The organism is Listeria sp. ILCC792, assembly GCF_900186135.1.
Classification (GTDB): Bacteria; Bacillota; Bacilli; order Lactobacillales; family Listeriaceae; genus Listeria; species Listeria goaensis.
This window is the reverse complement of the sequence record NZ_FYBO01000002.1, coordinates 1-57,671: the sequence shown is the minus strand read 5'-3', so window position 1 is coordinate 57,671 and position 57,671 is coordinate 1. Positions and strand designations below refer to the sequence as shown.

Annotated in this window: 55 protein-coding genes and 1 tRNA gene (1 of these 56 running past the window's edge); 36 read left to right on the top strand and 20 right to left on the bottom strand. The window is 40.1% G+C overall.

Translation table 11 applies throughout. The features are described from left to right. Nucleotides 1-580, top strand: partial view of a carboxylesterase family protein gene (locus CFS60_RS02895; RefSeq protein ID WP_088838807.1) — the final stretch only. The gene continues 1,124 nt to the left of window position 1, outside the view; only the last 580 of its 1,704 coding nucleotides appear in the window; its start codon lies off the left edge, out of view; it ends in the stop codon at nt 578-580. Between the two features lie 34 nt (nt 581-614). Here the strand turns inward: CFS60_RS02895 and CFS60_RS02890 are convergent, their stop codons facing one another. Both CFS60_RS02890 and CFS60_RS02885 read right to left on the bottom strand, forming a co-directional pair. After that, the gene (locus CFS60_RS02890; protein WP_088809124.1) at nt 615-1,589 is read right to left on the bottom strand and encodes a glycosyltransferase family 2 protein; all 975 of its coding nucleotides are present in this window, start codon (nt 1,587-1,589) and stop codon (nt 615-617) included. Nucleotides 1,590-1,608: 19 nt separating this feature from the next. Then, complete coding sequence (locus tag CFS60_RS02885; RefSeq protein WP_088838806.1) at nt 1,609-3,603, bottom strand: glycosyltransferase family 39 protein; 1,995 nt, start codon at nt 3,601-3,603, stop codon at nt 1,609-1,611. A gap of 222 nt (nt 3,604-3,825) precedes the next feature. Here CFS60_RS02885 and CFS60_RS02880 point away from each other — a divergent pair. From CFS60_RS02880 to nfsA, 4 genes are all read left to right on the top strand, one after another. Continuing rightward, nucleotides 3,826-3,896 (top strand) — tRNA-Gly (locus CFS60_RS02880). Nucleotides 3,897-3,981: 85 nt separating this feature from the next. Beyond that, on the top strand, nt 3,982-5,118 hold the full coding sequence (queG, locus tag CFS60_RS02875) for a tRNA epoxyqueuosine(34) reductase QueG (RefSeq protein ID WP_088809122.1): 1,137 nt from the start codon (nt 3,982-3,984) through the stop codon (nt 5,116-5,118). Nucleotides 5,119-5,125: 7 nt separating this feature from the next. Further along, a complete protein-coding gene (gene trmL / locus CFS60_RS02870; protein WP_088809121.1) occupies nt 5,126-5,635 on the top strand; it encodes a tRNA (uridine(34)/cytosine(34)/5-carboxymethylaminomethyluridine(34)-2'-O)-methyltransferase TrmL in 510 nt (169 codons plus the stop codon). A 13-nt stretch (nt 5,636-5,648) separates the two neighbouring features. Beyond that, nucleotides 5,649-6,386 (top strand): oxygen-insensitive NADPH nitroreductase, encoded by a 738-nt coding sequence (gene nfsA, locus CFS60_RS02865; protein WP_088809120.1) that lies wholly within the window; start codon nt 5,649-5,651, stop codon nt 6,384-6,386. Between the two features lie 44 nt (nt 6,387-6,430). Here nfsA and CFS60_RS02860 read toward each other — a convergent pair whose 3' ends face one another. From CFS60_RS02860 to CFS60_RS02850, 3 genes are all read right to left on the bottom strand, one after another. After that, on the bottom strand, nt 6,431-6,595 hold the full coding sequence (locus CFS60_RS02860) for a lmo0937 family membrane protein (protein WP_088809119.1): 165 nt from the start codon (nt 6,593-6,595) through the stop codon (nt 6,431-6,433). A gap of 65 nt (nt 6,596-6,660) precedes the next feature. Beyond that, complete coding sequence (locus tag CFS60_RS02855) at nt 6,661-7,131, bottom strand: low molecular weight protein-tyrosine-phosphatase (protein WP_088815324.1); 471 nt, start codon at nt 7,129-7,131, stop codon at nt 6,661-6,663. Further along, nucleotides 7,128-7,853, bottom strand: coding sequence for an SMI1/KNR4 family protein (locus CFS60_RS02850; protein WP_088815323.1), 726 nt, complete (start codon nt 7,851-7,853; stop codon nt 7,128-7,130). Before CFS60_RS02850 ends, CFS60_RS02855 begins: the two co-directional genes overlap by 4 nt. Nucleotides 7,854-8,036: 183 nt before the next feature. On the opposite strand from CFS60_RS02850, the gene CFS60_RS02845 reads away from it, so the two are divergent. From CFS60_RS02845 to CFS60_RS02825, 5 genes are all read left to right on the top strand, one after another. Continuing rightward, entirely contained in the window at nt 8,037-8,510 is a 474-nt protein-coding gene (locus CFS60_RS02845; protein ID WP_088809116.1) for a DNA starvation/stationary phase protection protein, read from the top strand. 212 nt (nt 8,511-8,722) lie between these two features. Then, nucleotides 8,723-9,025 carry a HesB/YadR/YfhF family protein gene (locus CFS60_RS02840; protein ID WP_088809115.1) on the top strand — a complete coding sequence of 101 codons (303 nt, stop codon included), beginning with the start codon at nt 8,723-8,725 and terminating at the stop codon, nt 9,023-9,025. 100 nt (nt 9,026-9,125) lie between these two features. Next, nucleotides 9,126-10,265 (top strand): MBL fold metallo-hydrolase, encoded by a 1,140-nt coding sequence (locus CFS60_RS02835; protein ID WP_088815322.1) that lies wholly within the window; start codon nt 9,126-9,128, stop codon nt 10,263-10,265. Nucleotides 10,266-10,274: 9 nt separating this feature from the next. Next, on the top strand, nt 10,275-10,505 hold the full coding sequence (locus tag CFS60_RS02830; protein ID WP_088815321.1) for a DUF3006 domain-containing protein: 231 nt from the start codon (nt 10,275-10,277) through the stop codon (nt 10,503-10,505). Between the two features lie 200 nt (nt 10,506-10,705). After that, nucleotides 10,706-11,827, top strand: coding sequence for a M20 family metallopeptidase (locus CFS60_RS02825; protein ID WP_088809443.1), 1,122 nt, complete (start codon nt 10,706-10,708; stop codon nt 11,825-11,827). 63 nt (nt 11,828-11,890) lie between these two features. Here the strand turns inward: CFS60_RS02825 and CFS60_RS02820 are convergent, their stop codons facing one another. Both CFS60_RS02820 and CFS60_RS02815 read right to left on the bottom strand, forming a co-directional pair. After that, on the bottom strand, nt 11,891-13,096 hold the full coding sequence (locus CFS60_RS02820; protein WP_088838896.1) for an MFS transporter: 1,206 nt from the start codon (nt 13,094-13,096) through the stop codon (nt 11,891-11,893). 6 nt (nt 13,097-13,102) lie between these two features. Continuing rightward, nucleotides 13,103-13,771, bottom strand: coding sequence for a FadR/GntR family transcriptional regulator (locus CFS60_RS02815; protein WP_088815320.1), 669 nt, complete (start codon nt 13,769-13,771; stop codon nt 13,103-13,105). A 125-nt stretch (nt 13,772-13,896) separates the two neighbouring features. Here CFS60_RS02815 and CFS60_RS02810 point away from each other — a divergent pair, with 125 nt between their 5' ends. Both CFS60_RS02810 and CFS60_RS02805 read left to right on the top strand, forming a co-directional pair. Beyond that, the gene (locus CFS60_RS02810; protein ID WP_088809111.1) at nt 13,897-14,949 is read left to right on the top strand and encodes an AI-2E family transporter; all 1,053 of its coding nucleotides are present in this window, start codon (nt 13,897-13,899) and stop codon (nt 14,947-14,949) included. Continuing rightward, nucleotides 14,939-15,382, top strand: a complete 444-nt coding sequence (locus CFS60_RS02805) for an N-acetyltransferase (protein WP_088838805.1) — start codon at nt 14,939-14,941, stop codon at nt 15,380-15,382. Before CFS60_RS02810 ends, CFS60_RS02805 begins: the two co-directional genes overlap by 11 nt. Before the next feature lie 41 nt (nt 15,383-15,423). Here the strand turns inward: CFS60_RS02805 and CFS60_RS02800 are convergent, their stop codons facing one another. Both CFS60_RS02800 and CFS60_RS02795 read right to left on the bottom strand, forming a co-directional pair. Then, complete coding sequence (locus CFS60_RS02800; protein ID WP_088809109.1) at nt 15,424-16,299, bottom strand: alpha/beta hydrolase; 876 nt, start codon at nt 16,297-16,299, stop codon at nt 15,424-15,426. Between the two features lie 21 nt (nt 16,300-16,320). Beyond that, nucleotides 16,321-17,139 (bottom strand): alpha/beta hydrolase, encoded by an 819-nt coding sequence (locus CFS60_RS02795; RefSeq protein WP_088809108.1) that lies wholly within the window; start codon nt 17,137-17,139, stop codon nt 16,321-16,323. Between the two features lie 136 nt (nt 17,140-17,275). On the opposite strand from CFS60_RS02795, the gene CFS60_RS02790 reads away from it, so the two are divergent. The 7 genes from CFS60_RS02790 to CFS60_RS02760 all read left to right on the top strand — a co-directional run bounded on the left by CFS60_RS02790 (nt 17,276) and on the right by CFS60_RS02760 (nt 22,170). Further along, the gene (locus tag CFS60_RS02790; RefSeq protein WP_088809107.1) at nt 17,276-17,737 is read left to right on the top strand and encodes a DUF4064 domain-containing protein; all 462 of its coding nucleotides are present in this window, start codon (nt 17,276-17,278) and stop codon (nt 17,735-17,737) included. 101 nt (nt 17,738-17,838) lie between these two features. Beyond that, nucleotides 17,839-18,069, top strand: coding sequence for a hypothetical protein (locus CFS60_RS02785; RefSeq protein ID WP_088809106.1), 231 nt, complete (start codon nt 17,839-17,841; stop codon nt 18,067-18,069). Between the two features lie 165 nt (nt 18,070-18,234). Further along, a complete protein-coding gene (locus tag CFS60_RS02780; RefSeq protein WP_088809105.1) occupies nt 18,235-18,552 on the top strand; it encodes a hypothetical protein in 318 nt (105 codons plus the stop codon). 15 nt (nt 18,553-18,567) lie between these two features. Next, nucleotides 18,568-19,416 (top strand): PspA/IM30 family protein, encoded by an 849-nt coding sequence (locus CFS60_RS02775; RefSeq protein ID WP_088809104.1) that lies wholly within the window; start codon nt 18,568-18,570, stop codon nt 19,414-19,416. Nucleotides 19,417-19,573: 157 nt separating this feature from the next. Next, nucleotides 19,574-20,707: an N-acetylglucosamine-6-phosphate deacetylase gene (gene nagA / locus CFS60_RS02770; RefSeq protein ID WP_088809103.1), complete on the top strand. Its 1,134-nt coding sequence runs from the start codon at nt 19,574-19,576 to the stop codon at nt 20,705-20,707. Between the two features lie 19 nt (nt 20,708-20,726). Next, nucleotides 20,727-21,431, top strand: a complete 705-nt coding sequence (locus CFS60_RS02765; protein ID WP_088809102.1) for a glucosamine-6-phosphate deaminase — start codon at nt 20,727-20,729, stop codon at nt 21,429-21,431. A gap of 16 nt (nt 21,432-21,447) precedes the next feature. Next, a complete protein-coding gene (locus CFS60_RS02760; protein ID WP_088809101.1) occupies nt 21,448-22,170 on the top strand; it encodes a GntR family transcriptional regulator in 723 nt (240 codons plus the stop codon). 33 nt (nt 22,171-22,203) lie between these two features. Here CFS60_RS02760 and CFS60_RS02755 read toward each other — a convergent pair whose 3' ends face one another. Then, nucleotides 22,204-23,160 (bottom strand): LCP family protein, encoded by a 957-nt coding sequence (locus tag CFS60_RS02755; RefSeq protein WP_088809100.1) that lies wholly within the window; start codon nt 23,158-23,160, stop codon nt 22,204-22,206. 212 nt (nt 23,161-23,372) lie between these two features. Here CFS60_RS02755 and CFS60_RS02750 point away from each other — a divergent pair, with 212 nt between their 5' ends. From CFS60_RS02750 to CFS60_RS02735, 4 genes are all read left to right on the top strand, one after another. Continuing rightward, a complete protein-coding gene (locus CFS60_RS02750; protein WP_088838804.1) occupies nt 23,373-24,437 on the top strand; it encodes a glycosyltransferase family 4 protein in 1,065 nt (354 codons plus the stop codon). A gap of 129 nt (nt 24,438-24,566) precedes the next feature. Then, nucleotides 24,567-25,475, top strand: coding sequence for a peptidase U32 family protein (locus tag CFS60_RS02745; protein WP_088809098.1), 909 nt, complete (start codon nt 24,567-24,569; stop codon nt 25,473-25,475). Nucleotides 25,476-25,486: 11 nt separating this feature from the next. Then, nucleotides 25,487-26,713 (top strand): U32 family peptidase, encoded by a 1,227-nt coding sequence (locus tag CFS60_RS02740; protein ID WP_088809097.1) that lies wholly within the window; start codon nt 25,487-25,489, stop codon nt 26,711-26,713. Nucleotides 26,714-27,071: 358 nt separating this feature from the next. Next, entirely contained in the window at nt 27,072-30,092 is a 3,021-nt protein-coding gene (locus CFS60_RS02735; protein WP_088838803.1) for a putative mucin/carbohydrate-binding domain-containing protein, read from the top strand. 90 nt (nt 30,093-30,182) lie between these two features. Here CFS60_RS02735 and yjbH read toward each other — a convergent pair whose 3' ends face one another. Together yjbH and CFS60_RS02725 are read right to left on the bottom strand one after the other, a co-directional pair. Beyond that, the gene (gene yjbH / locus CFS60_RS02730; protein WP_088809095.1) at nt 30,183-30,992 is read right to left on the bottom strand and encodes a protease adaptor protein YjbH; all 810 of its coding nucleotides are present in this window, start codon (nt 30,990-30,992) and stop codon (nt 30,183-30,185) included. Between the two features lie 208 nt (nt 30,993-31,200). Next, nucleotides 31,201-31,785, bottom strand: a complete 585-nt coding sequence (locus CFS60_RS02725; protein WP_088838802.1) for a CYTH domain-containing protein — start codon at nt 31,783-31,785, stop codon at nt 31,201-31,203. 104 nt (nt 31,786-31,889) lie between these two features. Between CFS60_RS02725 and CFS60_RS02720 the strand changes: the two genes are divergently transcribed. From CFS60_RS02720 to CFS60_RS02675, 10 genes are all read left to right on the top strand, one after another. Beyond that, nucleotides 31,890-32,552 carry a GTP pyrophosphokinase family protein gene (locus CFS60_RS02720; RefSeq protein ID WP_088809441.1) on the top strand — a complete coding sequence of 221 codons (663 nt, stop codon included), beginning with the start codon at nt 31,890-31,892 and terminating at the stop codon, nt 32,550-32,552. Between the two features lie 24 nt (nt 32,553-32,576). Then, a complete protein-coding gene (locus tag CFS60_RS02715; RefSeq protein WP_088809093.1) occupies nt 32,577-33,371 on the top strand; it encodes an NAD kinase in 795 nt (264 codons plus the stop codon). 14 nt (nt 33,372-33,385) lie between these two features. After that, nucleotides 33,386-34,267 carry an RluA family pseudouridine synthase gene (locus CFS60_RS02710; RefSeq protein WP_088809092.1) on the top strand — a complete coding sequence of 294 codons (882 nt, stop codon included), beginning with the start codon at nt 33,386-33,388 and terminating at the stop codon, nt 34,265-34,267. 71 nt (nt 34,268-34,338) lie between these two features. Continuing rightward, on the top strand, nt 34,339-35,127 hold the full coding sequence (gene fabI, locus CFS60_RS02705; protein WP_088838801.1) for an enoyl-ACP reductase FabI: 789 nt from the start codon (nt 34,339-34,341) through the stop codon (nt 35,125-35,127). A 148-nt stretch (nt 35,128-35,275) separates the two neighbouring features. Further along, nucleotides 35,276-35,527, top strand: a complete 252-nt coding sequence (locus CFS60_RS02700; protein WP_088809090.1) for a hypothetical protein — start codon at nt 35,276-35,278, stop codon at nt 35,525-35,527. A 13-nt stretch (nt 35,528-35,540) separates the two neighbouring features. Continuing rightward, a complete protein-coding gene (locus tag CFS60_RS02695) occupies nt 35,541-35,903 on the top strand; it encodes a hypothetical protein (protein ID WP_088838800.1) in 363 nt (120 codons plus the stop codon). Then, entirely contained in the window at nt 35,894-37,465 is a 1,572-nt protein-coding gene (locus CFS60_RS02690) for a T7SS effector LXG polymorphic toxin (RefSeq protein WP_088838799.1), read from the top strand. Before CFS60_RS02695 ends, CFS60_RS02690 begins: the two co-directional genes overlap by 10 nt. A gap of 35 nt (nt 37,466-37,500) precedes the next feature. Continuing rightward, complete coding sequence (locus tag CFS60_RS02685) at nt 37,501-38,355, top strand: hypothetical protein (protein WP_088825591.1); 855 nt, start codon at nt 37,501-37,503, stop codon at nt 38,353-38,355. A gap of 48 nt (nt 38,356-38,403) precedes the next feature. Further along, nucleotides 38,404-39,216, top strand: a complete 813-nt coding sequence (locus tag CFS60_RS02680; protein WP_088825592.1) for a hypothetical protein — start codon at nt 38,404-38,406, stop codon at nt 39,214-39,216. Nucleotides 39,217-40,164: 948 nt separating this feature from the next. Further along, entirely contained in the window at nt 40,165-40,920 is a 756-nt protein-coding gene (locus tag CFS60_RS02675; protein ID WP_088838798.1) for a hypothetical protein, read from the top strand. 55 nt (nt 40,921-40,975) lie between these two features. On the opposite strand, the gene dltD is transcribed toward CFS60_RS02675, so the two are convergent. The 5 genes from dltD to CFS60_RS02650 are packed head-to-tail and all read right to left on the bottom strand — an operon-like array spanning nt 40,976 to nt 45,391. Further along, nucleotides 40,976-42,259 carry a D-alanyl-lipoteichoic acid biosynthesis protein DltD gene (dltD, locus tag CFS60_RS02670; protein WP_088838797.1) on the bottom strand — a complete coding sequence of 428 codons (1,284 nt, stop codon included), beginning with the start codon at nt 42,257-42,259 and terminating at the stop codon, nt 40,976-40,978. Then, a complete protein-coding gene (gene dltC, locus CFS60_RS02665; RefSeq protein ID WP_088809086.1) occupies nt 42,256-42,495 on the bottom strand; it encodes a D-alanine--poly(phosphoribitol) ligase subunit DltC in 240 nt (79 codons plus the stop codon). Before dltC ends, dltD begins: the two co-directional genes overlap by 4 nt. A gap of 13 nt (nt 42,496-42,508) precedes the next feature. Then, nucleotides 42,509-43,693 (bottom strand): D-alanyl-lipoteichoic acid biosynthesis protein DltB, encoded by a 1,185-nt coding sequence (gene dltB / locus CFS60_RS02660; RefSeq protein WP_088815312.1) that lies wholly within the window; start codon nt 43,691-43,693, stop codon nt 42,509-42,511. Next, nucleotides 43,690-45,210 (bottom strand): D-alanine--poly(phosphoribitol) ligase subunit DltA, encoded by a 1,521-nt coding sequence (gene dltA / locus CFS60_RS02655; protein ID WP_088838895.1) that lies wholly within the window; start codon nt 45,208-45,210, stop codon nt 43,690-43,692. Before dltA ends, dltB begins: the two co-directional genes overlap by 4 nt. Before the next feature lie 34 nt (nt 45,211-45,244). After that, nucleotides 45,245-45,391 (bottom strand): teichoic acid D-Ala incorporation-associated protein DltX, encoded by a 147-nt coding sequence (locus CFS60_RS02650; RefSeq protein WP_088809084.1) that lies wholly within the window; start codon nt 45,389-45,391, stop codon nt 45,245-45,247. A 237-nt stretch (nt 45,392-45,628) separates the two neighbouring features. On the opposite strand from CFS60_RS02650, the gene rpiA reads away from it, so the two are divergent. Then, complete coding sequence (gene rpiA, locus CFS60_RS02645; RefSeq protein WP_088809083.1) at nt 45,629-46,297, top strand: ribose-5-phosphate isomerase RpiA; 669 nt, start codon at nt 45,629-45,631, stop codon at nt 46,295-46,297. Here rpiA and CFS60_RS02640 read toward each other — a convergent pair. The 3 genes from CFS60_RS02640 to CFS60_RS02630 all read right to left on the bottom strand — a co-directional run bounded on the left by CFS60_RS02640 (nt 46,294) and on the right by CFS60_RS02630 (nt 48,208). Next, nucleotides 46,294-46,917, bottom strand: a complete 624-nt coding sequence (locus tag CFS60_RS02640; RefSeq protein ID WP_088838796.1) for a DUF1361 domain-containing protein — start codon at nt 46,915-46,917, stop codon at nt 46,294-46,296. The genes rpiA and CFS60_RS02640 overlap by 4 nt on opposite strands. Before the next feature lie 92 nt (nt 46,918-47,009). Then, the gene (locus tag CFS60_RS02635) at nt 47,010-47,441 is read right to left on the bottom strand and encodes a GNAT family N-acetyltransferase (protein ID WP_179946371.1); all 432 of its coding nucleotides are present in this window, start codon (nt 47,439-47,441) and stop codon (nt 47,010-47,012) included. 17 nt (nt 47,442-47,458) lie between these two features. Then, nucleotides 47,459-48,208: an esterase family protein gene (locus CFS60_RS02630; protein WP_088838795.1), complete on the bottom strand. Its 750-nt coding sequence runs from the start codon at nt 48,206-48,208 to the stop codon at nt 47,459-47,461. Between the two features lie 197 nt (nt 48,209-48,405). Between CFS60_RS02630 and CFS60_RS02625 the strand changes: the two genes are divergently transcribed. Both CFS60_RS02625 and CFS60_RS02620 read left to right on the top strand, forming a co-directional pair. Then, nucleotides 48,406-49,452: a branched-chain amino acid aminotransferase gene (locus CFS60_RS02625; RefSeq protein WP_255377373.1), complete on the top strand. Its 1,047-nt coding sequence runs from the start codon at nt 48,406-48,408 to the stop codon at nt 49,450-49,452. A 345-nt stretch (nt 49,453-49,797) separates the two neighbouring features. Continuing rightward, the coding region (locus tag CFS60_RS02620; protein ID WP_088838794.1) for an Ig-like domain-containing protein at nt 49,798-57,671 on the top strand (7,874 nt) is incomplete at its 3' end.

Sequence of the window (57,671 nt, the reverse complement as noted above, 5' to 3'; positions counted from 1 at the left end):
ACTAGCCGAATTTAACTTTGCGAAACAATATGGTAGCGATATGTATGCCTTGTTTAACACAGAGCTGTCAGCAGAAAAACTAAGTGAACATTATAAAGGTGATATTTATAACACGAAAATGCCTTTTGGAACAAATCTTAAAACGACAACAGATATGAGTTTGGTGGGGGCATTTCACGGCGTGTTTATTCCTTTCTTGGATAGCAACAATCAAACGTACTTATCTACGATTACGGAATCGTATCAACTACCTGGAGCGAAAGAGTTGCAAGGGGAATTCAGAGCGTATCTTAAAAACTTCTTGCATGATGGTAATCCAAACGGTGATGATTTGACGAACTGGACAAAATGGAGCAAACAAAATCAAGCTAGTTTACTTCTCGATGCGAATGACAATCATGCGCAAATTAAAATGGAGAAAGAAACGGATACGAATCAAGCTATTATTGAACGCATTGAAGCGGACACAAGCATTTCAGAAGCAGCTAAAAGTAAAATTGTCCACACTGTATTAAATGGAAGATGGTTTAGCGCGGATTTAGATGCCTACTATCATAATCCTAGTTTATGGCCTAACTAAATAAATGAACCGCCCGATTTTCGGGCGGTTCATTTTATTTGATCTGTTCTTTCAGTGCGTATAAATGGCTTGCCTCAAAGCCGTTTGCCTCGTCCACCACGTAAAGCGGGCGGTGCCGCGTTTCTTCGTACATGCGGCCAATGTATTCGCCAATCATACCAAGGACGAGGAGGACGATGCCGAAAAAGATGAGCTGAATGATGACGATAGACGCCCAGCCAGGCACCGTCATGGTGGTAAAGAGTTTTTGAAAGAGGACGACAATCATGTAGAGGAAGCCGCATGTGGCAACCGTTACGCCTAAATAAGTTGCGAGTTTTAGAGGCAAATAAGAGAAAGAAGTAATGCCGTCAAGCGAAAGCTTAATCATTTTCTTGAGCGGATACTTCGTTTCACCGTAAAGCCGCTCATCGCGCTCGTATTCGACCTCCGTTTGCTTGAACCCGAGCCAGCTCACCTGACCGCGGACGAACGGATTTTTCTCCTCCAACTGCCGAAGCGCCCTGCACACCTTCGCATCCATTAGCCGAAAGTCGCCAGTATCAACAGGAATCGGGGTATCGGACAGCTTTTCAAGGATCCGGTAGAACACTTTGGCACTAAATTTTTTGAAAAACGATTCACCTTTACGGACTAAACGTTTCGCATAGACAACTTGGTAGCCTGCGCGCCATTTTTCTACCATTGCGGGAATGAGTTCCGGTGGGTCTTGCAAATCGGCGTCAATCACTACAACGGCTGCGCCACTTGCATAACGAGCACCCGCGGTAATCGCAATTTGATGGCCAAAGTTCCGTGAAAAATGAATCACTCGAACGTGCATATCTAGTTCCTGGAGGTCATCTAAAATGCGGCGTGTATTATCTTGACTGCCATCATTCACAAAAATCAGTTCAAAATTAGGCGTTAGACCCCGCATGACGGCCGTTAGACGTTCGTAGCTGCTTATTAAAACTTCTTCTTCATTGTAGACTGGAATGACTACTGAAAGCTCGATTAGATTGGTCATTTCACATCATCTTCCTTTCCTATTTCAATAAATAAAGCGTTCCATTTCCAGTTCCATTCATGCCCTGTGCTCCGAAAGCACTTGTAGTGGCCGACGAATTTGCGTCTGTTTCAGAACTATACTCGCTGGAATCAATTGCGGTTCCATTTTCTTGAATCCAATTAATGACGTCTGAGTCGGCTGCTTTACTATTACTTGGAAGGTAGAAGTATTTTATTTCGCCGTTTTTAACCATCGTTTTCAGTTCGCTTACGGTGAGCGTCGGGTCGGTCCCGTTAAAGCCACCCATCGCCATGACAGCTTTTTGCGTTTTAATGATGTAAGGGCCTGCTGTTGTCGCGTCTGTCGTACCGAATAAATATGTTTCGCCGGTATTGTTTTCTTCTAAATACGCGATTAAACCAGTGTCCACAGAAGCATCTGCGAAACCGCCGCCGCTTGAAGTTGCGAGTTGTGGTCCTGTTTCAGGAAGCGAACTATTGCCACCGTAAATTAAAGGCGTGAGCGACCAATAGGTTGGTGCCGCTAGTAAAATTGCCAGTCCGAGCGCTGTGATTTTTGCGGTAAGACCTTTCGATTCTTTGCGATATAACACGAGGAAAAGCGAAATCGCTGCTACGAGAAGGGCAATCCCAATGGCAAATGGCGCGCTATACTGAAAGACGAAGAAGGCTTGCAAGAAACCAGTTAAAGTAATGGCACTTGGGAGTAAAAAGGATTGCCAATTTTGCTGCTCGCGATATAGTTGGAAAAGAGCGACTAGCCCTGCGCCAGCTAACGCCGCAATTGGAGGAGCGAGCATAATCAAATAATAATGATGGAAGAAACCAGCTACGCTGAAAAATCCGGCAACTGGAAGAAGCCAAGCTGCCCAGAAAACCATTTCCTTTTGGGCATCTGATAAGTGGAACCATTTTGCGTTTTCACGACGATACGCAATGAAAATCGCAAGTATGCCAAAGAGTGCTAGCGGCAAGAACCAACTAATTTGGTCGCCTAAGGCCGTTTGGAAGAGCCGTAGCGGACCTTTTTCGCCTGTGCCAAACATACCGCCGCTACCCATCATTTTTGAACCGCCTTGTCCGCCACCGTTTTGTCCAGAAGGGGGGCTAGGCATGCCGGTTGAATTGCCATCGCCGAACGACTGGCTGCCATCATTTTGTCCGCTAGGTGCGCCGCCTTGTCCGCCGTAACTGCTAGTAGACGGGCCACCGCCGCCGGTTCCTGTGCCGGTTTCCTGCCCAAGTAAACGTTCCACGCCATTGTAGCCGAAAGCAAGTTCTAGGACGGAGTTCGTCTGACTGCTTCCAATGTAAGGACGACTCGACGCACTTGTTTGGTCAACAATAACCGCCCACGAAACGGATACACCGAGCATGAGGACGAGAGATAGCGCCAAATGGACCGCCTTTTTTTTCCAAGAAATGTTAGTAGCGAGTAAATAAAAAACTACGAAAGCGGGAAGTACCATGTACGCCTGCAACATTTTGACGTTAAAGCCAACCCCAATCATGACGAAAGCGAGCAGCAACCAGCCAAGTTTTCCGCGCCTAACAGCTTTGAATAGAAAGAGCGCACCAAGCATTAGGAAGAAAACGAGGACGGCATCAACGTTATTTGTTCTGGAAACGGCTACCGCGATTGGAGTTAGCGCAAGTAGAAGTGCCGAAATACGGGCCGCCCATTTTCCGAAGCGCGGCCGAATTAGGATATATAAAAGGATAACGGAGCCAACGCCAGCAAGTGCTTGCGGTAAAATGACACTAAAGCCATGAACGCCGAATATTTTAGCGCTAATCGCCTGAAGCCAAAAAGCAACAGGCGGCTTGTCTACAGTAATGAAGCCTGCTGGATCAAAGGAGGCATAAAAGAAATTATGGGAATTTTGTACCATACTTGTAACGGCTGCTGTATAATAAGGATTAACCGTTGCATCATTCCAAATACCATAAAAATTAACAAAAATAGCTATACAAATAATACCAACAAAATAAAAATCAATTTTTTTCTTCATGAAATCACTTCTCTCTTTTTATGAATAATCTTAGTGTAAAAGCTAAATGTGAATAGGTTATGAATAAATTTGGAAAGAAGTTTAAAATTCAGACGGATTAGATGTGAGGCTTACCCAATTTTTAACAAAAAAAACATAAATTTTTAAAAAAGGTCTTGTCAAAATTAGTATCTGGTGTTATGATATAAAAGTTGTTACAAACAACGTCATAAAGCCAATTGTGCGGGTGTAGTTTAGTGGTAAAACCACAGCCTTCCAAGCTGTTGTCGGGAGTTCGATTCTCCTCACCCGCTCTTTACATACTGTTACTAACGCAGTGTTTCGACCTTTTTAAGCGAAGCATTGCGTTTATTTTTTATTTTAAAAGGAGGTTTTCGCATGGATACGACAAAGCTAAAGGCTGAAATAATTCAGTATGCGACCGAAATTGGTGTGCAGAAAATTGGCTTTACGACTGCGGATCCTTTTTTGTTTTTAAAAGAACGTTTGGAAATTGCCGAAAAAGAAGAGGTTTTAACCGGGTTTGAACATCCCGTTTTAAACGAGCGAGTGTATCCTGAACTCATTTTCGAAGAGCCAAAATCCATTATCGCGATTGCGCTCGCCTATCCGTCTAAGCTAAAGGAAAGCCCTGTGAGTAAGCGTGAATCGCGGCGTGGCGTCTTTGCACGCGCTTCTTGGGGCACCGACTATCATACGATTTTGCGCGAAAAGCTGGCACTTATTGAAGCTTTTATTTTAAAACGAGTGCCCGAAGCTAAAATGAAAAGCATGGTCGATACGGGCGAATTATCTGATGTGGCTGTGGCAGAACGAGCAGGTATCGGTGCTCGCGGTAAAAACACGCTATTAATTACGAAAGAATACGGTTCATGGGTGTACTTAGGCGAAATGCTAACGAACATTGCTTTCCCGCCAGATGAGCCAATTGGCGACTTGTGCGGTGACTGCAATCAGTGCGTTAAAGCTTGCCCGACTGGCTCACTACTCGGCGAAGGCGCAATGAATCCCAAAATTTGTTTAAGCTATTTAACGCAAACAAAAGGCTTTTTAGAAGAAAAATATCGCGATGTGTTGCATAATCGTTTATATGGTTGCGATACGTGCCAAGTTGTTTGTCCGTATAACCGCGGTCATGATTTCCACTTGCACCCTGAAATGGAACCAGACCCAGAACGCGTGCGGCCGGAATTGAAACCGCTTCTGCACATTTCAAATCGCGAATTTAAGGAGCAATTTGGGCATATGGCAGGCTCTTGGCGGGGGAAAAAGCCGATTCAAAGAAACGCAATTATTATTCTGGCGCGATATAAAGATAAAACGGCGATACCCGACTTAATCGGCTGCTTGTTGCATGATGCGCGGCCAGTCATTCGCGGCACTGCCGCGTGGGCGCTCGCTAGAATTGGTGGCCAAAACGCGGAAACAGCCATTTTAACGGCAGAGAAAGCAGAAACGGACAATGACGTTTTGGCAGAAATTAAACAAGCGAAAAAAAATTTAGGAGTAAGGTGAGTAAAAAATGGCAAATCATATCGTACTTTATCAACCAGAAATCCCGGCGAACACGGGAAATATTTCGCGCACATGCGCAGGGACGGATACGTATTTACATCTTATTCGACCACTCGGTTTTAGCACAGATGACAAAATGTTGAAACGCGCAGGCCTAGATTACTGGGACCACGTAAAATTAAATTATTATGACTCACTAGATGAGTTTTTTGAAAAAAATGCGGGTGGGGAGTTTTATTTTATTACGAAATTCGGCCGCCACGTATATAGCGATGTGAATTATAGCAATCCAGATAAAGATTACTTTTTTGTGTTTGGAAAGGAAACGACGGGACTGCCTGATGAGCTTTTAAAGGCACATGAGGAAACGGCGCTTAGAATTCCGATGACGGATAAAATCAGGTCGCTTAATTTGTCGAATACGGCTGCGATTTTAATTTATGAAGCTTTGCGGCAACAAAATTTTGGCGAACTAGATCAGGCCCCGCACTATGAACACCAAGTTTTTGAAGATTAAAGGGGGAGTTAAAATGAATGAAACGATTGAACAAATTTTAGGGCATTATTCGGTACGTGAGTTTGAAGATAAGCCGCTTTCGGATGAGCAAATTACCTTGCTCGTGAAAAGTGCACAAGCGGCTTCTACTTCCAATTTTGTTCAAGCCTATTCGATTATCGGGGTAAGTGATAAATCGCTTCGCAGGGAACTAGCAAAAATTGCGAACAATACGGGCTACATTGAAAAAACGGGGCAATTTTTCGTTTTTGTCGCAGATTTAGCAAGGAATAAACGCATTGCGGAAGCATACAACGCTTCGGCCGATTCTTTAGAAACAACCGAGAAGTTTTTAGTGGCGGTTATTGATGCGGCGCTTGCGGCCCAAAATATGGCGCTCGCAGCCGAATCGATGGGGCTCGGGGTTTGCTATATTGGTGGAATCCGGAATGATTTGAAGAAAGTGTCGGAGCTATTGAACATTCCGGATTATGCGATTCCACTATTCGGTTTAACAGTGGGACAGCCCGTGCAAAATTCTGCGCCTAAACCGCGAATGCCAGAAGGGTTAATTTATCATGAGAACACCTATAGGAATAAAGAAAAAGAATTGTATTATGCGTATGATGAGATCATTCGTGACTATTACAAGGAACGAACTGGCGGCGCGCGCATTGAAGCTTGGACGGAACAAATTGCAAAAGGCATGAGCCAAAAAACGCGTATGGAATTGAAGGCTTTTATCGAAAGTAAGCATTTAGGAACAAAATAAAAAAAGCGTTAGTGATAAACTCACTAGCGCTTTTTTCGGTTCTATTACTGGTTTCGCTTGTTTCTAGCAGATTGAATTAAGTTCCAGATAATGAGAACTAAAATCACAACGAGGAGGATGTTAATTAAGCCACCTGCGATATGAAAAATCAATCCGATAAGCCAAACGACGAATAAAACGACAATAATTCCCCAAATGATACCTAACATATTAAAACCTCAAATCCTTTGATTGTACGTTAATTAGTACCACAATTTGGCATGCGCCAAACATTTTATAGGTTATGTTTCGTTCGAATCGTTTGTAAAAGTCCTTCTGTTCCCGCTGTGACAAGACGTTCTGTTTCATCGAAATCTCCCGTATAATACGGATCGGGGACGCTCGAACGGTCACTATTTGGTACAAAATCCATCAATTTATAAATCGAGGCTGAGCTGTTTGCACCGCCTAACGCTAAAATATCTTCTAAATTGGCATCGTCCATTCCGATAATGTAATCCGCCGTTTCAAAATCCGCTAAACTAATTTTCCGCGCGCGCATATGACTGAAATCAATTTGATGTTTTTCTAAAACCTTTTGCGTGCCGCGATGAGGCGGATTTCCTAAATTCCACGTACCCGTTGCCGCCGAATCGATTTCGAATTGGTCAGCTAAATGCGCGTCCTCCACCTGCTTTCTAAAAAAGCCTTCCGCCATCGGAGAACGACAAATATTCCCAAGGCATACAAAAATCACTTTAATCATGATGATTCTCCCTTCCATTCCTTCTCTAAAGTCGAAATATCAATACCGCAAGCTTGAAACTGCTGAAAAAGTTCGTTCACAAGAGCTTTTGGTAATTTTCGTCTAAAATATAAAATTTGATTTTCGAATAGCGTAAAAGCATTTTTCGCGTCACCTTCCAAAATAAGCGTCCTAATATGATGTAAAAACCACGGCTTATCTGCTTCGTCTTCAAGCAAGGTCAAAATTTTCCTTCTCCCATCAAAGTCTGCCTGAAGGAGCATCTGATCAAGTTTCGCGTGCCCATAAGTTGTCACATTTTCATATTCAAATGGCTCAAAGTAAAGCTGCGCTAAAAATGTATCAAAGTTTGCGGCAATCGTAAGCGTCTGCAAGGTTTCAAAATCGGCGTATAAAATGCTCGGCAAAGCCGTTTTATAATCAAAACCAAGATAGCGTTCGCCGTCCTTAGAAAAATAAATAATCTTTCCAGAAAGTGGATTTTCAGATGCTGCCGGAGGCTCTGTGATTAAATTGTGCAGGCCAAAAATTTGATAGACTTCCAGAAAATCAAAGCCATAAGATGTTGGCTCGCTCGTTTTAAAATGATTTTTTTGAATGAAGCCGCCATTTTGTTTCGCGATTAGTGCCCGGTACGCCGTAGGTAACTGAATTTGATTTGCCGCTTCAAACGCTTCGATGTCACGCGCTAAAGCAGGCGCCGTTTTGGATGCTAGCCACATTTTAAACACCTCCAAATTCCATTATGCTAAAGATTTTTAAACGTTGCAACAATAAATCGTTTAGGAAAATGATTTTGTGGTAAACTTAGATTGTGATACTTTCCACACTGGACAAAATGTGGGGATTAGTTTATAATAATTATTATATAATAGTAATTATAATTTAGGAGGAGAAAAGATATTATGAAAACAATTAACTCGGTAGATACAAAGGAATTCTTAAACCACCAAGTCGCTAATTTAAACGTATTCACGGTAAAAATTCACCAAATTCATTGGTATATGCGCGGACGCAGTTTCTTCACCTTACACGAAAAAATGGATGACTTATATAGCGAATTTGGGGAACAAATGGACGAAGTAGCGGAACGTTTACTTGCGATTGGCGGTAGCCCGTTCAGCACATTAAAAGAATTTTTAGACAATGCGAGTGTTGAAGAAGCACCTTACACGAAACCAAAAACGATGGAAGAGTTGATGGAAGATCTTGTAGGCACGTTGGAACTTCTCCGCGATGAGTATAAGCAAGGGATTGAGCTTTCTGAAAAAGAAGGCGATGATGTTACAAATGACATGCTAATCGGCTTCAAAGCAGAGATTGACAAACATATTTGGATGTTTAAAGCTTATCTTGGCAAAGGCCCTTTGGATAAATAAGGAGAGAAAGATGTGGCGCGCAGTCACATCTTTTTTTTTGCACAAATGATGTTATATAACAGAACTTGTATGGGAAAATTGTTATCTAACAAAATGTTTAAAGTTTTGCGAAAAGAGGTATAAAAAAATCAAGCATAAAAGCAGAATGCATGATTAATCATTAAAAATCTGCTAATCTAACTATAAACCATTAAGGAATGAGGAGTGAAATTATGGAAATCAAAGTGACGGAAAATGCCCAAAGCTGGTTTAAAGATGAGTTCGATGTATCAGGCGATAACGGTATTCGCCTTTTCGCTAAATACGGTGGCTCCAATAGTTCCTTGCATCCAGGTTTTTCAATTGGAGTTTCTGCTGCTGTCCCGAACGAAGCCGTTGTAACCGATCAAGAAGAAGGCATTCTGTTCTTTATCGAAGAACATGATTATTGGTTCTTCAAAGAGCACGACTGGGAAATTGACTATAATCCTGAAACAGAGGAAGTCAAATATTCCTTCACGGAAACGGTCAAGTAAATGCGAAGTTAATGAACTGCAAGCGTAAAGCTTGCAGTTTTTTTAGATTGACGCAAAACGTACGTTCTGTTAAGCTACTAAAACAGGGGGTTTTTACTAGATGAAAAAATTAGTAGTTTTATTTGCTGCACTACTCGTATTATCGGGTTGTAGCAACATGTCCATCGTTTCAGGAGAAGCGGAAAGCAAGGTTTCTTCGGAAAAGTTAGATGGCGCAAGTTTTACATTTTTTGACGTTGGTCAAGGGGACAGCACCCTAATTGAGGCGGACGACGGCACGACCATTTTAATTGATACTGGGCGGAGCGATGACAATCGCATTTTGACGTACTTAAAAGAAAAAAATGTCGAAAAAATTGATTTGCTTCTTTTGACGCATCCGCACGCCGATCATATTGGCAACGCCGATAAAATTATTCAAACATACAAGCCAAAGGAAATTTGGATGGACGGCTTAACTTTTAATAGCTCAATTTATGAGCGCGTTATTGATGCGGCGCTTGATTCTGGAGCGGCATATAAGGAACCCAGAACAGGAGATGAGGCGTCTTTTGGACCGTTTGAACTCTCCGTTTTAAGCCCAAAAACACTTAGTAACGATGCAAATAATGATAGTATTGCAATCAGGCTTACATACAAGGACATTTCGGCGATTTTCACTGGGGATGCTGAAAAGGGGCGCGAAGAGGAGATGGTGGACAGCGGCATCAACCTGAAAGCCGACATCTTAGACCTCGGGCACCATGGTTCTTCCACTTCAAACCAACCTTTTTTCTTGGATAAAGTAGAGCCGGAAGTAGCAATTTATTCTGCGGAAAAGGGGAACAGTTACGGGCATCCTCACGTCGAGGTTTTGGAATGGCTAAAAGAGCGAAACATTCAAACTTACGGAACAGATGTGAACGGTACGGTGACGATTACGACAGACGGACAAACGCTTAATGTGGCTACGGAAAAAGCGGGCACGCCCAAATCCGGAAGCAGTTATAAAGCGGATACGAAACAACGGGCAGAATCCAAAACCGACGAAGGAAAGTCGGAAGAAATGCCAACTTCCATCAATTTAAATACGGCTTCACTAGAGGAATTACAATTTTTACCGCTTATCGGTCCAGAACTGGCAGGCAAAATCATTGCGGAGAGGCCTTATGAAAAGGTTGACGATTTAAAACGGATTAACGGAATTGGTGATGGCATTGTAAGACAAATCAAAGCGCAAGGAATTGCGGTAACGAAGTAGGTGAACAGAATGGAAGCAGTGCTTGACCGAATTGAAGATGGCATCGCGGTGTTTCTTATAAAACCAGATGAAACGGAATTTGAAATCGCACAAGCTAAAATTCCAACCGACCTAAAAGAAGGCGACGCCGTTTTGATTGCAGAAGACGGTACGGTGACAAAAAATGAAGCAGCCACTGCAGCGGCCAAATCGCGTATCGCAGAAAAATTGGAACGCCTTCGGAAACAAAACAGGCGTTGACATGAACGTGTAAGCGCGGTATATTAATAAAAAATCGGACCTCTTTTCTTTGAAAAGAGGTCTCAGATTGTAAGGAAAACTCTAAACTGAAGCAAAACGTACCATGGCACAATCAGACTGAGGTCTTTTGAATAGGGGGATGGATTTTGGAAGAGCAAATTTTGACGTATTTAGAGGAAAATCAGGCGACGTTTGTGGCGATGAGTCACGCGATTCATGCGCGGCCGGAAATTGGGAATGAAGAGTTTTTTGCGAGTCAGCTTTTGGCGGACACACTTGAAAAAGAAGGTTTCACTTTGAAACGCGGTGTTGCTAGTCATGAAACAGCCTTTATTGCCGAAAAAAGCAGTGGAAAAAAAGGGCCTCGAGTTGTCTTTTTGGCGGAGTACGATGCGCTTCCTGGGCTCGGGCACGCGTGCGGTCATAATCTTATTGGAACGACGAGTGTATTTGCGGCGATTTCGCTTGCGCGTGTTTTGGCGGAAATTGGTGGAGATGTGCTCGTTTACGGTACGCCAGCTGAGGAAGGCGGGCCAAATGGCAGTGCGAAGGGAAGTTTCGTGCGCGAGGGATTATTTGCTAATATTGACGCAGCACTTATGATTCACCCAAATGGGAAAACACATGTTACGGTGCCAGCCCCGGCCGTTGATGTGCTTGATTTTGAATTTATTGGAAAGGCGGCACACGCGGCAACTAATCCGGAGGCAGGAATTAACGCGCTGGACGGCGTCATTCAATTCTACAACGGGATTAATGCGCTTAGACAGCATTTGCCAAAAGATGCGAGCATTCATGGTATCATAACGGACGGCGGTAAAGCGGCGAATATTGTGCCAGATTACGCGAAAGCGCGCTTTTTCGTTCGCGCCGCGAAGCGCAAGAACTTAAATACTTTAACCGAACGCGTTATCCAAGTCGCAGAAGGTGCCGCTTTACAAACCGGCGCTAAGATGAACGCAATTCGTATTCAAAACGGAGTTGACAATGTCTGGGTAAATAAGCCGTTTAATCACCTTTTCGCCGAGATTGCAAAGCAGTTAGATATTCCGTGCGATACAGATGGAGCTGGGGTCGGGTCGAGCGATGCAGGCAACGTCAGCCAAGTCATTCCAACCATTCACCCCTTTATTAAAATCGGACCAGAAACGCTCGTCGCTCACACAGATGAATTTCGCGAAGCAGCAAAATCAAGCGAAGGAGATAAAGCCCTTTTACTTGGGGCAAAATTACTCGCTTTGACTGCGCTACAACTTTACAAGGATAGCGACCTACTTGAAGAAATCAAACAAGACCAGTTGCGCCTTGCGAAATTAGAATAAAATAAGACGGAAGACAGTTGGCCAGTCTCGCCATCTGTCTTCCGTCTTATTTGGCGTGAGCTTTTAAGCATCAAAAATCGTTTTATTGCGAGCCGCGCCCATACCACAAATACAAAAAACGCCAAGTGCGAGCAGAAGAATGATGAGCGGCACCATAAAACTTCCTAGCCAGTCATGCAAAATGCCGAACAAAATCGGCCCACAAGCTGCAAGCAGATAACCAATTGATTGCGCCATACCTGACATATCCGCCGCTTCTTTCGCCGTGTTGGTCCGCAAATTGAAGAACATCATACAAAGACTAAAGGAAGTCCCCGAGCCAATGCCAAGACATACTATCGCAACAGCGAGCACCGCAAGATTTTGAATCGGTAGGAGCAAACCTAAAATGCCAAGAACCATCATTATCGCTGAAAATAAAACGAGTGCGCGCTGATTCTTCATTTTAAATGCAATGATAGGAACGATAAACGTGATAGGCATAATGCCAAATTGCATGAGCGAAAGCATAAAACCACCTTCAGCGCTAGAAAAGCCTTGTTCTTGAACCATGACAGGCAAGAATGCCACCGAAATGTAAAAGACAGCCGATTGAATTCCCATCATTGCCGCAATTTGCCACGCCATTTTAGAATGCCATACATTCCCCGTTTGACTTTGTTCCACTACATGCGTCTGTTCCAATTGGGCTCGTTTAGTTGAAAGTTGTGGCAGCCAAATTAAAAGGGCCACCGCCACAAAGCCCGCCCAAATAAAAAGTGTCGCCTGCCAATTGCCGCTGAGCTGAGTCGCAATAGGAACACTTAAACCAGAAGCAATCGCCGCAAATAAGTTCATTGAAATGGAATAAATTCCAGTCATCATGCCAAGTTGAAACGGAAACTCTTTTTTGATTAAACTAGGAATAATCACATTTCCAAACGCAATCCCAATCCCGATAAAAAGCGTGCCGACAAGCAAAAAAGTTAGATTGCCGATAGGACGAATGATACTGCCAAGTAAAATCATAAGTAGCGTATAAAAAACGAGTTTTTCAACCCCCGTTTTTTGACTAATTTTTGAAACAAAAGGAGAAATAAGCGCAAACGCAATGAGTGGCAGAGTCGTTAAAAATCCTGCTAGCGTATTCGAAATAGGCATGCTTTCGCGAATATAATCGAGCAGTGGACTGACAGCCGTGAGCGGCATCCGCAAATTGACAGCCACCAAAACGATGCCAGCCATTAAAAATATCTTTTGATTGCGTGCAACCTGTTTGTTTTCTAGCATAACCAATTAAAACCCCTCATCTGAAATTCGATTTTTGTAAAGTGAAATGTAGGAATCCACCTCATGTTGTGCTTTTTTGACATCTTGATGTGAAATAGCCTCAACTAATGCCTCGTGACTATTCAAACGATCTGCCTGAAGCAACGTCGAGTGCATAATGGAGGTGTGAATTTTATCAAATAAATGTGCATAAATATCCGTGAGGAGCTCATTTTTCGAACAAAGTGCCATAGTATGATGTAACGCCATATCCGCTTGAATAAATTCGTCAATGTTAGCCGCCTGCTGGCATTTTTTCACAAGCGCATAAAGCGACTCAAGATCAGCTTCCGTTCGCCTAGCACACGCAAGAGCCACAATTTCACTCTCCAGCGCATGCCTAGCTTCAAAAATTTCGAGCAAAGAAGACTTCGAAACACGCTCCTGCAAAACAGCTTGAAGCGGACTATTCGCCACAACAAACGTCCCGTTCCCTTGACGTACTTCTAAAAGCCCCATTTGGGATAAAGCTTGGACGGCTTCCCGGAGAGTATTTCGACTAATTTTCAAGTCTTCCATCAAATGTTTCTCACTCGGAATTTTATCGCCCACTTGCCATTCACCTGAATGGATTTTTTCTTCAATAAAGGTATAAACTTGCTTACTAAGCGTTGTTCGCTCAATTTTCGATTTCATAAAATCCCTCTTTCAATTAAAGGTAGGATGATAGGTTTATTGTAAAGGAATTTTAAATGGTTGTAAATAGCGATGAGGAAGGAGATGTGCTATCATTGAAAGTATTGAAGAGGAGGAATGGCGAAATGGAATGGTTCGCACAGTTCTTAAAGAAAGACACCCCGAGACGACTTTTTGTTTTTGTCATTCTTGGCGTGCTCATTTATTTAGTTCGCAGTATGATAGATTTAATTTTACTCACGTTTATCTTTGCGTTTTTAGTCACAAGGCTCGAAAATGTGATTTTAAAGCGCGTTCGAATTCCGAGACGACTCATTGTTATTTTTTTGTACATACTCGTTGCCGCGCTTTTATATATCGCGATTGTTTATTATTTGCCGATTCTTATCCAGCAAATTTCAGATCTCGTGAATATGCTCGTTGCCATGTATAACCAGCCGGGCGACAATACGATGGTAAATTGGATTGTGGATTTGTTGAAGCAATCGAATATACAGAAATATTTAGAAGCTAGCGTGGAATTTGTTATCGCATCATTATCAGGCATTGGTGCCATTGGGATGTCCTTTTTCTTAGCGCTCATTTTAAGTTTGTTTTTCTCGCTCGAAAAAGAGCGTGTCACGCAGTTTACATCACAATTTTTCACAAGCAAAATCGGCTTTATTTTTAAAGATTTCGCTTATTTTGGAAGCAAATTCGTTTCAACATTCGGTGTCGTATTAGAAGCGCAACTTCTTATTGCACTTGTAAACACATTTATTACGACGATTGCCCTCTATCTTATGGGCTTTCCGCAGCTTCTTAGCTTATCCATCATGGTTTTCGTACTCGGCATGATTCCTGTTGCAGGTGTCATTATTTCTTGTATTCCGCTTTCGATTATCGCGTATTCCATCGGCGGGTTTACAGATGTGTTTTATATCTTGCTCACTGTGGTCATCGTGCACGCCATCGAAACGTATATTTTAAACCCAAAATTAATGTCTTCAAAAACCGATTTACCAGTGTTTTATACGTTTATTGTGCTGATTTTTTCGGAAGCATTTTTCGGCGTTTGGGGGTTGATTGTGGGGATTCCAGTATTCGTATTTATTTTGGATCTTTTAGATGTGCGGAGAACGAGCGAAATACCACGTAAAAACTTTTTCGGTAGGAGGAAGAAAAACGATGATGCGTAAAATCACGGAAAACTACCCGTATGCACTACTTTACGATGCTGATCCATCAAAGGAAATCGTCGCAGATTACTTGGCACGCGGCGAATGCTACGGCCTTTTCGAGCATGAGCAACTCATCGGTACAATCGTTTTACTAAAAACCCGCCCCAAAACCATTGAAATCATGAACATCGCTATTTTGGAAGAAAAAAGGGGCTTAGGCTACGGAAAAAACCTCATTACGCAGGCGATTAATATCGCACAAAAATACGGCGCCAGAACAATTGAACTCGGAACAGGCAATTCCAGTGTGAGCCAGCTCGCGCTCTACCAAAAATGTGGATTCAGAATGACACATATCGAAAAAGATTATTTCACGAAACATTACCCCGAACCCATTTTCGAAAATGGCATTGAATGCCGCGATATGATTCGCCTATCCTTAAACTTGTAAAAGAAAAATCACGCCAGGCCGGCGTGATTTTTTGCGTTATCTTATCCGTTTGAAATCCATAAAAAGTCGCCGATAACAGCATCGACTTCCGGGTTTTCATGCAATTTGCTATGTTCAGCATTGCTGCCTTCAAAAACCTTTTCTTCATAGTTTAAAATATCCGAAAAAATGAATTTCCCAGAAAGCGCGCTTGAAACAGGGACGCTCCCATCACTTTTTGTGCCATCCAATTTATCACCAGCAATAGTGTATACTTCGAGCGATTTAGGAATCGATGCTTGATGTTGAATAAAATTCGCATAGCGTTCCGTTTCTGTTTTTGGTCCTGTATCCGTCAAATCATATGCGCTGTTACCAATTGCTAGCCCGTTTAGCGGGGCGCCAATTAAAACGAGCTTTTCAAGCGTCGGGTATGCGGCGTCATTTCCAGTTTGCTCCACATAATTTGTCAAACTAACGCCGCCCATCGAATGCCCGACTGCATTCATCTTTGTAATATGGTAGTCCGATTTTAGCGCTTTACCTACCGTTTTCAACCATTCCGTCTGATTGACCATCGAACTTTTATTATTTTCGAATAAAACTTGAATGAGTGGATTATGACTAAATTTGTCATAGTTACCCGTAATATCAAGTGTGCCGTCTGATTTAACCGTAATCACAAGTGATTTCGTTGCATCATTTTGTGATTCGAGTCTCTTTATCATGCCACCAAGTGAATTTTTTGTGCCTGCGTAGCCATGAACAAATAGTGTCGGAATAGCGATTTCACGAGGCTTTTTCACATCAGCTTTCGCTTTAACCGTTTGTTTCGCCTTATTGTCATCCGCATTCCGCTTATCCATCGTTTGAAAAATAAAACTAAAACCTAAAAAAAGGAGACAGAGTGCGAGTATTAAAAAGATGATTTTTTTCATATCGAAGAAATTCCTCCATTTTTATTTTCCAAAAAGAAATGGAATAACTTGCTTGTCAACAGCAGGGAGTTCGTGCATATTGCTATGCGTCGCATCCGGCTCTTCTATAACATGTGTCGTCACTTTTTGGTTTTTAAAAAGTGTTTTCCCATACAGTACGCTGTCCACTTTTACTTCCCCGTCACTGTTCGTGCCGTCTTCTATATTACCAGCAATAATCAAAATCGGGATATTTTCGGGTAAAACTTTCGCCATTCTCGCGGCAAAATTTGAATGGACTTTTTCCTCGTTTCGGATATCAACTTGCTCATCGCCGTTTATGTACTCTTCAGGGTAAAGTGGTACGGCCAAAAATACAACTTTATTAATGGTCGGGTAGTTTGGATCTTTCGAATACGATGCTAAATATGCCTCCCAGACACCACCGCCCATCGAGTGCGCCACTGCATTGAATTTTGTAATGTGTTGGTGCTTTTGCAAATAAGCCATTACCTTTTTCATCCACATCGCTTGCTGCGTAATAGTTGCGCGATTATTGTCAAATACAACATTAATAAGCGGATTCTTAGCGCTAGAGTTATATTCACCTTCTGTTGAAATTTCGCCAATTTTGCTGACATGGACAATCATCGCATCCGTTGCGACATGATATTTTTGGTCAAAACGGCGAATCATGCCATGAAGTGAGCGATCCGTTCCGTGATAACCATGAATGAAAATCGTTGGAACTCCAGTGCTTACAGCTTCAGGCCTTACTGGATTTAGCTGGATTAGCGAGAAAATCGCTCCTACAACACATAAAATCGGCACTAGATAAGCTAAGAAAATTCGCTTCATCATGCGAGTTCATCCCCCTAATTCAAAGTCTGATTTGATTATACATGCTTTTAAATGAAATTGCACTTACTTAAAAACTTGGAATAACAGAACATTTAATAGTATACTGAACTAGTAAGAGAGTTAGGAGGAGTTTATTTTGATTAAAAGAACAGGTGAAGTGGTTTTAACCAGTATCGGTCTAGCTTTATCTCTCATTTTACAAGGCCTCATGACCTACTATGCTTTCGCTTTTGTAAACTCAACTGCTACACAAAGCGGGCGTGAGATATTTATAGCAAACTATGAAGAAACATTACAGAAATCGGGGATAAGTTTGGCTGATGCGCCGTCCAGTACGCAGTTAATTGATGTGCTAGGCAAGTATTCGATTTTTCTCCTTGTCTCTTTAATTGTAGTCATCATTTTAACAGCACTAGGCTTTATTTTCATTGTTGGCAATAAAAAGCCCGTTCTTGCCGGCTTCTTATTCCTATTCGCGGGTCTTTTCGTTGTCGCATCAACTTTCTTGGTAGGCTTCATTCCAGCCTTGCTATTCCTGATTGCGGCAATTATGTGTTGGGTACGCAAGCCAAAAGTTAGCCCATTTGATTCATTTTAAGCACATATACATAACAAAAACGGTACTTTTTAAGTATCGTTTTTGTTTGAAAAAATTTCCAAACGGGAAAGAATCAAATGGATAATAAGGAGGTGCGGGTTTTGCGAAAAAAATCTAGCTTAGCGCTAATTGGTGCCGTTTCTGGAGCTGTGGTTGGCGTATTATCTTATATCGTTTACCGGCAACGAACGAATGATCCTTTTGACAGTGTGAATGACATTCGAAAGAAATATGAAGAGGAAGAAGAGAAAGAAACCGAAATTGAGGCAGAAAATATGGTATCCGAAGGCGCGATGTCAAGCGTAAATTATGCAAATAGGTCGCAAGAGTAATAGTGAAAAGTGGTATTAACGTTTGTTTAATGCCATTTTTTTCTTGTTTTTTTTAGCAAAAGGGAAGTAAGCCTATAGTCTGATTTGAAGTTCCTTCTATAGTTGCTTATTTTTGTTGAAAATTCGCGTTATGATGGATACAGTTAAAGTAAGGAGGCAAAAATGATGAGAGGCATAATCATTGCGATACTCGTTGTCATCTTAATTGGTCTAATCTTAACGCTATTATGGCCTGCAATTATGGCAACACTCGGAGCCGTTTTAGGTTTCTATTCGCTTAAAAAATTACTTGAAACAAAATCAGTCGGTGAAAAAGTCGTATACGGTATACTTATTGGTATCGGAGCCTTAATGATTCTTACAAATTTAAAAGGCGCAATTGTTGTCCTAGTCATTGCAGCAATTGTTTACTTCCTAACTAAAAATAACCGTAATAAACGAAATGATAACAACGATACATTTGATTACCCATATAACAAATAATTGGAGGAGAACAAAATGGCAAATTTCTTTGATAAAATGAAAGAATGGAATAAAGAGGTCACTAAGAAAATTGATGAGCGCGCTGAAAAACGTCGCAGTTCGGTAACATATTACATGGATAAAACAAAAGCTGAAATGAAAGACGCAGAACGCATGGTTGAAAAACAACGCGAGTTAAAATCCTTATTTTATAAAGAGTATAAAGAAATGGAAACTTATGTTGAAAAGCGCCGCCGCCAAGTAGAAATTGCTGAGGAAGCTGGCGAAACTAAGCTTGCTGAATTTGCAAAAGCAGAAGTGGCACAATACGAAGAACAATTAGAAACAACAAAAGGTCACTATGAACAAGCTTCCAAACAATTAGAAGATTTAGAGCTCCGCATGCATGAAATGCGCTTAAAATGGAAAAACTTAAAAACACAACACTTAGCTGAAATGGCTGAAAAAAATGCTGCTGAAACTTCAGAAAAAATGGACAAAGTAATCCATGATATGAGCTGGGGCAGCGTTTCTGACTATCACGAAGCACAAAAACAACGCGATCTAGCTGAAGAGGCAAACAAAAAAGCAGATATGGCTAAAGAACTTTCGCAATCCTTTGATGAGCTGATGGATGAACTTGAAAAGAAAACAGCCAAAAGCAAAGAAGTTATTAAAGATAAAGCGCAAGACTTTACAACGATGGTAGATGACATCATCGAACGCGAAAAACAAAACTTCAAGAAAAAAGATCAAGCATCCATGGAAGAACTTCTAAATGATCTTGAAAAAGAATCCAAGAAAAAAGAAAAGGACGACAACAAAGAAGTCTTAATTCCGGAACTTGAGAAAAAAGAAGAAGAAAAAAATAAAGACAAAAAATAATCATCGAAACGTATCAAGCTAAAACCACCTTACTAGGTGGTTTTTTAGTTGCTTAAATTCTCTCTTTAAGGGTAAAAAGAAAAAGGATAAGTTGCTTTTTTTGAAAAAAGCGGTATAATAATTGGTATAGACCGATTGAGAATAGGAGGCTTTCGTAATGACTGTAAAAGTAATTACAAATGCAACAATTTATACAGGAAAACTCGTTTTGGAAGATGCTTACATGCGTTTCGACAAACAAGTAGAGGAAATTGGTTCCATGAGTAACTTTAAGCCAAATGGCGGAGAAGAAATCATCGATGCCAAAGGACAAAAAGTTGTCCCCGGTTTTATTGATGTTCACTCACATGGTGGTTACGGTCATGATGCGATGGACGCTGATCCAGTAGCACTCAAAAAACAAGTTCGTGGCATGTTAAACGAGGGAATTACAACGTATTTTCCTACAACGATGACGCAGTCGCACAAAAATATTGAAGCAGCATTAAAAGTAATTGGCGAAGTAGCAAAAGAGGAGCCAGTTATCGGTGGTATTCATTTAGAAGGTCCATTCGTTTCTGTTGTATTTAAAGGTGCTCAACCTGAAGAATACATCCAAGCTCCAGACCTTGAACTGTTCAAAAAATGGTATGACATTTCAGGCGGGCTAATCAAAGTGGTGACGTATGCCCCAGAACATGAAACCTCTCCTGCTTTTGAAAATTTATGCCAAGAACTCGGTGTTGTTCCTAGTGTCGGGCATTCCAATGATGTGCGCGAGCATTTGAAAACCAGTAAGGCAACCCATGCGACACACCTTTACAATGCCTGCCACCGAATGACGCACCGCGAACCTGGTGTTCCGGGTCACGTTTTACTCGAGGACGGCATTCAGGCGGAGCTTATCGTTGACGGCATTCATGTTAACAAAGACATGGTTAAGCTAGCCTATAAAATGAAAGGCGCACACGGTATTTCACTTATCACGGATTCGATGCGTGCGAAAGGGATGCCAGAAGGGAAATCTGAACTCGGTGGTCAAACGGTTATCGTGAAGGATAAACAAGCGCGTCTTGAAGACGGAACACTCGCTGGAAGTGTGCTGACTTACGACGATGCTTTCCGCAACATGATTAAATTTACGGGCTGCTCAATTGAAGAAGCGGTACTTATGAGTTCCGTCAATCAAGCAAGAGAGTTTAATTTAATCAAAAAAGGTGGTCTTGAAGCAGGGAAAGACGCTGACTTTAACCTTTTTGATGATGCCCTAAACTTAACTGCCACATATTCTTATGGTCAAAAAAACGTTTAATTGAGAGGAAGAAGTAAACATGCAACTTATTAAAACAGCAGACAAACTAGAAGGTTCTAAAAAAGGCCTAGAAATTATTGAAACAGCAATCCGAAATGGTTCTGTGAAAACGTTAGGGCTTGCAACAGGAAGCACACCTGAATTGTTTTACGGAGAATTCATTAAAAGTGACGTTGATACAAGCGATATTACAACTGTAAACTTAGATGAGTATGTAGGTCTTGCAGCAGACGACCCAAACAGTTATCATTACTATATGAACGAGTTACTATTCTCTAAACGAAAATTTAAAGATAGTTTCTTACCTGACGGCGAAGCAACAGACGCTGAAGCTGAATGTGCACGTTACGAAGAAATTTTAAATACGCACCCAGTAGACATTCAAATTTTAGGTATTGGAACAAATGGTCATATTGGTTTTAATGAACCTGGAACTTCTTTCGATTCTTTAACGCATAAAGTTCTTTTAACAGAATCTACGCGTGAAGCAAATAAGGTTCACTTTGAAAAAGAAGAAGATGTACCAACACATGCTTACTCCATGGGGATTAAATCGATTATGAATGCGAAAAAAATCATTTTGTTTGCGTTTGGAGAATCTAAAAAAGAAGCGATTAAAGCAACTATAAACGGATCTGTAGATGTAAACTGCCCAGCTTCCGTATTACAAAACCATCCAGATGTGACAATTATTGTGGACGAAGAGGCGGCTTCACTTCTATAAAAAAGAGGGCTGAAAAATGATCGATAAACAATCGGGAATTCCAATTTACATTCAAATCCAAGCCGAAATTAAACAAAAAATTGAGGCGGGTGTTTGGCAGGTCGGGACAGCAATCCCGGCCGAACGCCAACTGGCAGAAATGTTTCACGTGAGTCGTATGACGGTTAGGCAAGCCATCCAAGGTCTTGTCGATGATAATATTTTGCAAAGGCGCGTCGGGGCTGGCACGTTCATTGCGGAAAAGAAATTGACTGAACGACTCGAAGCAGTAACAAGTTTCACTAATTTAATGTTGCAGGCAGGAAAGAAGCCTTCCACGCGCATCGTTTCTTACGGTATTCGGCCTGCTAGTACGCAGGAGCAAGAAGCACTAGCAATACCAGAAAAAAGCAATGTTATGAAAATTGAACGGATTCGTTACGGAGACTCAGTTCCCATTTTATTCGAAGTAGCAACAATCCCTGAAAATATTGCGGCGCTTCTTACAAAAGAGGACATTATGAATTCGTTGTATGAAGCGGTGGAAACAAAAATTGGTCAGCAAATTGGTGAGGCAGAACAGACTATGGAGGCAGCGCTTGTTTCAGAAAAGGTTGCGCCCTATTTGGATGTAAAACTAGGTTCACCGGTTATGAAACTCAGACAAATTACATTTTTAGAAGATGGTCGACCATTTGAGTTTACTCGCTCGCAATATGTGGGGAGTAGATTTCAGTTTGTAGCTAAAGTTAAACAATAAAAAGAACTTCCTCACGGAAGTTCTTTTTTTGTCTTATTTCATTTCAAGATTTTTAGCTAGTTCATCGTGCAGGCGTGCTCGTTCGGCGTCGGATACGACATAGTACCACGGGCCGCCATCAACACGGCTACCTTCACCTTTGACTTGGAGGTTTTCAATATTAGATAGTGCGCCGCGATAATCTTTCGCGATACGTGTAATATCGTTCATTGTAAAGTCGGTTTGAATGTTGTCGCCAATGGCATTTAAAATGCCGTCAAAGCGCCAAATAATACCTGTACTTAATGCTTTCTCAGCAACAGCAGACATAACTTGTTGTTGCCGTTTTTGACGCCCAAAGTCGCCTTCTGCATCAGTTTTACGGATTCGTACATACGCTAACGCATCTTCACCGTCTAAATGAATTTTTCCTTTGTTAAACACCTTTTTGCTACCATCAGCCGATTGTGAGGCAAGCGTCAGACCGTCTTTATCATTGACAACATCAATACCACCCACCGCATCGACTAAATCGCGGAAGCCTTCCATGTTAATCTTGATGTAATAGTTGAATGGAATGCCGTTTAGAAACTGTGTTGTTGTAGCGTCCGTCATTTTAACACCGCCATAAGCATAGGCCGCATTAATCTTATGCGGATTTGAATCGTATCCAGGAATGGTGGTTTTTGTATCACGCGGGATACTCAACATTTGAATTTTATTTGTATTCGGGTTTACAGTTGCCGCAATAAGAGTATCTGAACGCCCTTTATCACCAGCGCGTTCATCGACGCCTAGAATTAAAACAGAAAAGGGTTGTTTCTTTTCTAAATCAACACTAGCGTTTTCTTTTCCTTCAATTGGGGTATGAATTTTATTAAAGGTTGATGTTGTTTTCCAGTAAGCGTAGCCTAAGTACCCAGCAATTCCGAGAACAAGAACTAGCAAGATTGTAAGAAATATTTTTAAGCCTTTGCGCTTTTTCTTTTTATTAGATCGCAAATTGTTCATCCTTTCTTATTCAATACTTTCATTTTAATACAAATTAAGTCTAACGTCAGCTTTTTTAGGAAAAAGTCGAAAAATCGACACAAATTTTAGCATTTAGTATAAAATTAGTTTACTAAGCTTTAAAGAAGAGCTTAAGATTTAGGATTTACGTTGTTTTTTTAAGCATAACGACGTATAATAAGTACAGAATTTAATGTAGGGGAGGCCTTGCCTTGTTACCTTCGATTGTTATCCTTTGTCTGATTGCATCAATCGTGTTAACGCCGCTAGTGCGACAAGTCGCTTTATATTTTGATGTGACGGATAAACCGGATAAAAGACGTGTGAATGTACGACCAATTCCTAGCCTTGGTGGTCTGGCTATTTACATAAGCTTTTCAATTGGGCTTTTTTTACTCCCGATTGATAAAACCTTCATTTGGCCACTTTTTCTAGCTGGTACGATGATGATGCTAACAGGATTTATTGATGATTTATTTGAAATTAAAGCACGCTATAAATTAATTGGCCAAGTTTTAGCCGCGTTTATTATCGTTTTTTGGGGCGGAATTTCCATAGAATTTATTAATCTGCCATTCGGCGGGGAAATTCATTTTGGCATTTTCAGTGTACCGCTAACGATTTTATGGATTGTTGCCATCACGAATGCAGTCAATCTTATTGATGGTTTGGACGGTTTGGCAGCGGGTGTTTCTACAATTGCGCTGGTTACAATTTTAGGCATGGCCTTTATTATGTCAGACCCAATTGTTATTTCGATTGCCGCAATTTTAATTGCAGCAACTTTAGGTTTCTTACCATATAATTTTAATCCAGCGAAAATCTTTATGGGCGATACGGGCGCGTTATTTTTAGGCTTTATCATTGCTGTATTATCGGTGATGGGCTTTAAAAATGTTACGTTTGTTTCCCTGATTGTGCCAATTTTAATTTTAGGTGTGCCTATCTCGGATACGATTTTTGCGATTATTAGAAGAGCTGTCACCAAACAGCCGATTGCAATGGCCGACAAATCGCATATTCACCATCAATTGATGAATTTAGGCTTCACACATCGGCAAACCGTTATTTTAATTTACGCGATTGCAGCACTATTTTCACTGTTTTCATTCATTTTTACTATGTCAACGATTTGGGGCTCCATCTTGCTGATGGGCGTACTTCTTCTCCTCGTTGAAATCTTTATTGAATCGCTCGGCTTAATCGGTCAAAACTACCGACCAATCATGAAACTACTACGAATTGAACAAGCACGCGATGATGACAATGAATCTTAAAAAGCTAGGCTTCCCTCGGGGCCTAGCTTTTATTTTGGCGAAAACAACATACTTGCGAAGTATTGCCCGTATGGCAGACTTGTGATACATTATTCATTGTAAGTTAAAAGGAGAAGAGGAGAATTAAATATGGAAATTATTGCGACAGCAGAATCAGCACTGCAAGCCGAAAATTTGCTTCGCGCCGGAGTCGATACGCTCTATATTGGAAATAGTCGTTTCGGCCTTAGATTGCCAGCTTCTTTTTCAAATGAGGAATTAGAAGAAATCACGAACTTAGCCCATTCTTTTGGGAAAAAGGTGATTGTGGCGGTGAACGCTTTGATGCACAATGAGCACGTCGAAGAGATTCCGGCATTTTTAAAAGCGCTTGATAGAATGGCGGTAGATAAAATTGCTGTAGGGGATCCAGGCGTTATTTTGATGCTTGAAGAGCTGGAATTATCTGTGCCATTCATTTATGATGCGCAAACTTTTGTGACGAGCGCCGAACAAATTGATTTTTGGGTAAAACAAGGGGCTACTGGTGCGGTACTCGCACGCGAATTAACTCGGCCGGAAGTCGCGCAAATTGCGGCACGCCTAGATATTCCCGTAGAAGTGCTTGTTTACGGGCCAACTTGTATTCATCAATCGAAACGAAAGCTTGTCACGAATTATTATAATATAGTTGAGCTTGACGAGAGTGCTGACAAGACGCGGGGGCTTTATTTACGAGAGCCAAATGATGCGGACAGCATGTTGCCGATTTATGAAGATGAAAATGGAACGCATATTTTTAGTACAGAAGATATTAGTATGATGCCCTATTTGGAGGAGCTTTTTGACGCTGGTGTGACAACGTGGAAGCTCGATGGGATTCTTTTGCATGGCGCGGATTTTGTTGCGATTGCGAAGCTTTTTGTGGAAGCAAAAGAGGCGCTCATGGCGGGGAATTTTATTGCGGAAACATTTGTTAACCGTTTAGCAAATCTGGCTCCAGATACACGTGAACTAGGTGCTGGGTTTTATTTGAAAAATCCGGATGAAGTCAAGTAGGGGGAATATTGATGAAGACAACATTAAAAAAACCTGAGGTGCTTGCGCCAGCGGGGAATTTAGAGAAGTTGAAAATTGCGATTCGCTACGGAGCGGACGCTGTATATATTGGTGGACAGGCATTTGGGCTTCGCTCACGTGCCGGAAATTTTAGTTTTGAAGAAATGCAAGAAGGCGTAGAGTTTGCACATGGTCACGGGGCAAAAGTTTATGTCGCAGCGAATATGGTTGCCCATGAGGGAGATACAGAAGGCGCGGGTGAATTTTTCTTAAAGCTACGCGACATTGGTATTGATGCAGTTATCGTGTCCGATCCTGCGCTCATTCAAATTTGCTTTGATAGCGCGCCGGGACTTCCGGTTCACTTATCAACGCAAGCATCGGCCACGAATTACAAAACGCTTGAATTTTGGAAAAAAAGAGGGCTTGAGCGTGTCGTTTTAGCGCGCGAAGTCAGCATGAAAGAAATTCGCGAAATCGGCGAAAATACGAATGTTGAAATGGAAGCTTTTATCCACGGAGCGATGTGTATTTCTTATTCAGGTAGATGTACACTTTCGAATCATATGGCGAATCGTGACGCAAACCGCGGTGGTTGTGCGCAAAGTTGCCGCTGGAAATATGATTTGTTTGAGATGGACCACGGAAAACCACAAAACTTGGTGGACGACGACGAGGAGCCATTTTCCATGAGTGCAGTGGACTTGTCAATGATTCGCTTTATTCCTGACATGGTGGATGCTGGCGTCGATAGTTTGAAAATCGAAGGCCGAATGAAGTCCATTCATTATGTGTCAACGGTTGCGAGTATTTACCGGAAAGTGGTAGATGCTTACTGCGCAGATCCGGAAAACTTTGAGTTTGATCCAGCGTGGGAAGACGAGCTTTGGAAAGTGGCGCAGCGCGAACTTTCAACAGGGTTTTTCTACAAAGAACCAACAGAAGATGAGCAGCTTTTCGGAAAGACGCGGAAAATACCGCAATATGCTTTTGCCGCGCAAGTGCTTGATTATGATGAAAAAACGAAGATTGCAACCTTGCAACAGCGGAATAATTTCGGCGTCGGTGATGAAATTGAATTTTACGGGCCGAGCGATACGGGCTTTAAACAAGTGGTGCGTGAAATCTGGAATGCAGACGGCGAAGCAATTGACCGAGCACCAAATGCAATGATGACCGTTAAAATGGTTGTAGATAAACCAGTGGAAGCATTTTATTTTATGAGGAAGAAGAAATAAAAAGGATGAGGATATCTGTTATGGATATCTTCAGCTTGTAGAAAAACTCTAAACTTAAGCCAAACAAAACATACTACGCACAATCAGACTGATGACAAATGGTGAGATTTTCATGGATTGCCGAGTACCGCACCGGAGCGGAGGCAAGAACTACGAAGATTGCTGTTTGTCACCAGTCTGATCTTTTTTTGTATAAAAAAGCCTAAACGATAGATTTAGCAATCTTTTGTAATTTTTATTTTGAAATAAAATCGGTCTGTTTTGAGCCTAAATCTCCATAGAATGGACACTATTTTTCAGAATTTTTGTGCTATACTAAAAATGCTGCAGCGATTCATGGTTTTATAGGAGGAACGAAATGAAAAAGATTTTGTTTGGAATGTTGTTATTTTGCCTAGCGATGGTCGTATCTGTACAAGTTTCTTATGCAAATGGCGTTAATACTAAGCATATTTTTAGTATCGAAGACCCCACTTGGATTAGAAATTCAGGTATGAGCAAGGGAGTGAATCACGATAGGCAAGATTTAGGTTTTATTTTACAAGCTGGGAAAGTTTTAAAAGTTCGTCAAACAAATCCAAATTTTGGGCGTACACTTAAGTTATCATTACTAGGCAACGATTCACAATTTGAAAAATCGGTGAATGTTGGAACAAATTGGGTGACCATTAGTAGCTCAAAAAGTTTAGTGCCTTTCATTGATACACCGTTTGGAGATACAAGTGCTACCATTCAGTATGAGGTCGTTTCAAATGAAGCACAAAAACCGTTACCTACCTACAAGAGTCAAAACAGCGAACGAGATTTCTTCAGAATGTGGGATCAATTTAATAGTGAATATGCGCTAGTTCAAGGAAAAGATTTTCAATTGTTCGTTCCGAAAGGGGACAAAGAAAAACTTAGAAATATGAGAGATTTCAACTCTTTGGACGCATTAATTGGGCATTATGAAAAACTATTTAAGATGTATAATCAAATTGCTGGTTTTGACGGATTGACAGCTTACAACAAGAATTCTGCCAACCGTTATTTCTTGAAAGCCGATGCAAACGGTCCTGGTGGAGCTTATTATAGTTGGAACTGGACCGCGATGACCAGTCCTTCGATTGAGTCATGGCTAAAGGAAGCTGACTGGGGACAGCTTCATGAAATTGGACACGGCTACCAAGCTGGATTTGATAGCAAGGGAATGTATACTGGGGAAGTATTCAATAATTTATATGGCGTTCAATATCAGTATGAGCACTACGGAAAAGCGGCGGATAAAAATGGTTGGCTTTTCGACTACGGAAATAAGAAAGCAGTTGAGGAAGGTTTGTATGAAAGTTTAATTGAAAAAAATGGGACATATGAATCTGTTGGGCTTAGGGAAAAGTTAATTTTACTTACGATGCTTAGACAAAAAGCGGGAAATGATGCGTTACCTGCCATGTATCAAGGTTACCGCAAAGCTGCAAACGAACCTGACTTTAATCCAGAAGCCTACGCATTGCCAGATTTATTTAATGAATATTATAGCCAATATAGCCAGCTAGATTTCTCACCAGTTTTAGAGAAATGGGGACTGACATTAAGTGGAAATCAAGAGTTTGTGAACCGTGCGAAAGGTTATCCAGCCGTGGCTTCGCTTGCTCATATTGTACCTAAAGATAAGCTTGCCAGTGCACGGAATTTACTTGATGCTAAGCTACTCATTACATCGAATTTTGAGATGGTCAAAAATGAAGAAATTGCATCGCTTGGTTTAAAAGGCGATTTAACGCTAACATTAAAAGCTGATAATATTTCAGATTTAGTTGGAAGCAAAATTCGTTTGAAAGATGGAACTAGGACGGTTCAAGAAAAAGTAATTAGCAACGGGTCAATGACTTTTACGAGTGTTCCAAACGGCGTATACAGTCTAGAAGTGGTTGGTAGTCAGGCGGACAAGTATGACGTTAAGACATCATACGTATATGTAAAAGAAGCGAAAAACAATGCAAATATTTCTTTGACTAAAATTAATAAAAGTTTTATTGGCAACCAAACGATTCAATTTTTAGGACTTAGCAATCAACCTTTTGCCAGTTTTCAAACTGATGTAAACCAAGGAATTGCCAAGCTTTCAGTTGTTTCAAGTACGCCGCATAGCTATTTCGGAAATCGGAAATACACAGAAATTACCGTTAAAAATGCATCGGGTGCAGTTCGCTATCACAAAATAATAAACGGTACTAATGCTTCGACTGGGATAGATGAATTTGCTTTTAGAGAAGGGGATCGTGTAGAGGTTTATCACGCGGAAACAGCAGGAAGACTCGTTTCAAAAGAAAGTATTGTTGATTCGTCAAGGAGTGATAATGTGTGGGTGATGACGAAATGGGGATTAAAAAATCAACAATTACAAAATAACGCGGAACAAGATTTTCAAAAAAAAGTGGTAGCAATAGGTGATGCGCTCCTGAAAGACGAAACAATGAAAGCTGCGCCGCTCTCACTGGTTGAGGGCAAGAAACATCTACTTGTGGCCATTCAGTCGCTTACTGAACCGGCTAAAACGGAGTATTTGCAGAAATATAAAAATCTTTTTCCCGGGAAAGAAGAAAAGAATTTCGTGAATGATTATGTGTATACATTTAAAGGGTGGGGGAACCATCTTATCGCGACAATGAATGTGTCGCCAAAAGATATGCAAGCAACTGTTGCGATTAATGCCAACATGCCACATTCTTACTTTGCAAGCTCATATGCCTCCATTACGATTTTAGATAGAAATGGTCTGGAAAAATATACGAAAGATTTTGTAGGCACAACGAATTATCCAGCAAGCACAACTCAGATTCACTTAGCTGAAGGGGATTACATTAAAGTCACGCATAAGGAATCGGGTTCACGCTTAACAATTCAAGAGAAGACGCACCAAACTTTCTTGAAAAAAGGGGATTTAATTACGTATCGTATGACTAACACTGGCTTAGAAGAAGTGAGTACATCAGAAATTCCAGTGCCTAAAGCTGCCGGCTACGACTTTCAATATGTGTTGAAGGGATTAAGTAATCATGTTGTTGCGACGATGAACGTTTCGCTAACCGACATGCAAGCAACTATTTTGGTAACGGGGAATCGTCCACATGATTACTTCACAGCTTCATATGCCGCGATTGATATTGCGGATAAAAATGGAACAAGGAAATACCGCCAAGATTATTATGGGACAACAGATTATCCTACGAAAACAACGCGCATCAATTTGGCAGAAGGCGACCGCATTAAAGTAAGTCATCGTGAGGCCGCTAGTAGACTAACCATTCAAAACATGCAAAACGGTAGTTTATTAGAGAAAACGAACCTTACTACTGTTTATATTGTTAAAAAAACAGGTTTAGAATTAGTTAAATGATTTTGCGAGCCGATTCCAATTTTTGGAATCGGTTTTTTATGCACAAAAAAAGAGCGGTACACGACTCGTTACCGCTCTGATTTAATATTTTTAACCGATATACTGCCAAACAATTTCACCGTCTTTTAATTCGACGGGTGTTACTTTTTGTTGGAGGCGCCACTTTTTCATTTGGCGTTCAATTTGGCATTGTGATACGTTGTAGAATTGCGCCATTGAGTGGGAACTTGTTACTTTAACGAGCTCAATGTATTCTTCCATCGATGGCTTTTCTTCTGGTTCAGGGAAATGGTTTAAAAGCTCGGATAAAATATGGACATAAATATCATAACGATGTAGGCCTGTAATTTTCAGACCGGCATCTTCAATGTTGCGATTAAAGAAAACAACCGTTGGATTTTCGGTAATCTCCATTTCACGCGCCACTTTTTGATCCCCGATATAGGAGCGTTTAGCGATGTTCGAACTAAAGTCTTTACGGAACTCGGTTAAATCAAGTCCAGTCGAACGTGCTTTTTCAAAAAGGAGGCTTTCATTTGAAATATCTTCTTCGTTCACAAAATAAGCTTCTTGAAGTTTGCGTAAAAACGAGATTCCAAGGTTTTTTCCTTGAAGTTCAGCTGCTTTAACGGCAAGACAAGAAACATAGGAGCGATGAGCAAGCATTTGTTGTTCTTTCAAAGGAAGATTTTCTTTGGAACGCTTTTGCTTACGCATGAAAGTTTGAAGATTATTATGAAGAATATATCTTAATTTAAAATAGTTACCATATTCCATTTGCAGGCGCCGAATGTTTGCTTCCATATCGAAACAGTCTTTACAGGCTGGATCGAAAAATAAATAAATCTCAATCGGCTTACTATTTGCGATGGACGTATAATATAAATTTTGATTAATCATTTTTAATCACCTGATTTTTAATTTCTGACATAAATTCGTTGTCATAGTCTTTGTACCAGTGTGAAAATGTTCTTTAGCATTTGCTGATACACTTTTTATCTATACTCATTTTAGCAGTCACCTAATAAATTAACAAATAATTGTACCTGAGAAAACAGAAGAATTTGCATAAGTTTAATAAAATCGCCATATTTACCGCTTAATTTTATTAATTTATATCACTTTTATATGTATAGTTATAAAAGCGTTCGATTTTATTTAAAGCGGGATGGGGAGAAATACGGTTTTTCTCTAAGAAATGATTGAAAATTTCTTGTCCTTTTTCAAAATCGGAAACTTCATATTCTAAATCAAAATCAATTTTGTCGCCGTAAAAATTTTTATCGAATACTAAAAGGCCTTTTTTGTAGGCGACTTCTGCGCGTCTTGTTTTTAGGGAACCAAAATAGTGTAAGTCCTCATGGGACACGTTTAGTGTGGCTAATTTATCACGGACTGGTCCGGTTGGAATATTGGCGCCGTCAAAAATGGCTTTTGCTTGGTCACTACCTAAAAGTTGTGAGGTTTCAAGTAGGCCATCGCCTTGTGGGGTTTTGAGTGTCATTTCAAAGTGCGTTCCTTTTTGGCGAATGCGAAGGGCACTAAGGCGCTGTTTTAGAGCAAAGTCTTGTGTATCGAGATAATAATTTGTTTGCTCGAAAAAATCGGTTTCTTTTAAGCGAAATAAATCGCAAAGGGTTTCATACTCGTTTTCAGACAAAAGATTACGGAACTCGATTTCCAGTTCTTCCATGGGCATTTTCCTCTTTTCGTGCTTTTCTTCTATAGTAACATAATGAGGAAAATATGGTAAAATAAGAGGGTATGAATAAAAGTTCAGTCTATGAGGTGAGTTTTTTGAACCATTGGGAAGATTTTTTGGCACCGTATAAGCAGGCTGTCGATGAATTAAAAGTGAAACTGAAGGGAATGCGTGCGCAGTTTCAGCTTGAAAATAACCATTCACCGATTGAGTTTGTCACAGGACGGGTAAAGCCGATTGCGAGTATTTTAGATAAAGCGAATCAAAAAAATATAGCGCTAGATCGTTTGGCGGAAGAAATGCAGGATATTGCGGGTCTACGTATGATGTGCCAATTTGTTGATGATATTGAAACGGTCGTTCATTTGCTTAGACAAAGGAAAGATTTTCGGATTGTGGAGGAACGTGACTATATTGCGAATAAAAAGCCGAGCGGTTATCGTTCGTATCATGTGGTGATTGAATATCCGGTGGAAACAATTAGTGGCGAGGAAAAAATTCTTGTCGAAATTCAAATTCGGACGCTGGCGATGAATTTTTGGGCAACAATTGAACATTCTGTAAACTATAAATATCAAGGGGAGTTTCCAGAAGCGATTAACACGCGTTTGAAACGTGCGGCGGAAGCGGCTTTTCAACTTGATGAAGAGATGAGCCAAATTCGCGAAGAAATTCAAGAAGCGCAAGTTTATTTTTCGAAAAACAAAGATGTGCCGAAAAGTAAGACGCAAAGTCATCATGAATTGCCTAAAAAATAGTGAACGATAAAAGGAGAATGCACAGTGAAATATGTGATTACATCGAAAGGGGACGAAAAGTCCAATTTACTTAGGCTAACGATGATTGCTGCTTTTGATGAATACGAAATGGAGTATGATGCGCTAAATCCAGAAATTGTCATTTCCATCGGTGGTGACGGGACGCTGCTCGCTGCTTTTCATGAATATGAACATCGCTTAGACCGAACGGCGTTTGTTGGGATTCACACGGGGCATTTGGGCTTTTACGCAGATTGGCGCCCGAACGAAGCGGAAAAGTTAGTGGAACGCATTGCAGAAGGCAAATATGATAAAGTATGCTATCCGCTCTTAAAAACGACCGTCCACTACGAATTAGGGAAAAAAGAAGCCGTTTATTTAGCTTTAAATGAATCCACGATAAAAAGTTCCGGGGGTCCCTTTGTCGTTGATGTTATGATTAATGAAAGTCATTTCGAGCGCTTCCGCGGTGACGGGCTATGCATGTCCACGCCTAGTGGCACAACAGCCTACAACAAATCGCTTGGCGGCGCCCTTATGCATCCATCTGTCAAAGCCATGCAGCTTACGGAAATGGCTTCCATCAATAACCGCATTTACCGGACGATTGGAAGTCCGCTTGTTTTCCCAGAACATCATCAAGTGAAATTAAAACCAGTAAATGACAAAGACTTTCAAATTTCAGTGGATCATTTAAGTATTTTGCATCGCGATGTGCGCGAAATTGTATATGAAGTAGCAAGTGTGGAGATGCAATTTGCTCGTTTTCGGTCGTTCCCTTTTTGGAAACGAGTGCATGATTCCTTTATTGAAGACTAGGAGGAAAAAAGGTTTTGTTTTTAGAGTGGCGAGTTAGTGAACAAGAAACGGGCATTTTACTTCGAACGTTTTTACGACATCATCATATTTCAAAACAGTTACTTGCTTCGGTGAAATATAATGAAGAGGGCAAAATTGAAGTAAACGGCGAGGAACAAAATGTGCTGTATAAAGTTCAGGCGGGGGATAAGATTCGTATCCATTTTCCACCTGAAAAGGAAAACACGCGTTTAATTGCGGAGTTTAAACCGCTAAATGTTGTGTATGAGGACGATTTTATTTTAGTTTTGAACAAGGAAGCGGGCATGGCGAGCATTCCGGCGCAGTATCATCCGAGTGGGTCTGTTGCGAATCATTTAAAGGGTTACTATGAAACAATTGGTCTCGATTCGGCGATTCACATTGTGACGCGTTTAGACCGTGAAACATCTGGTCTGATGTTGATTGCGAAAAATCGGTTCGCACACGCTCGTCTAAGCTGGACGCTTCAAAAGGGGCTGTTAAAACGGCGCTATCAGGCGCTTGTTTCGGGCAACTTGGCGGAGGACGAGGGTTTTATTGAAGCACCAATTGGGCGTAATAGCGATATTAGCATCATGGAACGCATGGTCGCGCCTGACGGGAAATATGCGAAGACAAACTACAAGCGAATTGGCAGTTACACGTCGTTTGATCATTTGCAAATTGAGCTTGAAACAGGAAGGACGCATCAAATTCGGGTGCACTTTTCTTATATCGGCCATCCTTTAATCGGTGACACGATGTATGGTGGGCCAAATGAATTGTTAGCACGAAACGCTCTACACTCGTATCATCTACACTTGGTGCATCCTTTTACTGAAGAGTATATGGAGTTTGAAATCCCTTTGCCAGAAGATTTACAAGCGCTTCTTTAGAAAAATGTGGAAAATGAGCTTTAAAATGATGTAAAATAGAAAAGGCAATGCAAATTGAGGAGGAATTAGTAATGAATTTAACTTTAGAGGGAAAAACGTATGTTGTGATGGGGGTAGCGAATAAACGCAGTATCGCTTGGTCGATTGCGAAATCTTTAAATGATGCGGGGGCAAGTCTTGTCTTTACATATGCGGATGAGCGCGCGAAGAAAAGCATCGATGAACTTTCTAGTACACTTTCGGAAAAAAATCATGCGGCACCTGTCGTTCAATGTGATGTAACAAGCGAAGAAGGCATTAAATCTGCTTTTGAAACGATTAAAGCGCACGTTGGAAAAATTAGTGGTCTAGCGCATTGTATCGCGTTTGCCAACAAAGATTTCCTAGCTGGCGATTATTTAGAAGTAGACCGCGAAAGTTTCTTACAAGCACACGAAATTAGCTCCTACTCCTTTACAGCTGTTGCGCGCACGTTAAAACATTTAGATATGCTAAAAGAAGATGCGAGCTTACTGACACTTACGTATCTTGGCGGCGAGCGCGTTGTCGAAAACTACAATATTATGGGTGTAGCAAAAGCTTCTCTTGATGCTACTGTCAAATATATGGCGATGGATCTTGGCAAAATCGGCGTACGCGTCAATGCAATTTCCGCAGGCCCAATTCGTACATTATCCGCACGCGGAGTAAGTAGTTTCACAAAATCTCTTGCGATTGTAGAAGAAAAAGCACCGCTTAAACGCGCGACACAGCCTGAAGAAGTTGGCGATACGGCACTCTTCTTGTTTAGCCCACTTTCAAGAGGCATTACAGGCGAGTTAATTCACGTCGATAGCGGTTATCATATTATCGGATTCTAAAGTATGCATTCTAGGCTCCTGTTTTCTGTTTTTTAAGGGAAACACGGAGCCTAATTTTGTGTCATGAGACGAGCGTAGACATGGTCCGGGGCGTGTGCTATATTTAAAATTGGAAGAAAACAATACATATAGAAAGGAAACACAAGGGATGGGGAAAATAGCATCTAATACGACTATAGCAAATACAGCAGTTGCTGATGTCAAAGCAATTTCTGTTAATAAGGGAGAACAGGTTTCTTTAGCTAAAAGTACGATTTCAAGCATGCAAACAGGAAAAAAAGTGAATAACCAGTTGTTACCAAATTTAGCTGAGCTTGTAGATTGTGTGCAGGCCGAGAGTGAGAAATTTCCAAAAATAGCCGAAATGATGGCTCTTCAAGATAGCCAGATTAAATTTTAGGAGATGAAAAAAGTTGGTAGAGAAAACGAATGAGGGAAAACGAACTGCTTATAATCAACTAATTGTAGAAAAAGAGAATCAGATTGACCAATTGAGTGAGGAACGAGCTACAATAGAAAATGCGCTAGAGAGTTTAGAAGTGGATTTGCAGAACGGGTTTCAAAGATTACAAATATTGAATGAAGAAAATGCGAACTATCAGCATAAAGAAGATTTTCGAATGCAGCAAAGGAATGATTGTATGGCGCATAGTTTTCGGCAACAAATACGAAACGCCCACGAAGAGTTTACATTTGCTTTCAAGAAAGAGATTTGTCAAATGGATGAGGAACGAGAAACTCTTTATAAGGAAAGGAATGAACTTCCTTGGGACTAATTTATTCAAGTAGCGAATCAAGCAAGTTAATCCAAGCTCTGTCTAAAAATTTATCAAGTGGGAAAGAAACCATCACACAGCTAAAAGCTGGAAGCCAAAAAGTGATTCAGGCTGTGGACGGGCGCAAATTGTCTGGAGCTGCTTATACAGCTGGGAAAGGATTATTTACAGATCTTGTTATACCAACTATTACAAGAGTGACTACTGCATGTGATAGTATTGAACAAGAATTAAACAAATATCAGCTTGCGGATGCCGTTGTTTCAAGTGAAGACTATTTGGATGAAGACAATCTAAATCAACAAATAGCAACGCAAAAAAATATGAAAGCATCTGTTGAAGGAACAACAGTTATTATCGATATGTTTTTAAGAATGAATAAAAATACAGCATTAATTGATGTTGCACAAAATCACAAGAGAAAATTAAGTCAAATGTCTAACAGTCTTGACCAAGAAATTGATGAACTTCAAAAGAAAATTGAGAAGCTTTATGAATTTGAAGGGCAAACAAAAGGTTTATTTAATAGTAGTCTGGATGATATGAAATTAGCGATGCAAAGTGTGTTAGTATTGAATAGTATAACGATAAAAAAAGATGGTACATACAAATTTCCTAAAGGTGCCGATAAAAGCTGGTTTACGGAGCTGAAAAGTAAGGAACAGCTAGAAGAAATGGAAAATCAGGAGAAGAAAGTAGCGATTAAAGAATTAAATGAGCTATTTGAAAAAAATCCAGCGGCAGCAATTGAGAAAATCAAAAATAATGATCGTTTGTTTGACTATGTGATAGGCGCTTTAGACAAATTTCCTGATAGCTTACAAGATGCAGCTCTTGGAATTTTTATTGCACAAGAAAGCTGGAATAAATTGCCTAAAGATGTGGCTACAAACGTTTTAAACAGTCCTAAATTTGCTTCCTATCTAGGTGAAGCATCTTTTGCAACACAAGCAGTTGTATATAATGGTTTAACTAAATTGAGCGAAAAAGGCTGGAGCGTCTTAGCACCAATTGGCTATTCGACCAAAATTCTTTCTAGAACAAGTGAAGGTGCAAAACTAATTGCGAGCTCTAAAGTTGGCTTGGATGTATTTAAAAAGTTGAAGCCGGTTTCTGAATTTGTTAAGGCGCATCCAGTGGCGAGGGAAGGAATCGGGTATGTAGGAGATTCGCTAACTATCACAGCTTATGCATATGAGGAATATATAAATCCAGAAAGTCCGGCTTATGGGGATGAGAGTAAGGCAATGTATGGCGGTTTGAATTTATTTATTTGGAATGCGGGACCGCTAGAAGGGGTACAGTACGGTGGCCCGATAGGGGCTGTATCTGGAACTCTAAATACTTTAAGCAAAATGGGCAAGGATTGGATTAATTCTATCCCAACAGCTTGGGGGGATGAAGATGGATTTGGATGGTCGACTTCGAAAAAAAATCAACGTAAATGGCTAGACAAACAGTACGAACAATATGGTAAGCATGAAGTGATTACATCAGAAAAAGAGTATCGGATAGGAGTACAGCCACAGAGCGGAAGTCCTAACTTTAATCCAAACCGTTAGGTAGTATTTATTTCATAAAGAATTTGAGGTGCAAAATGAAGTTAAAACAAATAGACAAAGCTATAAGTGAAATAGCTTTTCAACTGGCAGAAAAAAATTTAAATGAACAGATTATCCAAAGTGGTATAAAAGGAAAAGAAAATTCATTGATAAGTTATTCTTTAAAAAAAATGCTATTATTCATAGGTACTTTTATCGCACCTATCATCTTTTTTTCTGCATTAACTAGTTATGATATGAATCAAGTACCTGAAAAAAACTTATATATCTTTTGGACAATATTATTAATATTTATTGCGATTGTTTTATTAAGTTCATATGTGTATTTTAAAGTAACTAGAAAGAATCCATTCCCTTATTTGAATCAGTTTAATTTTCGACTATTGCTATTTCTTTTAGTTGAGATTAGTGTAGTGGGATATAGTAGTATTATGTTACTGAACTTCCTTAATAACAATAGCCCTATTTTGATAGAAATAATTCTTGTTTTATATTATTTTATCGTGTATAGATTGGTTAAATTAGTTATTAGTACGCAAATAATTGAGGAGCTGAATGATAGTTATAATTCCAAGCTGAATATAAAAAATTGGCAACAACTCCTGAGTCGATTTCCAATCATCTTATTTATAATTATGATTATTGCAATGCAAGGATATAGAGTAAGTAAATCTCTTTTTATAGTTTCACATGAGAGTAGCCTAATGACTGACTTGTATTATATTGTTGGAGATTTAGGGGCTGTTTTGATGGCTATATGTATAGGGTTATTACCCACAATACTTTTTAATAGAAAAATATTTGTTAGAGGGTTGATTTTAAGGAAATACAGTGACGAATTTAGGAAGAAATATCAACTTACTGAAAGAGCATGGTACGGGGAGAAATAAAAATGACTAGTAGTTTACGTGGAGTGCTAATAAAGTTGCAGGTTCAAAATGAAAATATTTAAATTAGTAGATCAAATCTCTTTTGAAAGCGCATTGGCGAAGATTTCGCTTCATCAAGCATATGAAACATTGAATGGAACAGGAAAAGAATTACTACCTAAAACATTGAAAATATATGTGTTCGCAGCTATTTCTTGGTTAATTTGTTTTTTCTCAAGTAATAATTGGTTTGTTTTTCCAATTATTGCAACCTTAGTAATCGTGGGGATTATAGTAGGATACTTTAGGAGTAATCTTTATTTCAAAAAGGCAGGATATAATGTTGCAGTATATTTGTTTGTACAAACTGCACTTGTTTTTTATATAGCTTCCTCGGAAATATCAGGTAGCTTGATGCTTAATAGAACAGTATCACTAGTATATATTCTAGTGTGCTATTATTTATCCCTATACGTTGTCAAGGTAAAACTTATTGAATGTGTTCAGGTGAAATATCTGTTCAATGATTCTAAAAAAATAAAAATGAGTAGAGCTATAAAAGCAGTAAAAATATTATCTTCGACCTTAATCGCATTTATCGTGATTTTAATTGCAATCATGCAATTCTTTAGATTCAATAAGTCGTGGATTGAGGGAGCTAATTATGATTTCCTTTCTGGGTTGAATGGGACATTCATGGGAACAGTTGTGGCAGGTTTTTCTATAGCTATAGGTATATCTGTCCTATTTCTAATATCTTTGCTTCCGACACTCCTTTTCAATGCTGCTTTTGTAGCAGATGGACTTATTTTAAGAAAGTACTCAGAAAATTTTCGAAAACAATATGAATTTACTGAAAATGAATGGTACGGGGAGAAATAAAGTTGACTAATAACTCATTCGGGTTAGCCATAAGGAAAGATTCTAATCAATCTTCTTATGAGATTTGGGGTATGAAATGAAATTAATCAATGTTGTTCTCACTAAAGAAATACAAAAAAACATTCAGAATATAAGTTTTAAGCAAGTAACCACGAAACAAATGCTAATGAAGAATATGCAAAAAACTGTTATTCGCAAGATATAGTAGATTTGGGTTTGTGATTATAATTGAAATATTAGTTGCATGCAGCTTATCAGGGTGGCCTTTCAATAAACCCATTTTTGCAGTGCTAGAATGGTTGACGGCTTTATTTACATTTATTTCTTTTTTTTAAGATGAATTTTTGAAGTTTTGAGGAAAATTATCTAGCAAGATTTTATTCGTGTTGTTCAATTAACTTTACCGTAATTTTTCAATAGGAGTATGGCTATTGTTATTAACTTTTTCTGGCGAGATTCATCAAAATTATGTAGTTAAAGTACTTCTTTATCATAAGTGCTGCTTTCTTGGTAGTTTTTTCAATTTATAAGTATTTACGCTATATGATTTTAGAAGAGCTTTCAAACTTTATTGAGGACATAAAGTTGTCATTTTTGGGGAAAGTCATTGATAAATTTCTAGTTTCAGGTATTATAGCAACTATAGTTATGATGCAATCCTATCGTATGAATAAATTCTGGCTTCTGAATGCTTCTTCAAGGATTACTAAATAATTAGTGCCCATAGCTCAAACCTTTTTAACGGCTATCGTCTTTCTTTTATTAGCCATAATTCTAGTGCGATTTTTCTATCCAGGGTTTGTAAAGAATTATTTACTTCGAAAGTATTCTGAAGAATTTCATGAAGAAAATAATATAACCAAAAAACAATGGTATAATGATTAATAAAATTTTTGAGTTAGTCTTAGAATTTTGATGTTTTTTGAGTCAGGGGGTCAGAAAGGAATAATGAGTAGCCTTAGTTTTAAAGAAGCATCGGAAAAGTTTGATTCTAAAGAAATTGCACTACTGGTTAAATCGAAGGAAAATACGGTTCCGTATGTAAGTAAAATTGTAGGGAGCATATTGTTTGCGCTGTTGGTGAGCTTACCAGCAGTTAATTACTACGCGATATTTCCTATATGTGCTTTTGTTTTGTTAAGTATTTTATTATTTAAATATATAACTTCAAAGCCTATGTTTAAAGTATTGAATTATAATTGGCTATTCTTTTTAGTATGGCAAACAGCAGCTATCTTTTTTATGGTTGTGTTTTTACGAGTTAAGGCGGATTCATATCACCTTATTCCGGCAATGTACATTATTTTAGGTTATGTGGCTACTTTGTTGCTTATTCGAGCTAGGGTTCATACTTATTTAAAAGAAGAATTTGAATCACACTCTAAATCGAAAAGTAATAATGTATCAAGAAGAATCACAAAAATTATAGGTGTCTTTCTAATCATTATAATCATGGCCATTTTTTTCTACAGAGGCAATAAATGGTGGATTATGAATATGACTGGAACTTTTGATAACCAAAGTTTCTTAGTATATGCTGTTTGGGGAATTGTTTTGTTAACACTGCTTATAGGATTTACATTGCTACCAACTTTGCTGTTTTCGCCAGCTAAGTATGTTAGAGGAAAGTTAGTGAAAAAATATTCAGAGGAATTTCGAAAACATTACGGATTTACTGAAAATGAATGGTACGGGGAGAAATAAAGTAGTTAAATTAAAAACAGCTCAGCAAAATCCGGATTTTGCTGAGCTGTTTATTTTAATTTTTCGTTTCTAAATCTTTTTTAAGTTCTTTTGGCAGTTTTGCTTTGTGAAAATAGAAATCACGAGGCGTTTCTGGGTAGCTTGTTGGCGCTTGTTGTTTGGCGAATTTGGCGATGGCGTCGTCAATTTGCACCCAGCCGCGCCAACTTAAATGGATAGGGTCTTCTAAAAAGTAAGGCGAGTCTTGACGGTCTTCAAGCGAAATATAACGGAAGCCGTTTTGCTCCACTTGCTCTTTTGTTTTTTTATAATATTCGTCAAGTCCCTCTTGTTTCATGCCGATAAATCGCAGCCATTCGCCGTTTACAGGAGGATTTACAAATAATACATCAGCACCTGCATTTTTGAAGGCGTCCATCACAAGTTGCAAATCGTCATATTCAGGTGAGCTTGCATAACTTAAATTTTGACGACTATCTTTAAGTTTAGCCATATTTGGTGAAATTTTCTTATCGAAATATTTTTGTTTCACATGAAATGGATTGTCACCAGTACTTTTTTCACCAAGCGAAGCGGCCATTTTGTCTAGTTCATCGAAATTTAGAACAGGAGGAAGCTTTTTAACGCCTTCCTGAATTCGCTTCTCTTTTGAGCCAGTGACTAATTTTGATTCGAGCTCATCTTTTCGGATTAAAATACGGTACTCGATTTCCGCAGCGGCGCGCGTTAGCATGGAGTCGTGCGGCTTGTTTGGTCCCGGTGTAGTGATGTTTTCGAGCAATTTTGTGAGCGTTGAGTCGTTTTGGACGACTTTGTAGCTAAGAAGCCGCCTTGCAGCAAACCTACGCTCCGGTGTATCTTTTTCTTCCTGAAGCGCAAACGTGTACGCTTGAATGGGCGAAAATGTTGCGCCAAAATGAGCATCATCTACGCCATTTGGTTGGAACCATTGTGGCGATAAAATAAAGACGACTTTTTTCCCTTTCAGTTGATCGGATAGCATGTTGATGTCCAAATAATGAAAGAGCGACTGCGTACCAGGCTGGCCGATTAAAAACGGCGTGTAGCTTGTGCCGTATTTTTTTGCAATGACGCTCGGGTGGAAGGGATCAATGCGCGATAGTTCCGAGGAACCGAAAATGGGCATGTAATCTTGATTCATCGCTGTTTGTTGCAAAATTTTCCCACCTACGACATTCCCGTTCATGGACGTAGCCGCATTTTGAACGGCCGTATTTGAAACGCCACCAAATAGCGCACTCGGTCCGAAAAGAATAAACAAGAAGACACCGCAAGCCACTAAAATGGGGCCAAATGTCATCCATAGTTTTTTTCTCATGATTTGAGGGCCTCTAATTGCTTAATCACAAGTTCTGGCGTTGCCCATTCGTCGCGGTCGAATTCGGAAACGGGAACCGTAATATCGAGACTACTTTCAATTTCAACAAGGAGTTGCACTGTTGCCATTGAGTCGAGTAAGCCCTCGTCAAATAAGCGGACGCTTGTATTTTCTTTTACTTCTTCTGATTCTGTAATTTCTTCTAAAATATCTAAAACTTGATCACGAAAACTCATTTTTATTACCACCTTAGAAAGTTATTTTATCAAATATGCCAGAGAAAATGAGGAAGCCGAAGCAAACGAAGTTAAACGTAATGAACATTCCAATAACATAAGTGATTTTATTTTTTGGATAAAACTTATATTTTTTGTTGATGCGCTCAAAAATGTCGAAACCGACGATAAGCAACGCTTGGTATAAGCCGTAAACAACGTAGTACCAGTGAAGGCCGTGCCAAATTCCCATGATGAAAAAATTGACAAAGTACGCGATATAAGCGATTGTAAATTTACTTTTAAACCATTTCTTTTTCGTCAAAAAGAAGACGAACCGCATGAAAATGAAGTCGCGGAACCAAAATGAAAGCGTCATGTGCCAACGATTCCAGAAGTCCTTAATGTTGCGTGCGAGAAATGGTTTGTTGAAGTTCATTGGTGTTTGGACGCCGAGTAGGTAGGAAACCCCAACAGCGAACAAACTGTAACCTGCAAAATCAAAAAATAAGTACATACTATACGCGTACATATAGCCAAGCAAACTCATATTAAAATCAACATGTTGGATTAAAAGTCCTTCAAGTGGGGTTTTCCAATGAACATCGATTAAATAGGCGATGATGAACTTATAAAGGAAACCTAAGAAAATATAAAAAATACCACGGTTTAAAAGTTCTACATATTTCGAGGGTTCAAGCGGATTTTTAACATCCTTCTGGAATCTCCGAAATCGGTCTATTGGGCCAGAAGAAATGGTTGGAAAGAACAGCAGAAAATTCACAAATTCCACGGAATCATATTCTTTTATGAGTCCATCGCGAATTTCCATTACCATCGTAGTGGCTTTAAACGTTAAATAGGAGATTCCTAGAAAGCCGACGAGTGTTGTATGATCCGCAAGCAATGGCTGCACTTTAACAATTGCAAGCGGTAAAATCGACAGGATTACAGCAAGGGTAAAAATACCGCCATGATTTTTGTTTTGAACACGTCTGTAATGAAAATAAAGCCGGACAACAATGAGTTGCCAAAAAATGAAAACGATAAAGGCAATGCCTTGCACTAAATTGCTTGAAAACATGAAGAAAATGAAAAGTAACGTGACAAACGCGTTATAAACTGGAAGTCTTTTCCCCATTAAATTTGCAATCACAATCGGTGCGATAAAAAGTGCGAGGATTGCAAAGTAAAAGATAGAGCCGTATGGGGTGGTCATTCGTTCACCTCATTTTCTAAAAGTTTTCGATCGATTTTTCCATTATTAGTTAAAGCAAATTCGGTCTTATAAATCCATTTCCGAGGAATCATATAGTTTGGCATTTTATTCGCGAGTTCCTGTTTAATGGCTTTCGTCAATTTGAACGGCTTATCAAAGTCATGCTCATTTGCGACAACAAACGCAACTAATGAATCCACCTTTCCTTCCACGTATTTTGGAATAACGACGGCACTTCTAACGTAGCTGACTTCTTTTAAGTTGTTCTCGATGTCTTCAAGCTCGATGCGATAGCCGTGTAGCTTCACTTGGAAATCTAAGCGACCTTGGAAAAACAATTGATTATTTTTAATTACACCGCAGTCACCCGTATGATAGGCCATGAAATCAAAAGCTTTAGAAAAAACTTCTACGGTTTTTTCGCGGTTGTTTAAATAGCCTTTTGAAACGCTCGGTCCGACGAGCACAATTTCCCCTTTTTCACCATCTGGTAGGCGTTCATGTGTTTCAGGGTCAGTGATGAAAAGGCGCGTATCAGGCTTGACTTGCCCAAGTGGGAGGCTCGGATAGGCGGCGATGACTTCATTTGTAATTTCAATTTTGGTAACGGCAACGGTTGCTTCTGTCGGCCCGTAAGTGTTATAAATTTTGGCGTCTGGAAAGCGGGCAATTAATTCGCGTGCAGTTTCTTTGGTTAGGACTTCCCCGCAAAAAATAAATTTTGAGAGCGAAGGATTATTAGCGCCGTTAAAATGGGGGTCAAGTAAACAAATGTCAGCGAATGACGGCGTTGAAACGAAGACGTCAAGTCGCAGTCGCGGAATTTGACTGTACAAGTCTTTTAAATTGGCGCTGCAAGTCTTATCCACGGGAACTAGCGTGCTCCCTGAAAGTAAGCTTGGATACAGGTCCATAACGGAAAGGTCAAATGAAAAAGGTGCTTGATTTAAAATGCGCAAACCTTCTGTTAATGAAAAATCTTGCAGCAGCCAATTGGAAAAGCTGATTAAATTGTTTTGGCTAATTTGAACGCCTTTCGGTAGGCCAGTGCTGCCCGATGTGTAAATAATATAATGCGTATCATCACCTTGAACGGCGCTCGCTAGGCGTGGCTTTTTGCCCGTATTTAAGCGAATAAATTCAGCGATTTCGCTAGCAGTGAGAACAGGTTTATCCGTTTCAACCGGAAGTTCTTCCACAGCAAGCACGCAAGCTGGTTCTGCTGCGGTCACAATTTGAGTAATGCGCTCCCTTGGCATAGAAGTATCAACGGGAACATACGCATGTCCACTTTTTAAACAAGCCATAAAAGCGACTAACATAAGCGAGGACATGTGTCCGTAAACGACAATTGGCGCCTCTTTTGGAAAAGCTTTTTCTTCTAAAAAAAAAGCAAAGGAATCAGATTGATTTTTTAGTTCCTTGTAAGAAAGTGTGGTACCATTATATTCGTAGCAAACCTTCTGCGGAGTGAGAGTAGCCCATTCATCAATGCGTTCTGTAAGTGAGGTGGTCATCGTTTGTAAACCCACGCGTAATCATCCTTTCTTTTTAAAATTCGTTATAAATAAAATTGGTGCTATTTGGGTTTTTGAAGCCGTAAAACCATAAAAGTCCAAGTAAAACAGCTAAATAGAATGCTGTTTTAAGTATAAAAATCGTGGCTGGCTTATGAAAAAACAACTTTACTTTTTGCATCTATTCACCCCGTTTATGTCTATTATGTTACAAATGTTAAATTTAAATACGTAACTATCATATAATGTAACTCACTTGTATTGAAAAGTCTAATTACATTTTTGTAAGATTAGAGTGTGAATACGAGAGAAGAAAGACGAATTTTTAAAGATTTATGCGAGAATACGCTATAAAATGCATTTTTTGTCGAGAGGATTCTTTTAAAATTGTAAGGTTAAATAAGAAGGAGTGGACAGAATGGAGTCAAAACGTATGGCAGGCGAGAAGGCTTGTGAAGCAGTTCAAGATGGCATGATTGTTGGTCTTGGAACAGGAAGTACGGTTTTTTATACGATTGAAAAACTAGGGGAGCTTGTGCAAGCTGGCTTGCAAATAAAAGGCGTTGCGACATCAATTGAAACGGAGGAACTGGCGAAAAAGTGGCATATTCCTTTACTTTCCTTTAACGAAGTAACAGAAATTGACGTCACAATTGATGGCGCAGATGAAGTTACGCGGGATTTTGCAGGGATTAAAGGCGGCGGCGGTGCGCTTCTTCGCGAAAAATTAGTTGCGCTTATTTCAAAACGGAATATTTGGGTCGTGGATGAATCAAAAGTGGTGGAAGTGCTCGGAAAATTTTGTTTGCCAGTTGAAGTGCTCCCTTTTAGTTATAAATATGTGGAACGAGCACTTAAAAAGCAAAATATCGGGGCAAATGTGCGTTATGCGCAAGATGGAGAGGTTTTTCTGACGAATAATGGGAATATGATTTTAGATTTAGAGATTTATCCGCTATTAGACGCAAAAAAACTGGCTAACGAATTAGACAGTTTATCAGGCATTGTGGAGCATGGTCTTTTTTTAGGTATAGCGGACGAGCTTATTATTGGCAAAAACGATGGAACCGTTGAAATGTTAAGTTAATTTGTGGATTTTGGGAAATAGCGAAACATAAGGTAAAGCATTAATTGTAAAATGAAAAAATAGATAATAAACTCAAATTGAAAGCCCGAAACATTTAAAATACTGCGTAGAACGTTGCTCGGCTCTGTCAAAAGGTGGACAGTGTGCAGGCGATCAAAGCGTCCTAAATAAATACCGTAACTTGATAAAAGTAAAATGATGGGGACGAGAATGGATTCACGCCAATTCGTGCGCTCTTTTATGGCATCTAAAATGAAACGAAGGGACAGGTTGCCAACGAAAAGGCCAAAAAACACCGCTCCCGACATGACGGTAAAGCTTTGCCATAATAAACTATCTTTTTGAAGAATACCGTTATAATCATAAATATTAAACTGTTTTAAATGAAAGAAGTCGGTAACTAAATAAAAAGCATTAGGGAAAAATAGGAGCCAAGCGGCAGCCAAAATCCAAAAAATGATGGCAGGTCGCTTTTTTTTATGTAGAAAAACAGCTAGTTCAAAAGGAATATAAGCTAATGTGATATTTAAAATTAAAAAATGATAGTAATCAAGTACATAAAAGAGGAGAAGCATCGTACTTATGTAAAAAATGCGGCAACCCCAAATTAATTTATTCATATTAACCACTCCTTTCAACAAGCTTCATTATACATGAAATTGTGTGTTCTTTAACAAATATTAATAAAAAAATAGCCTTAAAAGGCTATTTTTTAAATGTTTTTTTCCATTTCTTTATGTTCGATGCCTGCATCCATGAAAATATCGGAACAAACTGTGTAACCGAGCTTTTCATAAAATGGAATCGCTGTGACTTGACCACCCAGTTTTAGTTTTGATGCACCTTGTTGTTTGGCTTCTTGTTCAATGGTTTCCATAATTCTTCGACCGGAGCCTTTGCCACGTGCTTTTTTCTGTGCACAAATGCGTTCTACTTTTCCGTAATTAGGCAGGATACGCAAACGGCCTGTGGCAAGTGGTGTACCGTCGTCATCATAGTCGATAAACATGATTGTGGAAGGATCGTTATCAAATTCGTCCCATTCTAATTCTGGATCAACATGTTGTTCGGTAACAAATACATCAAAGCGAATTTGTAAGGCCTCTTTGCGCATTTGTTCGTTTACTACTTTCTTTACTGTCAAAATTCTTTCTCCCTTCGTTAAACGCCCATGCTCTCTAAATCAAATGTATGAGTTGGAAGCATAAAAGTTAAGCTAGTTTTAATAAACGGTTGCCAATATTTCCAGCGGTGACCACCGTTAAATAGATGAAATTCAGACTCAAAACCTTTCTTTTCAATAAGAAAATGGAGTTTTTCGTTTGGTTCTAAGAAATTAGCGACTTGGTTATCGGTCGTTTCCACTTCAGTTTCTGCGTCCCCGATGATATGGAAGACTTTAAGGGCAGCTGGGTTTGCTGCTTGAACGAGTTCTAAAAGGTCATCATTTACAAAAGGCGAATGTAAAATGACATTTCCAAAGGTGAATGGATATTTAAGCGCTGCTTTTAAAGAAACGCTTGCTCCGAGTGAATCCCCCATTAAAAAGCGACTGTTTGCCATTTGAAAGGAAGGAAACTGATTTTCTAAATAGGGGACGAGTTCATGGGCTAAAAAGCGCATGTATGCTTCATTTTGTTCACCATCTGGATGATATTTTCTGCGTCTGTCCTCCACTGTTTTATACGGTAAACAAGCAAAAATGGCTTTTTGAATCCTGTTCTGGTTCGTCAGTTCATCGACAAATTTAGGCAACTTCCCAAAGCTTAAATAATCTTTCCCGTCTTGAACGATAAAAAGTGGGTATTTATAAAGAGGTGAGTAATCCGGTGGTAAGTAAATAATGATGTCCATTTCCTCATTCAAATGTTTACTAAACAATTTTTCTTCGAGCATTTTACCTTCAGCCATCGTCAATCTCTCCTCTCGCCAATTTTTATTTTTAAAGAATGTCTTCATTTTATCATGATTTATTGAAAAAGGGAGTATAATTTGCTTATTTTTAGTTAAAAAGTTAGAAAATACTCTCTATTTAGTTTATTTGCTGCTTCGAGCTAGAGAAAAAATACTGTAAGGCTAGAAAAGTTATGCTATACTTATGAAATAAGTTGAGTACACAGAAAGTAGGGAAGAAAATGGCAAAAGATATTGATTGGGCTAATTTAGGTTTTGGTTATATTAAAACAGATAAGCGCTATATTTCTCATTGGAAAGATGGCGAATGGGATGCTGGAACGCTTACTGAGGATAATGTACTTCATATTAGTGAGGGATCGACAGCCCTTCACTACGGACAACAGTGTTTCGAAGGTTTAAAAGCTTACCGAGCAAAAGATGGATCGATTAATCTGTTTCGACCGGATCAAAACGCGCAAAGAATGCAAAGAAGTTGTGAACGGCTTTTGATGCCAACGATTCCGACTGAAAAATTTATTGAAGCATGTCGAGAAGTTGTTAAAGCGAATGAAGAATTTATTCCGCCATATGGAACAGGTGGAACACTTTACTTGCGTCCGTTTGTTATTGGTGTTGGTGATAACGTTGGTGTTCATGCTGCACCTGAATATATCTTTTCGATTTTCTGTACACCAGTTGGCGCTTATTTTAAAGGTGGTTTGCAACCAGCTAGTTTCGTTGTATCAGATTACGACCGTGCTGCGCCAAAAGGAACAGGAGCCGCAAAAGTTGGTGGGAACTATGCTTCTAGTCTTTTACCTGGGAAAAATGCGCAGAAACGAAATTTCGCGGATGCGATTTATTTAGACCCTGCCACACATACAAAAATTGAGGAAGTAGGGGCTGCTAACTTTTTCGGAATTACGAAAGACAACCGTTTTGTTACACCATTTTCGCCTTCCATTTTGCCTAGTATCACAAAATATTCCCTTCTTTATTTAGCGGAACATCGCTTAGGGTTGGAAGTTGAAGAAGGCGATGTATATATTGATCAATTGGATGATTATAAAGAAGCTGGCGCTTGTGGAACGGCTGCTGTGATTACACCAATTGGCGGCATTCAAAACGGAGATGACTACCATGTGTTTTATAGCGAAACGGAAGTAGGACCTGTTACAAGGCAATTGTATGATGAGCTTTGTGGCATTCAATTTGGTGATAAAGAAGCGCCGAAAGATTGGATTGTAAAAGTAAAATAGGAGTTTCTCTCAGTTAATTTGAGTCACTCTCCAAAAGCTAGATGTTTGGTCTAACTTTTGGAGAGTGTTTTTTTATGCCCAAAATCCGTCGTGCAAAATGAACGGAATAGCCTTCTTTTTTTTTATGTGATAGAAAAAATGTCACAAAAATTACATAAAACAGGTAAATAAAGCCGTTTTTATAGCTAATTTGACTATTTTTCAGATGCTAATATGAATATATGTGTGCATATACATATGGAAAAGGGGGGATTGATGAAGTTTTGAATAGGGAGGCTATAGGAAATCCTGACGTAAAAGGTATTTTCTATGTAAAAAATGAAATTTAAAAGGAGAACAAGCATCATGAGAAAATCTAAATTAAAGAAGATAGTAATCAGTACGATTACAACTACAATGGTAGCTTCTACAATTGCGACAGCGTTTCCATTTAATGCTTTAACAGTGAGAGCGGCTGATAGTGAAGCGCAAACACCAAAATTGAAATCAGGAGCTTTACAGTCTAATTCTGCAAACCTGTTAAAAAACAGTAATTTTAATGGTATTAGTAACTGGGATTTTCGTATTTGGGATGGCGCAAATGCATACAATGGTGGAACAACGGTAAGAAGCTATGATTATAATAGTTCAGATGGTTCCTATGCTATTAATGGCTACAGACCTAACACAATGAGTGTAAAACCACAGGGAAATGGCTCCATGGATATTTGGATGAATAGAACAGTTGATAACGGACCCGCAGGAATTATGTTCCAATCTGTTAATACAATTGCTGGTCATAGATATACTTTGAATTACACGGTTATTAATCAAAGTAATTCACTTTTTAAGGTCCACGCCCTAGATGGTTACAATAATATTAGTGCAAATGCAGGGACTTTAGCAACCACGGGTAGTTCTTGGTCTGCTAATTATGGCACTCAAAGTCTGACCTTTACGGCTCGGAGTAATTTTACAACTATCAGTTTTGACATCTTTAGAAGCGCAAATACAGGCAGCACACGGTTTTCTAATCTAAGTTTAGTTGATATTGATAATATGGACGAGACGACAATTAATCCGCTGACAACGAATTCTTTGACTGCGCAGGGAACGGCTGAGCCGAATGCTAGCCTTGTTATAACAGCAGGCGGAACAACGCTTACGACAACGACTGTAAACAGCGATGGTACTTATAATGTTACAATTCCAAAGCAAGCCGCTGGAACGATTGTAACCGCAGTTGCAACAATTAATGGACAATCAAAAAGTGCGCAAACTACAGTGTCACAAGGAAGTATTGCGCAAACAACGATTAATCCCCTTACAACGGATTCAACATTAGCAACCGGTAGAGGGGAACCAGGTGCCTCACTTGTGATTCGCAATCAGTCTGGGAATCAAATTGGAACAGGTCAGATACTTGAAAATGGCACATACAGTGTGACAATACCTAAACAAGTAGCTGGAACAATTGTGACAGCCACAGCAACAAAAAATGGGCAAACATCCAGTGCGAATACAACGGTAACGCAAGGGAATATTGCACCGACAACGATTAATGCGCTAACAACAGACTCTGTGAAGGCAGAAGGAACCGCAGAACCGGGTGCTACTCTTGTGATTCGTAATCAATTTGGTAATCAATTGGCGACAGGATCCGTACAGCCGAATGGCACATACAGTGTGACAATACCCAAGCAAATAGCTGGAACGATTGTCACAGCAATTGCTACTAAAAATGGTGAAAATGAAAGTGCCTCTACAACTGTGACACAAGGAAATATTGCGCAAACAACCATCAATGCTTTAAACACAGACTCTGTGACAGCAGAAGGAACGGCTGAACCGAATGCAGATATTGTGATTAAAGCAGGTTTAACTACGCTTGCATCAGGTCGTGTGGGTTCAGATGGAAATTATAATTTCTTGATTCCAAAACAAACAGTTGGAACCATTGTGACGGCCACAGCTACAATATACGGAAAGTCATCTAGTGCGAATACAACTGTGACACAAGGGAATATTGCACCGACAACGATTAAACCCTTAACAACCGATTCGCTAACAGCAGAAGGAACGGCTGAACCAAATGCGATTTTGGTTCTTAAAGATCAAAATAATAATCAAATTGCAAATGGTCGAATAGGCTCAGATGGAAAGTATAGTGTGGTGATTCCAAAACAAGCTGCTGGAACGGTTGTAACTGCGACGGCAACAAAAGATGGACAAACATCTAGTGCGAGCACAACTGTCACACAAGATAGCATTGCACAAACAACCATTAATGCATTAAATACGAACTCGACAGTAGCGCAAGGGAAAGCAGAACCGAATGCAGCTATTGCGATTAAAGTCGGATCTAGTACAATTGGGGAAGGAAGAGTAGGTTCAGATGGCAATTACAGCGTGACCATTCCAAAACAAGCCGCTGGAGTAACTGTCATTGCAACGGCTACAGCTGGTGGAAAGACCTCTAGCGCGAATACGACTGTTATTTCGGATGAAATTGCGCAAACGACAATTAATCCATTGAACACAGATTCTGTACGAGCAGAAGGGACCGCTGAACCGAATGCTTCATTAGTTTTGAGAGATCAGAACAATAACCAAATTGCACTAGGCCGAGTAGGTTCAGATGGCAATTACAGTGTGACCATTCCAAAACAATTGGCTGGAACCGTTGTGACGGCCACGGCAACATTAGATGGAAAGACATCTAGCTCGTTTACAGTTGTTACGAATGATACTATCGAGCCAACAACAATTAATCCATTAACAGTGGACTCGGTAACAGCATCAGGGACTGGTGAACCGAATGCTTCATTAATTTTGAGAGATCAAAATAACAATCAAATCGCGAGTGGGCGAATTGGCTCTGACGGGATTTACACGGTGACAATTTCTAAACAAGCAGAAGGAACTGTAGTAACAGCAACCGCGACAGCTAATGGGAAAACGTCAAGTGCCAACACGACGGTTATCAGTGATCGTATCGCACAAACGACCATTAATTCGTTAACAACGGATTCGAGGCAGGCGACGGGAACCGGTGAACCGAATGCAACGCTTGTATTGAGGGATCAAAATAATAATCAAATTGCAAGCGGACGAATTGGTTCAGATGGACGTTATACTATGGCCATTTCACAGCAAGCCCTAGGCACTGTGGTAACGGCTACAGCTACTTTAAATGGAAAAACATCGAGTGCAAATACGACCGTAACTGGAGGCGCAACAATTGCGCAAACGACGATTGAACCATTAACAACGGCATCAACCATTGTACGAGGAACTGCCGAACCGAATGCAAATATGGTGATTAAAGCAGGCACAACAACCATTGCAGTGGGACAAGCTGGTTCAGATGGAACATACACTTTCATTATTCTTCCCCAAGCGGAAGGTACGATTGTGACGGCGACAGCCACTGCAAATGGAAAAACATCGAGTGCCTCTACTGAAGTTACGCGTGAACATACGGGAACCGTAACGGTGAAAGAAGGCTTCTATGTGGGCTATGACAGTCGCATTCAAGCCGAAGTAACAGGGGATATTACAAAAGTGTATCTCGAAGTAGATGGTGTTAGAAAATCAACCATTCCTGTTACAGGAAGCTTTGAATATTATGCAAAAGGCGTGATAACAAATACGGATCAAGTCGCGTATTTAGTGGGTCTTGATGCATCCAATCAAGAATTAGACCGGAAACGTGTGACGGTGAAAGATGGCGACTTAAAAGTTGGAACGATTACACCGAATACCTTTGTTGTTGGTGGTGTAGATTCTTATGTACGCGGAACATACACAGGTTCTGTTGTCAAAGTAGGACTTGTTGTAAATGGGACGCCTCTTACGAAGATTCCAGTTGGAACAGATGGTACCTTCCAATATTATGCACGTACAGATATCACAAATGCAGCAACAGATGAAGTCTATGCGATTGGTTATAACTCAGAAAATCTTGAAATTGCAAGAACAAGAGTACCACTAGTTGCTACTATTGCAGATACAACGATTAATGCATTAACAACGGATTCCGTAAAAGCAGAAGGAACCGCGGAACCAAATGTGGATATTGTGATTAAAGACCAAAACAATACGCAAATCGGGAGTGGAAAAGTAGGTTCTGATGGAAACTACAGCATTATGATTCCAAAACAAGCCGTTGGAACGGTTGTCACAGCAACTGCAACGAAGAATGGCCAAACGAAGAGTGCGAATACAACAGTGACGCAAGAAAATCTTGCACCAACGACGATTAATGCGTTAACAACGGATTCTGTGAAAGCCGAAGGAACCGCGGAACCAAACGCGGCAATTGTGATTAAAGATCAAAACAACAATCAACTTGCAAGTGGTGTTGTTCAAGCGAATGGAACTTACAGCCTAACAATTCCAAAACAACCATTTGGAACAGTTGTAACGGCAACCGCAACGAAGAATGAAAAGTCTGCTAGTGCAAGCACAACAGTGACGCAAGGTAATCTTGCGCCGACGACAATTGGTGAATTGACAACTGATTCTACAGTGGCAGAAGGGACGGCGGAACCAAATGCAACGATTGTGATTAAAGATCAAAGCAATAACCAACTTGCAAGTGGCCGCGTAAGTTCTGATGGCACGTACTACCTTATTATTCCAAAACAAGTAGTTGGAACAGTGGTGACGGCAACGGCAACGGCTAATGGGAAAAATGCAAGTGCGAGCACAACTGTCACACAAGGTGGTATTGCACCGACAACGATTGGTAAGCTAACGACAGATTCTACATCGACAGAGGGAACAGCAGAACCAAATGCAACGATTGTGATTAAAGATCAAAATGATAATCAACTTGCAAGTGGTCGTGTAGCGCCAGATGGTACGTATTTCTTTAGAATTCCAAAACAAGCTGTTGGGACAGTAATAACAGCGACTGCGACGGCTAATGGGAAAACTGCGAGCGCACATACAACGGTAACGCAAGAAAATATTGCGAAAACAACGATTAATGCGTTAACGACAGATTCTATAAAAGCAGAAGGAACAGCAGAACCAAATGCAGATATTGCGATTAAAATAGGTGGTACGACGATTGCAACTGGGAAAGTAGATGCAAACGGTAACTACAGTCTGGTGATTCCAAAACAAGCCGCTGGAACCGTTGTAACGGCAACAGCAAGCAAGAATGATAAGGTTGAAAGTGATTCTACTACCGTGGCACAAGGAAATATCGCGCCAACGATGATTAATGCGCTAACAACAGATTCTACATCAGTAGAAGGAACAGCAGAGCCAAATGCAACGATTGTGATTAAAGATCAAAATGATAATCAATTAGCGAGTGGCCGAGTAGGTTCTGATGGCGTGTACTATTTAATGATTCCAAAACAAGCAGTTGGAACCGTTGTGACGGCGACAGCGACATTAAGTGGTAAAACATCAAGTGATAGTACAACGGTGACGCAAGGAAACATTGCGAAAACAACGATTAATGCTTTAAATACAGATTCCGTGAAAGCAGAAGGAACGGCCGAGCCGAATGCAACGATTGTATTTAAAGATCAAAACAACAATCAAATTGCAAGCGGCGTTGTTCAGGCAAACGGCACATACAGTGTGACAATTCCAAAACAAGCGTTTGGAACGGTTGTAACGGCAACGGCAACGAAGAATGGAAAAACATCAAGTGATAGTACAACGGTGACGCAAGAAAATCTTGCACCAACAAGGATTAATGCTTTAAATACAGATTCAGTAAAAGCGGAAGGAACAGCAGAGCCGAATGCAGATATTGTGATTAAAGTAGGTCAAACAATGATTGCGACTGGGAAAGTAGGATCAGATGGAAATTACAGCCTGATGATTCCAAAACAAGCAGTTGGAACGATTGTGGTAGCAACGGCAACGAAGAATGATAAATCAGCAAGTGGGGATACAACGGTGACACAAGGAAACCTTGTGCCAACAACGATTAATGCGTTGACCACGGATTCTGTGAAAGCAGAAGGAACTGCCGAGCCAAACGCGGCAATTGCAATTAAAGTTGGACCAACAACGATTGCAACCGGTACGGCTAATGCAAGTGGTGTTTATAGTATTACAATTCCGAAGCAAGCGTTTGGAACCGTTGTGACAGCAGATGCAACGAAGAATGGCAAATCTTCAAGTGCGAATACAACTGTAACGCAAGGAACTCTTGCTCCAACAACGATTAATGGGTTAACAACAGATTCCATTAAAGCTGAGGGAACTGCTGAACCAAATGCGGATATTACAATTAAAGTAGGTCAAACAACGATTGCAACAGGAAAAGTAGATTCAAGTGGAAACTATAGTGTCACTATTCCGAAGCAAACGGTAGGAACAATTGTTAGTGCAACGGCGACAAAAAATGATGTAACATCGAATCAAGCGCCAACAACGGTTACACAAGGCGACATTGCGCCAACAACGATTAATGCACTTACAACAGATTCAGTGAAGGCAGAAGGGATTGCCGAGCCAAATGCAATGATTGTGATTAAAGATCAAGATAATAATCAACTTGCAAGTGGGATTGTACAACCTGATGGAACTTACAGCCTGACGATTCCGAAACAAGCATTTGGAACGATTGTAACGGCAACCGCAACAAAAAATGGTAAGTCTTCCAGTGCGAATACTGCAGTAACCCAAAATGAGATTGCACAAACAACAATTAATCCACTGACAACCGATTCTGTGAAAGCAGAAGGAACAGGAGAACCGAACGCAACGATTGTGATTAAAGATCAAAACAACAATCAGATTGCAAGTGGGATTATTCTAGCAAATGGCACATATAGTATTACGATTCCGAAACAAGCATTCGGAACCGTTGTGACAGCAGATGCAACGAAAAATGGTAAGTCTTCCAGTGCGAATACGCCAGTCACACAAGGAAATATTGCAGCAACGACGATTAATTCTCTAACAACGAATTCTGTGAAAGCGGAAGGAACCGCCGAACCGAATGCAACGATTGTATTTAAAGACCAGAACAACAACCAAATTGCAAGTGGTGTTGTTCAAGCGAATGGGGCATACAGTGTCACTATACCGAAACAAGCATTTGGAACAGTTGTAACGGCAACGGCAAGTAAGAATGGAAAAACGTCTAGTGCGAATACGTTAGTCACTCAGGCAGACATTGCACCAACGACAATTAATCCACTTACAACGGATTCTGTGAAAGTAGAAGGAACCGCAGAACCAAACGCAACGATTGTATTTAAAGATCAAAATAACAATCAAATCGCAAGTGGTGTTGTTCAAGCGAGTGGGGCATACAGTGTCACTATACCGAAACAAGCATTTGGAACGGTCGTAACGGCAACGGCAAGTAAGAATGGAAAAACGTCTAGTGCGAATACGCCAGTCACACAGGCAGATATTGCGCCAACGACAATTAATCCACTTACAACGGATTCTGTGAAAGTAGAAGGAACCGCAGAACCAAACGCAACGATTGTATTTAAAGATCAGAACAACAATCAAATCGCAAGTGGTGTTGTTCAAGCGAACGGCACATATAGCATTACGATTCCGAAACAAGCAGTCAATACTGTTGTAACGGCAACGGCAAGTAAGAATGGTAAATCGTCCAGTGCGAATACGTCAGTTACACAGGCGGATCTTGCACAGACGACAATTAATCCACTTACAACGGATTCCGTGAAAGCAGAAGGAACCGCAGAACCAAACGCAACGATTGTATTTAAGGATCAAAACAACAACCAAATTGCAAGTGGTGTTGTTCAAGCGAACGGCACATATAGCATTACGATTCCGAAACAAGCAGTCAATACTGTTGTAACGGCAACGGCAAGTAAGAATGGTAAATCTTCAAGTGCGAATACAACCGTCACACAAGGTAATATTGCACCAACGACGATTAACTCACTTACAACGGATTCCGTGAAAGCAGAAGGAACCGCGGAACCAAACGCAACGATTGTATTTAAAGATCAAAACAACAACCAAATTGCAAGTGGTATTGTTCAAGCAAATGGCACATACAGTGTGACTATTCCAAAACAAGCATTTGGAACGGTCGTAACGGCAAGTGCAACAGCGAAAGGCAAAACAGAAAGTGCGAATACTACGGTTGCACAAGGTAATATTGCGCCAACGACAATTAATGCCTTAAATTCTGATTCTACAAAAGCAGAAGGAACGGCAGAACCGAATGCAGATGTAACTATTAAAGTAGGTAACACTACGATTGCAACAGGAAA

Bases quoted from the DNA above. Each gene is read 5' to 3' on its own strand.
- CFS60_RS02890 (WP_088809124.1), bottom strand. From the start codon at position 1,589: ATGACCAATCTAATCGAGCTTTCAGTAGTCATTCCAGTCTACAATGAA.
- CFS60_RS02885 (WP_088838806.1), bottom strand. From the start codon at position 3,603: ATGAAGAAAAAAATTGATTTTTATTTTGTTGGTATTATTTGTATAGCT.
- queG (WP_088809122.1), top strand. From the start codon at position 3,982: ATGGATACGACAAAGCTAAAGGCTGAAATAATTCAGTATGCGACCGAA.
- trmL (WP_088809121.1), top strand. From the start codon at position 5,126: ATGGCAAATCATATCGTACTTTATCAACCAGAAATCCCGGCGAACACG.
- nfsA (WP_088809120.1), top strand. From the start codon at position 5,649: ATGAATGAAACGATTGAACAAATTTTAGGGCATTATTCGGTACGTGAG.
- CFS60_RS02860 (WP_088809119.1), bottom strand. From the start codon at position 6,595: ATGTTAGGTATCATTTGGGGAATTATTGTCGTTTTATTCGTCGTTTGG.
- CFS60_RS02855 (WP_088815324.1), bottom strand. From the start codon at position 7,131: ATGATTAAAGTGATTTTTGTATGCCTTGGGAATATTTGTCGTTCTCCG.
- CFS60_RS02850 (WP_088815323.1), bottom strand. From the start codon at position 7,853: ATGTGGCTAGCATCCAAAACGGCGCCTGCTTTAGCGCGTGACATCGAA.
- CFS60_RS02845 (WP_088809116.1), top strand. From the start codon at position 8,037: ATGAAAACAATTAACTCGGTAGATACAAAGGAATTCTTAAACCACCAA.
- CFS60_RS02840 (WP_088809115.1), top strand. From the start codon at position 8,723: ATGGAAATCAAAGTGACGGAAAATGCCCAAAGCTGGTTTAAAGATGAG.
- CFS60_RS02835 (WP_088815322.1), top strand. From the start codon at position 9,126: ATGAAAAAATTAGTAGTTTTATTTGCTGCACTACTCGTATTATCGGGT.
- CFS60_RS02830 (WP_088815321.1), top strand. From the start codon at position 10,275: ATGGAAGCAGTGCTTGACCGAATTGAAGATGGCATCGCGGTGTTTCTT.
- CFS60_RS02825 (WP_088809443.1), top strand. From the start codon at position 10,706: ATGAGTCACGCGATTCATGCGCGGCCGGAAATTGGGAATGAAGAGTTT.
- CFS60_RS02820 (WP_088838896.1), bottom strand. From the start codon at position 13,096: ATGCTAGAAAACAAACAGGTTGCACGCAATCAAAAGATATTTTTAATG.
- CFS60_RS02815 (WP_088815320.1), bottom strand. From the start codon at position 13,771: ATGAAATCGAAAATTGAGCGAACAACGCTTAGTAAGCAAGTTTATACC.
- CFS60_RS02810 (WP_088809111.1), top strand. From the start codon at position 13,897: ATGGAATGGTTCGCACAGTTCTTAAAGAAAGACACCCCGAGACGACTT.
- CFS60_RS02805 (WP_088838805.1), top strand. From the start codon at position 14,939: ATGATGCGTAAAATCACGGAAAACTACCCGTATGCACTACTTTACGAT.
- CFS60_RS02800 (WP_088809109.1), bottom strand. From the start codon at position 16,299: ATGAAAAAAATCATCTTTTTAATACTCGCACTCTGTCTCCTTTTTTTA.
- CFS60_RS02795 (WP_088809108.1), bottom strand. From the start codon at position 17,139: ATGATGAAGCGAATTTTCTTAGCTTATCTAGTGCCGATTTTATGTGTT.
- CFS60_RS02780 (WP_088809105.1), top strand. From the start codon at position 18,235: ATGAGAGGCATAATCATTGCGATACTCGTTGTCATCTTAATTGGTCTA.
- CFS60_RS02775 (WP_088809104.1), top strand. From the start codon at position 18,568: ATGGCAAATTTCTTTGATAAAATGAAAGAATGGAATAAAGAGGTCACT.
- nagA (WP_088809103.1), top strand. From the start codon at position 19,574: ATGACTGTAAAAGTAATTACAAATGCAACAATTTATACAGGAAAACTC.
- CFS60_RS02765 (WP_088809102.1), top strand. From the start codon at position 20,727: ATGCAACTTATTAAAACAGCAGACAAACTAGAAGGTTCTAAAAAAGGC.
- CFS60_RS02760 (WP_088809101.1), top strand. From the start codon at position 21,448: ATGATCGATAAACAATCGGGAATTCCAATTTACATTCAAATCCAAGCC.
- CFS60_RS02755 (WP_088809100.1), bottom strand. From the start codon at position 23,160: ATGAACAATTTGCGATCTAATAAAAAGAAAAAGCGCAAAGGCTTAAAA.
- CFS60_RS02745 (WP_088809098.1), top strand. From the start codon at position 24,567: ATGGAAATTATTGCGACAGCAGAATCAGCACTGCAAGCCGAAAATTTG.
- CFS60_RS02740 (WP_088809097.1), top strand. From the start codon at position 25,487: ATGAAGACAACATTAAAAAAACCTGAGGTGCTTGCGCCAGCGGGGAAT.
- CFS60_RS02735 (WP_088838803.1), top strand. From the start codon at position 27,072: ATGAAAAAGATTTTGTTTGGAATGTTGTTATTTTGCCTAGCGATGGTC.
- yjbH (WP_088809095.1), bottom strand. From the start codon at position 30,992: ATGATTAATCAAAATTTATATTATACGTCCATCGCAAATAGTAAGCCG.
- CFS60_RS02725 (WP_088838802.1), bottom strand. From the start codon at position 31,785: ATGGAAGAACTGGAAATCGAGTTCCGTAATCTTTTGTCTGAAAACGAG.
- fabI (WP_088838801.1), top strand. From the start codon at position 34,339: ATGAATTTAACTTTAGAGGGAAAAACGTATGTTGTGATGGGGGTAGCG.
- CFS60_RS02700 (WP_088809090.1), top strand. From the start codon at position 35,276: ATGGGGAAAATAGCATCTAATACGACTATAGCAAATACAGCAGTTGCT.
- CFS60_RS02685 (WP_088825591.1), top strand. From the start codon at position 37,501: ATGAAGTTAAAACAAATAGACAAAGCTATAAGTGAAATAGCTTTTCAA.
- CFS60_RS02680 (WP_088825592.1), top strand. From the start codon at position 38,404: ATGAAAATATTTAAATTAGTAGATCAAATCTCTTTTGAAAGCGCATTG.
- CFS60_RS02675 (WP_088838798.1), top strand. From the start codon at position 40,165: ATGAGTAGCCTTAGTTTTAAAGAAGCATCGGAAAAGTTTGATTCTAAA.
- dltD (WP_088838797.1), bottom strand. From the start codon at position 42,259: ATGAGAAAAAAACTATGGATGACATTTGGCCCCATTTTAGTGGCTTGC.
- dltC (WP_088809086.1), bottom strand. From the start codon at position 42,495: ATGAGTTTTCGTGATCAAGTTTTAGATATTTTAGAAGAAATTACAGAA.
- dltB (WP_088815312.1), bottom strand. From the start codon at position 43,693: ATGACCACCCCATACGGCTCTATCTTTTACTTTGCAATCCTCGCACTT.
- dltA (WP_088838895.1), bottom strand. From the start codon at position 45,210: ATGACCACCTCACTTACAGAACGCATTGATGAATGGGCTACTCTCACT.
- CFS60_RS02650 (WP_088809084.1), bottom strand. From the start codon at position 45,391: ATGCAAAAAGTAAAGTTGTTTTTTCATAAGCCAGCCACGATTTTTATA.
- rpiA (WP_088809083.1), top strand. From the start codon at position 45,629: ATGGAGTCAAAACGTATGGCAGGCGAGAAGGCTTGTGAAGCAGTTCAA.
- CFS60_RS02640 (WP_088838796.1), bottom strand. From the start codon at position 46,917: ATGAATAAATTAATTTGGGGTTGCCGCATTTTTTACATAAGTACGATG.
- CFS60_RS02630 (WP_088838795.1), bottom strand. From the start codon at position 48,208: ATGGCTGAAGGTAAAATGCTCGAAGAAAAATTGTTTAGTAAACATTTG.